Annotated in this window: 58 protein-coding genes and 1 other RNA gene (1 of these 59 cut by a window edge); 11 read left to right on the plus strand and 48 right to left on the minus strand. The window is 47.8% G+C overall.

The window, feature by feature from the left end; all coding sequences use genetic code 11:
• Positions 1-242 precede the first annotated feature (242 nt).
• The 11 genes from SHK35_RS06675 to SHK35_RS06725 all read right to left on the minus strand — a co-directional run bounded on the left by SHK35_RS06675 (position 243) and on the right by SHK35_RS06725 (position 9596).
• Positions 243-470, minus strand: coding sequence for a DUF7309 domain-containing protein (locus SHK35_RS06675; protein WP_318709175.1), 228 nt, complete (start codon positions 468-470; stop codon positions 243-245).
• A 3-nt stretch (positions 471-473) separates the two neighbouring features.
• Entirely contained in the window at positions 474-980 is a 507-nt protein-coding gene (locus SHK35_RS06680) for a YkgJ family cysteine cluster protein (protein WP_318709176.1), read from the minus strand.
• Between the two features lie 71 nt (positions 981-1051).
• Entirely contained in the window at positions 1052-1444 is a 393-nt protein-coding gene (locus tag SHK35_RS06685; RefSeq protein WP_442867431.1) for an RloB domain-containing protein, read from the minus strand.
• 235 nt (positions 1445-1679) lie between these two features.
• The gene (locus tag SHK35_RS06690) at positions 1680-3008 is read right to left on the minus strand and encodes an AAA family ATPase (RefSeq protein WP_318709177.1); all 1329 of its coding nucleotides are present in this window, start codon (positions 3006-3008) and stop codon (positions 1680-1682) included.
• Between the two features lie 227 nt (positions 3009-3235).
• Positions 3236-3553: a DNA-binding response regulator gene (locus SHK35_RS14275; protein ID WP_318709178.1), complete on the minus strand. Its 318-nt coding sequence runs from the start codon at positions 3551-3553 to the stop codon at positions 3236-3238.
• Positions 3554-3555: 2 nt separating this feature from the next.
• Complete coding sequence (locus SHK35_RS06700) at positions 3556-4992, minus strand: HAMP domain-containing sensor histidine kinase (protein WP_318709179.1); 1437 nt, start codon at positions 4990-4992, stop codon at positions 3556-3558.
• A gap of 31 nt (positions 4993-5023) precedes the next feature.
• Positions 5024-5371 (minus strand): hypothetical protein, encoded by a 348-nt coding sequence (locus tag SHK35_RS06705; RefSeq protein WP_318709180.1) that lies wholly within the window; start codon positions 5369-5371, stop codon positions 5024-5026.
• A 124-nt stretch (positions 5372-5495) separates the two neighbouring features.
• Positions 5496-7247, minus strand: coding sequence for an HAD-IC family P-type ATPase (locus SHK35_RS06710; protein WP_318709181.1), 1752 nt, complete (start codon positions 7245-7247; stop codon positions 5496-5498).
• 319 nt (positions 7248-7566) lie between these two features.
• Positions 7567-7953 (minus strand): ASCH domain-containing protein, encoded by a 387-nt coding sequence (locus SHK35_RS06715; RefSeq protein WP_318709182.1) that lies wholly within the window; start codon positions 7951-7953, stop codon positions 7567-7569.
• Positions 7928-9028: a hypothetical protein gene (locus SHK35_RS06720; RefSeq protein ID WP_318709183.1), complete on the minus strand. Its 1101-nt coding sequence runs from the start codon at positions 9026-9028 to the stop codon at positions 7928-7930. Before SHK35_RS06720 ends, SHK35_RS06715 begins: the two co-directional genes overlap by 26 nt.
• A 1-nt stretch (position 9029) precedes the next feature.
• Positions 9030-9596: an ATP-binding protein gene (locus tag SHK35_RS06725; RefSeq protein WP_318709216.1), complete on the minus strand. Its 567-nt coding sequence runs from the start codon at positions 9594-9596 to the stop codon at positions 9030-9032.
• Between the two features lie 91 nt (positions 9597-9687).
• On the opposite strand from SHK35_RS06725, the gene SHK35_RS06730 reads away from it, so the two are divergent.
• The gene (locus tag SHK35_RS06730) at positions 9688-9873 is read left to right on the plus strand and encodes a hypothetical protein (protein WP_318709184.1); all 186 of its coding nucleotides are present in this window, start codon (positions 9688-9690) and stop codon (positions 9871-9873) included.
• A 192-nt stretch (positions 9874-10065) separates the two neighbouring features.
• Here SHK35_RS06730 and SHK35_RS06735 read toward each other — a convergent pair whose 3' ends face one another.
• The 3 genes from SHK35_RS06735 to SHK35_RS06745 form a co-directional block, all read right to left on the minus strand.
• Entirely contained in the window at positions 10066-10194 is a 129-nt protein-coding gene (locus SHK35_RS06735) for a hypothetical protein (RefSeq protein WP_318709185.1), read from the minus strand.
• Positions 10195-10348: 154 nt separating this feature from the next.
• Positions 10349-12979 carry a pyruvate, phosphate dikinase gene (ppdK, locus tag SHK35_RS06740; protein WP_318709186.1) on the minus strand — a complete coding sequence of 877 codons (2631 nt, stop codon included), beginning with the start codon at positions 12977-12979 and terminating at the stop codon, positions 10349-10351.
• Positions 12980-13204: 225 nt separating this feature from the next.
• The gene (locus SHK35_RS06745) at positions 13205-14032 is read right to left on the minus strand and encodes a glycerophosphodiester phosphodiesterase family protein (RefSeq protein ID WP_318709187.1); all 828 of its coding nucleotides are present in this window, start codon (positions 14030-14032) and stop codon (positions 13205-13207) included.
• A gap of 216 nt (positions 14033-14248) precedes the next feature.
• Here SHK35_RS06745 and SHK35_RS06750 point away from each other — a divergent pair, with 216 nt between their 5' ends.
• Positions 14249-15886 carry an ABC-F family ATP-binding cassette domain-containing protein gene (locus SHK35_RS06750; RefSeq protein ID WP_318709188.1) on the plus strand — a complete coding sequence of 546 codons (1638 nt, stop codon included), beginning with the start codon at positions 14249-14251 and terminating at the stop codon, positions 15884-15886.
• Between the two features lie 6 nt (positions 15887-15892).
• Positions 15893-17653: a Cof-type HAD-IIB family hydrolase gene (locus tag SHK35_RS06755; protein WP_318709189.1), complete on the plus strand. Its 1761-nt coding sequence runs from the start codon at positions 15893-15895 to the stop codon at positions 17651-17653.
• Between the two features lie 7 nt (positions 17654-17660).
• Here the strand turns inward: SHK35_RS06755 and SHK35_RS06760 are convergent, their stop codons facing one another.
• Genes SHK35_RS06760 through pheA form a run of 7 tightly spaced genes read right to left on the minus strand, consistent with a single transcriptional unit; the run spans position 17661 to position 25397 of the window.
• A complete protein-coding gene (locus SHK35_RS06760; protein WP_318704853.1) occupies positions 17661-17924 on the minus strand; it encodes a glyoxalase in 264 nt (87 codons plus the stop codon).
• A gap of 54 nt (positions 17925-17978) precedes the next feature.
• Positions 17979-18632 (minus strand): HAD family hydrolase, encoded by a 654-nt coding sequence (locus SHK35_RS06765; protein ID WP_318709190.1) that lies wholly within the window; start codon positions 18630-18632, stop codon positions 17979-17981.
• Positions 18629-19246 carry a Maf family protein gene (locus SHK35_RS06770; protein ID WP_318704851.1) on the minus strand — a complete coding sequence of 206 codons (618 nt, stop codon included), beginning with the start codon at positions 19244-19246 and terminating at the stop codon, positions 18629-18631. The genes SHK35_RS06765 and SHK35_RS06770 overlap by 4 nt, the downstream gene beginning before the upstream one ends.
• Positions 19239-21368, minus strand: a complete 2130-nt coding sequence (locus tag SHK35_RS06775; protein ID WP_318709191.1) for an RNA degradosome polyphosphate kinase — start codon at positions 21366-21368, stop codon at positions 19239-19241. Before SHK35_RS06775 ends, SHK35_RS06770 begins: the two co-directional genes overlap by 8 nt.
• 12 nt (positions 21369-21380) lie before the next feature.
• A complete protein-coding gene (locus SHK35_RS06780) occupies positions 21381-22925 on the minus strand; it encodes a Ppx/GppA phosphatase family protein (RefSeq protein ID WP_318709192.1) in 1545 nt (514 codons plus the stop codon).
• A 10-nt stretch (positions 22926-22935) separates the two neighbouring features.
• On the minus strand, positions 22936-24246 hold the full coding sequence (locus SHK35_RS06785) for an ATP-binding protein (protein WP_318704848.1): 1311 nt from the start codon (positions 24244-24246) through the stop codon (positions 22936-22938).
• A 26-nt stretch (positions 24247-24272) separates the two neighbouring features.
• Positions 24273-25397 (minus strand): prephenate dehydratase, encoded by a 1125-nt coding sequence (gene pheA / locus SHK35_RS06790; protein WP_318704863.1) that lies wholly within the window; start codon positions 25395-25397, stop codon positions 24273-24275.
• A gap of 230 nt (positions 25398-25627) precedes the next feature.
• Between pheA and SHK35_RS06795 the strand changes: the two genes are divergently transcribed.
• On the plus strand, positions 25628-26653 hold the full coding sequence (locus tag SHK35_RS06795; RefSeq protein WP_318704847.1) for a DUF5050 domain-containing protein: 1026 nt from the start codon (positions 25628-25630) through the stop codon (positions 26651-26653).
• Between the two features lie 12 nt (positions 26654-26665).
• Here SHK35_RS06795 and SHK35_RS06800 read toward each other — a convergent pair whose 3' ends face one another.
• Positions 26666-27010 carry an ArsR/SmtB family transcription factor gene (locus tag SHK35_RS06800; RefSeq protein ID WP_318704846.1) on the minus strand — a complete coding sequence of 115 codons (345 nt, stop codon included), beginning with the start codon at positions 27008-27010 and terminating at the stop codon, positions 26666-26668.
• 104 nt (positions 27011-27114) lie between these two features.
• Here SHK35_RS06800 and SHK35_RS06805 point away from each other — a divergent pair, with 104 nt between their 5' ends.
• Both SHK35_RS06805 and SHK35_RS06810 read left to right on the plus strand, forming a co-directional pair.
• Positions 27115-27528: a NusG domain II-containing protein gene (locus SHK35_RS06805; protein ID WP_318709193.1), complete on the plus strand. Its 414-nt coding sequence runs from the start codon at positions 27115-27117 to the stop codon at positions 27526-27528.
• A gap of 52 nt (positions 27529-27580) precedes the next feature.
• Entirely contained in the window at positions 27581-28081 is a 501-nt protein-coding gene (locus SHK35_RS06810) for a Gx transporter family protein (RefSeq protein WP_318704844.1), read from the plus strand.
• Here the strand turns inward: SHK35_RS06810 and folK are convergent.
• The 5 genes from folK to SHK35_RS06835 are packed head-to-tail and all read right to left on the minus strand — an operon-like array spanning position 28023 to position 32174.
• On the minus strand, positions 28023-28883 hold the full coding sequence (gene folK / locus SHK35_RS06815) for a 2-amino-4-hydroxy-6-hydroxymethyldihydropteridine diphosphokinase (RefSeq protein ID WP_318704843.1): 861 nt from the start codon (positions 28881-28883) through the stop codon (positions 28023-28025). The two genes, SHK35_RS06810 and folK, sit on opposite strands and share 59 nt — an antisense overlap.
• A gap of 57 nt (positions 28884-28940) precedes the next feature.
• A complete protein-coding gene (gene folP / locus SHK35_RS06820) occupies positions 28941-29756 on the minus strand; it encodes a dihydropteroate synthase (RefSeq protein ID WP_318704842.1) in 816 nt (271 codons plus the stop codon).
• Between the two features lie 38 nt (positions 29757-29794).
• On the minus strand, positions 29795-30277 hold the full coding sequence (locus tag SHK35_RS06825; RefSeq protein WP_318709194.1) for an HD domain-containing protein: 483 nt from the start codon (positions 30275-30277) through the stop codon (positions 29795-29797).
• Positions 30278-30316: 39 nt separating this feature from the next.
• Entirely contained in the window at positions 30317-30874 is a 558-nt protein-coding gene (gene folE, locus SHK35_RS06830) for a GTP cyclohydrolase I FolE (protein WP_318709195.1), read from the minus strand.
• On the minus strand, positions 30861-32174 hold the full coding sequence (locus SHK35_RS06835) for a bifunctional folylpolyglutamate synthase/dihydrofolate synthase (RefSeq protein WP_318709196.1): 1314 nt from the start codon (positions 32172-32174) through the stop codon (positions 30861-30863). The genes folE and SHK35_RS06835 overlap by 14 nt, the downstream gene beginning before the upstream one ends.
• An 86-nt stretch (positions 32175-32260) precedes the next feature.
• On the opposite strand from SHK35_RS06835, the gene SHK35_RS06840 reads away from it, so the two are divergent.
• The gene (locus SHK35_RS06840) at positions 32261-32710 is read left to right on the plus strand and encodes a putative ABC transporter permease (protein ID WP_318709197.1); all 450 of its coding nucleotides are present in this window, start codon (positions 32261-32263) and stop codon (positions 32708-32710) included.
• A gap of 47 nt (positions 32711-32757) precedes the next feature.
• Here the strand turns inward: SHK35_RS06840 and SHK35_RS06845 are convergent, their stop codons facing one another.
• On the minus strand, positions 32758-33132 hold the full coding sequence (locus tag SHK35_RS06845) for a PH domain-containing protein (RefSeq protein WP_318709198.1): 375 nt from the start codon (positions 33130-33132) through the stop codon (positions 32758-32760).
• Positions 33133-33334: 202 nt separating this feature from the next.
• On the opposite strand from SHK35_RS06845, the gene SHK35_RS06850 reads away from it, so the two are divergent.
• The 3 genes from SHK35_RS06850 to SHK35_RS06860 all read left to right on the plus strand — a co-directional run bounded on the left by SHK35_RS06850 (position 33335) and on the right by SHK35_RS06860 (position 35364).
• On the plus strand, positions 33335-33874 hold the full coding sequence (locus SHK35_RS06850) for a nitroreductase family protein (protein ID WP_318704836.1): 540 nt from the start codon (positions 33335-33337) through the stop codon (positions 33872-33874).
• A 123-nt stretch (positions 33875-33997) separates the two neighbouring features.
• Complete coding sequence (gene pyrB, locus SHK35_RS06855) at positions 33998-34936, plus strand: aspartate carbamoyltransferase (RefSeq protein ID WP_318709199.1); 939 nt, start codon at positions 33998-34000, stop codon at positions 34934-34936.
• Positions 34930-35364: an aspartate carbamoyltransferase regulatory subunit gene (locus SHK35_RS06860; RefSeq protein WP_318704834.1), complete on the plus strand. Its 435-nt coding sequence runs from the start codon at positions 34930-34932 to the stop codon at positions 35362-35364. The genes pyrB and SHK35_RS06860 overlap by 7 nt, the downstream gene beginning before the upstream one ends.
• A gap of 61 nt (positions 35365-35425) precedes the next feature.
• Here SHK35_RS06860 and SHK35_RS06865 read toward each other — a convergent pair whose 3' ends face one another.
• The 13 genes from SHK35_RS06865 to SHK35_RS06925 all read right to left on the minus strand — a co-directional run bounded on the left by SHK35_RS06865 (position 35426) and on the right by SHK35_RS06925 (position 48592).
• Positions 35426-37453, minus strand: a complete 2028-nt coding sequence (locus SHK35_RS06865; RefSeq protein WP_318709200.1) for a sensor histidine kinase — start codon at positions 37451-37453, stop codon at positions 35426-35428.
• Between the two features lie 20 nt (positions 37454-37473).
• Entirely contained in the window at positions 37474-38166 is a 693-nt protein-coding gene (locus SHK35_RS06870) for a response regulator transcription factor (RefSeq protein ID WP_318709201.1), read from the minus strand.
• Positions 38167-38262: 96 nt separating this feature from the next.
• The gene (locus SHK35_RS06875; RefSeq protein ID WP_318709202.1) at positions 38263-39219 is read right to left on the minus strand and encodes a putative ABC transporter permease; all 957 of its coding nucleotides are present in this window, start codon (positions 39217-39219) and stop codon (positions 38263-38265) included.
• A gap of 16 nt (positions 39220-39235) precedes the next feature.
• On the minus strand, positions 39236-40003 hold the full coding sequence (locus SHK35_RS06880) for a YlmH/Sll1252 family protein (RefSeq protein WP_318709203.1): 768 nt from the start codon (positions 40001-40003) through the stop codon (positions 39236-39238).
• A gap of 7 nt (positions 40004-40010) precedes the next feature.
• Positions 40011-40787, minus strand: coding sequence for a ZIP family metal transporter (locus tag SHK35_RS06885; RefSeq protein WP_318709204.1), 777 nt, complete (start codon positions 40785-40787; stop codon positions 40011-40013).
• 23 nt (positions 40788-40810) lie between these two features.
• Complete coding sequence (locus tag SHK35_RS06890; RefSeq protein WP_318709205.1) at positions 40811-42082, minus strand: hypothetical protein; 1272 nt, start codon at positions 42080-42082, stop codon at positions 40811-40813.
• Between the two features lie 14 nt (positions 42083-42096).
• Positions 42097-43026, minus strand: a complete 930-nt coding sequence (locus SHK35_RS06895) for a TIGR03943 family putative permease subunit (RefSeq protein ID WP_318709206.1) — start codon at positions 43024-43026, stop codon at positions 42097-42099.
• A 62-nt stretch (positions 43027-43088) separates the two neighbouring features.
• Positions 43089-44225, minus strand: a complete 1137-nt coding sequence (locus tag SHK35_RS06900) for a CobW family GTP-binding protein (protein ID WP_318709207.1) — start codon at positions 44223-44225, stop codon at positions 43089-43091.
• A gap of 132 nt (positions 44226-44357) precedes the next feature.
• Complete coding sequence (locus SHK35_RS06905; RefSeq protein ID WP_318709208.1) at positions 44358-45425, minus strand: dienelactone hydrolase family protein; 1068 nt, start codon at positions 45423-45425, stop codon at positions 44358-44360.
• Positions 45425-46375, minus strand: a complete 951-nt coding sequence (locus tag SHK35_RS06910) for a family 43 glycosylhydrolase (RefSeq protein WP_318709209.1) — start codon at positions 46373-46375, stop codon at positions 45425-45427. Before SHK35_RS06910 ends, SHK35_RS06905 begins: the two co-directional genes overlap by 1 nt.
• Positions 46376-46398: 23 nt before the next feature.
• Positions 46399-47208, minus strand: coding sequence for a carbohydrate ABC transporter permease (locus SHK35_RS06915; RefSeq protein WP_330638211.1), 810 nt, complete (start codon positions 47206-47208; stop codon positions 46399-46401).
• Positions 47201-48079 (minus strand): carbohydrate ABC transporter permease, encoded by an 879-nt coding sequence (locus SHK35_RS06920; protein WP_318704823.1) that lies wholly within the window; start codon positions 48077-48079, stop codon positions 47201-47203. Before SHK35_RS06920 ends, SHK35_RS06915 begins: the two co-directional genes overlap by 8 nt.
• 93 nt (positions 48080-48172) lie before the next feature.
• On the minus strand, positions 48173-48592 hold the full coding sequence (locus tag SHK35_RS06925) for a hypothetical protein (RefSeq protein WP_318709210.1): 420 nt from the start codon (positions 48590-48592) through the stop codon (positions 48173-48175).
• A 4-nt stretch (positions 48593-48596) separates the two neighbouring features.
• On the opposite strand from SHK35_RS06925, the gene SHK35_RS06930 reads away from it, so the two are divergent.
• Positions 48597-48935, plus strand: coding sequence for a helix-turn-helix domain-containing protein (locus SHK35_RS06930; protein WP_318704821.1), 339 nt, complete (start codon positions 48597-48599; stop codon positions 48933-48935).
• A gap of 65 nt (positions 48936-49000) precedes the next feature.
• Here SHK35_RS06930 and SHK35_RS06935 read toward each other — a convergent pair whose 3' ends face one another.
• The 7 genes from SHK35_RS06935 to dnaG form a co-directional block, all read right to left on the minus strand.
• Positions 49001-49768 carry a S1 family peptidase gene (locus tag SHK35_RS06935; protein WP_318709211.1) on the minus strand — a complete coding sequence of 256 codons (768 nt, stop codon included), beginning with the start codon at positions 49766-49768 and terminating at the stop codon, positions 49001-49003.
• A gap of 21 nt (positions 49769-49789) precedes the next feature.
• Positions 49790-50146: RNase P RNA component class A (rnpB, locus tag SHK35_RS06940), an RNA gene on the minus strand.
• A 58-nt stretch (positions 50147-50204) separates the two neighbouring features.
• Positions 50205-51815: an ArnT family glycosyltransferase gene (locus SHK35_RS06945; protein ID WP_318709212.1), complete on the minus strand. Its 1611-nt coding sequence runs from the start codon at positions 51813-51815 to the stop codon at positions 50205-50207.
• Positions 51816-51851: 36 nt separating this feature from the next.
• On the minus strand, positions 51852-53507 hold the full coding sequence (locus tag SHK35_RS06950) for a nucleoside kinase (protein ID WP_318709218.1): 1656 nt from the start codon (positions 53505-53507) through the stop codon (positions 51852-51854).
• Between the two features lie 26 nt (positions 53508-53533).
• Positions 53534-54238, minus strand: a complete 705-nt coding sequence (locus SHK35_RS06955; RefSeq protein WP_318709219.1) for a tRNA (adenine(22)-N(1))-methyltransferase — start codon at positions 54236-54238, stop codon at positions 53534-53536.
• On the minus strand, positions 54238-55350 hold the full coding sequence (gene rpoD, locus SHK35_RS06960) for an RNA polymerase sigma factor RpoD (protein WP_318704818.1): 1113 nt from the start codon (positions 55348-55350) through the stop codon (positions 54238-54240). Before rpoD ends, SHK35_RS06955 begins: the two co-directional genes overlap by 1 nt.
• 71 nt (positions 55351-55421) lie before the next feature.
• Positions 55422-56899: the 3' portion of a DNA primase gene (gene dnaG, locus SHK35_RS06965; RefSeq protein ID WP_318704817.1), read on the minus strand. Its footprint extends 295 nt past the window's final position; 1478 of the gene's 1773 nt are visible here — the last part of the coding sequence; its start codon lies off the right edge, out of view; it ends in the stop codon at positions 55422-55424.

Below are 56899 nucleotides of genomic sequence, written 5' to 3' on the forward strand. Positions count from 1 at the left end.
CTCTATTTCTTCATATGATAAATTCAGTATACCACATTTTATTAAATGTGTCATTTATTTAATTTATTATATACTAGTACCTCTTGTTCATTCATTATATCCCTCGATATTTTGCTGATATGTAATATTTTCCGGCAGCTTTCCTTATCATTGTACCACGGGATAGCGGGTGCTGTATAGCGTCAAAAATCTCTAAGCTCTGTAAAGTGCCGGAAAGATCATTCCCAAAGCAATGTTCATGGTTAATAAAGAAGCACTAAAAACAAGACAAGGACAGCCAGCCCTGCCGCTATTCCATAACAGTCTCCACCTCTGCCAATGATACTGTAAAACACTGTATCTTCTTCATCACCATTGCAGATTCCAATCAAATCCATATCCCAGAATTTTTCCCATGGCTTAAATTTCTTTATTCTTGTTGCTGCCTCATACAATATTTTCCACTGCTCTAAGGAGGCTTCCTGTCTCATTGCCTATCTCCTTCTAAATCCGTACTCTTTTTTCAGTCTCTCAAATATCTCAAACGCTACCGGGCATATGGTAATCGTATCCAACATCCCCAACAGACTCCACAGTCTTTCCGGCTGGTCTGTGTAAGGATACTTTTTACAATTATCCGGCTTACAATCTCCCAGCTTACAACTGCCATCTTCCTGCAGAAAATCACAAGGCTTATGTTTGGTCTGATACCCAATTCCATGCTCCTCCTTTTCCAAAAAGAAATCTATGAATTGAGCTTTCGTAACACCTAAATATTCTGCATCTTTTTCTATATCCTCTTCCGGGATACTGCCCTTGTACATCTTGCAGCAATTTCTGCATTTACTGCAATCATAATCCGCAAACAGTTCCTTATGCAGACGTGCAAATTGATTGTCTAACTCTTCTTCATCTGCATGACCTTTTAAGTAACTGCGAAACTTAAAATTTTCATCTTCCTTTTTCTTAGCTTCTGCTCCTATTTTATCCGGATGTATCATATAACGTCTCTCTCCTATATCTTCCATTTCTTCCCACGACATCACACCATAAGGTGCCCGCTCCAATTATATCAGTTTGCAGTCTGCCAATATTTTTTCAATTGCTTCCCAAGCCATAAGAGAAGGATTTTCTTTATAATAGCGGTATCCTTTATATTGATGCAGGTAATCTTTTTCGCTCGTTCTACTGCATCAATAACATTCGATAACTGCAGCTTACCCAGACAACGCTTAAAATTGGCCTCTTTTTTGAACTCGTCCATATTTTCAAATCGTTCGTCAAGAGCCTGGTTGATAGGTGTCACATATTGTCTTCTATGGGAGTAAGAGGTATTGCAATCCATCATGTGTAGTACGATCCACAAATCAAAGGTAAAATTGCTGTACCCTGACTTATATGTAATCTGTTTCCCGATGTTTTGTGCTTCTTTCATATTCGCCAAAGCATCTTGAAAACCTTTCACATGGATTTCTTCATCACTCTCATAATCAAAAAAATGATAAACCTCTACCTTCTGTGTAATTGCCAGAGATTTCGCATGTTTCAGCGGATTCTTCTGTATGCGACAGTCGATGGAAACTTTGTACTCTGATTCTTCCGTGGCATTGATCTATCCTGCAGCCACTTCAAATACCATTGCTCCGTTTCCCCCTCTACACTGAAATAATATTTTTTCGTTAATTTACGATTCACCATACTTACACCTCACTCTCGCTTGCAAAAATATCTTCAAAGATTGGTGTAAAATCAATATCCTTAATTGCTCCATACTGGCTGATAAAGTATTTACTCATATAATCTTCGTGTTTCCGCACACCCTTTTTTCCAGAGGTTCCAAAGTCAGACAAAGCATACAGCGTACTGTAATGGCTGTCATCATCTCGCTCCACAAATTTGATTTCATCTCTTCTGAAAAGATTGGAATTCAGGAAAATCGGATTATGGGTATTGAAAATCAACTGCGCATGATGAATATTTATATCATCATTATGAAAAACATTGATAATGCTCATAAGCGCCATGGGATGTATGGAAGCGTCAAATTCATCCACCACCAAAGTACCTCCAGTCTGTATAGCTCGAATAACCAATGGGAACATATTGATGAATCGAATGGTGCCATAGGATTCAAATATTTCTGCAGCAATGGCAGCGCTCTCTTTCCCTTTTACATCCTTAAAGATAGAAAATAATTTTGCCTCCGGTTCATCCCCTTTTACCATATATCCTACTGCATTGGAATTAATTCCAAAAAGCTTCGCAGCCTGATCCGTTGTCCGTTCCACATAAACCGTCTTTTTCTGTGTATCAGAAAAACGCTTAATCAACTGCATGGAATCTGCACGATAAATAACCATAAATTTGTTACTGAACCAATCCACCACCAATTTCGTAAATCTTGGTGCGTAAATCAGCTTAAAGCCATTGGTCAAAAACAGTTCATCCCTTGTGATACTGTACTTGGCAATTTCCCCTGCTTTCTCCCTGTTATCTTCCGGCACATCCAACAGGTATTTCCGGATCACATTCAGATTTCCAAGAACAAGCGTATCCTTCCTATCAAAAACCATGTCACCGTTAACGTTCAGTGTCTCAGAAAGAATATGTCTCTCATACTCCTCATCTAAAAACAAGCCTAAATCCAGTGAGATACTATACTGAATTCTTAAATCGTTCTCAAAAAAGTCCACAGAAAATTCTACCGGTTTCGGAGATGTCAATTTATTATTCGGGATCAGTTCTAATGCACAAGCTGCCGCATTCGGAGTGGGATTTTCCTCAGCATTCCTGACATTTCCACGCAGAACAATAGCCCTCATTACATCCATTGCACCGATGATATTCGTCTTTCCTGCTGCATTAGGACCATAAATCACAGAAGAACACAATCCTTTTATGTCCTTGTCTTTTACCTTCACTTTCATCAGACTGTAGTCCAGCCCTGACTGCTTAGGAGCAGCTATCATAGAGAGTCTTGCTTCCTCTACAAAAGATTTATAATTCTTAGTTCTAAATTCAAGCAGCATATCATTTCCTCCATTCTGCAAAATATTTGCAAAATCACATTCTTATTATATGCTTATTCTCTCCAAATTTCAATTTTTATATTCTTATTTTGCAGTATTTTTGCAAAATAGATATTGACATCCTGGTTTCATACGAAACTCGCTCCCCGTTTTCTTGACTTTGCCGTTTGTTTCGCAATTACTGAAATCTTTTTATTCCAGGTCCGGCTGCGGATTCAGACGATAGCCTACCCCCATACCGTTTCAATTATTTTCGGATTCCGCGGGTCGTCCTCGATTTTTTCCCGAAGCCGGTTAATGTGGACAGATACCGTTGCGGCATCAGACACATAATCAAATCCCCATATTCTTTCAAATAATTTTTCTTTTGAAAAAACAATATTGGGATTCTGCGCCAGAAAGCAAAGCAGTTCAAATTCCCGGTTCGGCAGCTTCAATTCTGCGTTTCCCTCCAAAAGAACCGTCTCATACCCGTTGCTCTCCAGATAATCCCTCTCCAATTCCGCGATCTTCCTGTCGTCCTCCACAATCAATATCTTTTCCATCTTCACCCTCCCGTCTGCATCTCTTTACCCTTTTTTGGAAAATACAGGCTGATTTTCAGACCTCCTGCATTTTCCGCCCTTACAGTTCCGTTATGCCGTTCCATGATATATTTTACGATATAAAGCCCCACGCCGCTGCCCTTTTCCCTTCTGGCCTCGTCGCAGCGGTAAAACCGGTCAAAGATTCGTCCCAGCTTCTCCTCTGGCACACCCACTCCGTTGTCCTTCCAGACAAGACAGACCCACTCCGTTGTCTCCTCCAGGGAAATGTCCACCAAAACCGGAACAGCTTTGGCATATTTCATGCTGTTTTCCAGAAAATTATCTAAAATTCTCCGCACCTGCTCCACATCCAGAGAGATTTCCGTCATATACTCTGTGCTTCTGTGCAGACGAAGCTGCAGTGAGCCAGGGTCCGCAACAGCTTCCTTTTGCGCCGCATACGCCGCCACATATTCCCCCAGGTCCGCTTTCACCATATGGAATGGCATTTGACCGCTTTCCATGCGTGAGAAATCAAAAAGCTTCTGAAGGAGAATATTCATCTCTTCCGTGGATTCATATGCCGTTTTCAGATACATCCTCTTTTTTTCCTCAGTGTCCGCTACTCCGTCCAAAACACCCTTTACATAACCCTGTATGGAAGTCAAAGGCGTCCTGAGATCATGAGAAATTCCCGTTACCATATCAGTCCTTGCCTTTTCCGTCCTTTCTCTCTGCTCTTGATCCCGCAGTATGGTATCCTGCATATCGTTAAAGGCCTGACAGACCTGTTCAAACTCCGCCTCTCCACGGTAGTCGATCCTTTCCCTGAGATTTCCGTTCTCAATCCGCTTCGCCCCCTTCACAAGCAGTTCAATGGGTTCCATAATCACCCGATTCATCCTGCGGGTAAAAAAGGAAGCCAAAAACAATAAAAACGCAATGGCTCCCGTCCCCGCAAGCAGCACCGCCCGCAGGAAAACATAAAAGGAATGATTCAGCGATGAGACAAGCCAGTTTTCCCGGGGAAAATACGCAGCCACCAGGTAGGCGTCCTGGTCTGCAAGATACTTTCCTGCCACCGTGGCCTTCTGAAAAGAAAAAATGTCTGCCCCCCCTGTTTTATCATCCTCTTCCTGAAAAAATTCGACCAAATCCATCATCTGTTCACCGCCGTCTCCGGACACCACTTTGCCATGGGCTATAACCGCCGTCCGGTAACCCCACTGTTCCACGCTTTCCCTGAGCTTCTCTGCACTCTGCATATCATCGGATGCCATCAGCCGCACTACCTCTCCTACATGGGACTCTATTCTGGTCTGGCTGATGGCATAAACCTGATTCTCCAGAGAATCCTCAAATAAAATCAAAACAAGCAATAAAATCAGCATCAGAGAAAGCAGCGCTGTAAACAAAATCATCATATTGGAACGAAACATCCGCTTCTTGAAAGACATCCTTTTGCCTCTTTTCTTTTTCTCTCTGCTTCTAATCATAGCGCAGAGCTCTTGGTTTTCCATCCCTTTTCTTACGCTCATTCACTCTGCTGCCCACAAGCTCCCAGAGGAAAATAAAGAAAACGGACAGAACAAACCCTATGAGAATATAGCCGCCCATGGCTGCGGAAACGCCCACAACTTCAAATAGAGACGGCAGAAGCGCAAGCGCGCCAAAGGTTCCCAAAAACATGGTGACACAGAGAAAGGCCCTGAGCAGATCAAAGGGTATGCAGCTTTTTACCACTGCGCACATGGAGATCAAAATCAGCAGAAGATACATCACCGTCCTCCGCTCCGGCTCGGAAAAGGGTGCAAGGAGATTCGTCAGAGCAATCATTATCGTAACCGCCGCCCCAAAAGGAGCCGCATGTTTCAGCGCCGTAGAGAGAAACCTCCCCCGTATCCGGCTTGTATCCGATTCCAAAATGGTTATAAAGGACGGATACGCCTCAACACAGGCGTCAATCAACGTGATCTGTATGGGAATAAATGGTCTTGATGAAAAACACCTGCGCCGTCCTTGTTACATTGTGAATCACTTTTCTTCCTTCCATGACCACCTGGGGTAGATTTGTGAAATCCGAATCAAGCAGCACTATCTGGGAAATCTGGCGGCTGGCATCGCTGCCGTCTGCAACCGCGATGGAGCAGTCCGCCTCGCGCAGTGCCAGCAGATCATTGACGCCGCCCCCGGTCATGGCCACCTGACGCCCTTTTCGTTTCAGCGCCTTTACCAGCTCCTGCTTCTGTTTCGGCGTCACTCTTGCAAATACCGCATATTTCTCACAGAGGCTGTCATAATCAATCTTATCTCCAAGCTCCGACAAGTCAACCGCATCCGCCCATCTGTGAAGACCCGCCCGTCTGGCGATCTGGGATACCGTTGTCACATGGTCGCCGGAAATCATCTTCACCTCCACTCCTTCTTTTCTGAAAAAGTCAAGCGTTTCTTTGGCATGGGGACGCAGGGCATCCTCCAGAACCACACCGTAAAGAGGCCTGATCTCCTCCGGCAGCTTGGAGTCGTCTTCCCATACCTTTGCCGTATGGCCAATGACGATCAGCCTGCGTCCCCTTTCCAGTTCCTGCTCCAGCTCTCCGGGCAGGCTCTTAAGAAGCTTCTCCGGCGCTCCCACAAACACTGTGCCGCCTCCCCGGAAGCTTATGCTGCCCCATTTTCTCCTGGAGGAAAAAGGAACCCTGAAAACAGGCTCATAAGACGTCTCCTCCGGAAATGCCTCCTTCAGTGCGCGAAATGTGGCATTATTGTCTTCGCAGCACGCCATATAAGAGTCCACCAGTCTTTTGGCCTCCTGTCTAGAAAAATCTGTCATGGAAACCACGGAACGGACCTTCAAATTTCCATCCGTGATGGTTCCTGTCTTATCCAGGCAGAGAGTGTCCACATGTGCCAGCGTTTCCAGGGAATAGATATTCTGTACAAGGATTTTCATTTTCGCCAGCCGGATCACTCCCGCCGCCAGAGAAACGGAAATCAAAAGCACAAGTCCCTTGGGCAGCATCCCAAGAAGTGCCGCCGCGGAGGATACCACCGCTCCCTCAAACGGCGTGTGACGAAGAAAATATGCTTCCAGAAACAGCAAAACTCCCAGCGGAATGATTAAAAGGCTGGTAAATCGCGTCACCCTACGCATAGAACCCAGAAGCTCTGACTGCACCTGTTTTTGCGTCTTTACTTCATTCGCCAGCTTTGTGACGTAATTCTCATTTCCCACATGGATTACCCTTGCGTATGCCTTTCCCGCCACCACAAAGCTTCCGGAAAAAAGTCTTGCATCTTTTTCCTTCACCACTGCGTCGCTCTCCCCGGTAAGCAAAGACTCATTGACCTCCACCATGCCTTCTGTCACAACGGCGTCATTGCAAATCTGGTTTCCGCTCTCCAGCACCATCAGATCGTCCTTTACCACCTCCTCCAGCTCCACAAGCATTTCCTGATCGTCTCTGCGGACGCGGACCTGCGGACGGTTCAATAGAGAAAGCTGATCCACCAGTCTTTTTGCCTTCATTTCCTGGGCAATGCCGATCACAATATTTAAAATGATAATTATAATAAACAGCATATTAGAATAAGCGCCCACCGCAAAGAGAAGTGCCGCTATTACAAAATTCAGGAAATTAAACAGGGTAAATACATTTTCCCGGATAATCTGTCCCTTGCTCTTTGTGATTCCTTTGGTTTGTGTTTTCATTCTCTTTTTTGCCTCCTGCTCCTCTTTTTTATACCAAAGGGTAGCACGGACAGCTAAATATTCTGCTGCTATTTGTTAAACAATCTTTAAACACGCCCCATCAAAAGGAACCCGGCGTATGCAAGCATACGCCGGGTTCCTTTTTCAGTGCGCCCTGGGCGCACATTTTTATTCAGTCCGCTTATCTTATTTGTTATTAATCGCCGCCTGTGCGGTAACGTGATCGACAGGAGTAATTACCCCGGGATAAAGCCGCTTACCCCGCCAACCCTTGCACATTTCATATCCGATTTTGTCCCTATAGAACATCAAACATAGTTTACACTTGAGTAGCCATAGACACATACCGATAAGACTGTGGTGCACAAGAAATACCTATATCTTCCAATGTCAAAGGTTCGTCATAAATAACCAAATTCTTAAGCTGATATGCTACAGCCTTCTTTTTCCCCTTATAATACTGTCGGAAAAACTTATATGTGATACCGGAATATTCTTTTGTCTGATGCCAGACAGTTAAAATATCATCCTCTACAATGTCACCTATCTCAGCTTCTCCCACGACCTGTTTCTGCGGAGCTGTTGCATATATAATAATCTTATCCACATCATTGCGGCAACGGAATTTACGGTATTCATATAATTTCTTGCCTTGAAGAATACTCGCAACATACTCTGGGTTAATTGATAACAACATTTGACACATTGATATTTCCCTCCATTAATACTCTTTTGAACTGCTCTGATGTCAGTCGAACTTCTGTCGGATACTGATTCTCTCTTGCCCAAAATCCATTATTATCCAGCCAATCCATATTTACATTATTTCCAGCACCAAAATAACCATAATATAGCAACTCAACAATCGTCATATTTTTAAAACTTGTATACTGACTCCTTAGCTCATTCTCATTAAATACTGATTTATTTCCAATATGGGATTTCAATTCCTCAAAAGTCATTAAATAACGATTATTTGCCTTTGCTTGAATTACATCTGTCACAATGCAGAAAGATGTCACACAAGAACGATACCGTTTTCCATTCCCTTGTGTGTAACGACGATAAACAAGTACTGGTTCTCCTATTTTATGATGTATTCTAGCGGCCTGCCCTACATAGATTTTACTTAATCCGTTACTCACACTACTACTGACTTTTGTTTGTAAGGTTGCTGTATTTGCAAGCTCAGAATATGCAAACATTGTATCGTGATAGTTGTCATCAATGATAATATAACCTGCGTAATCAAAGCCATCCTTAATAAACGGAAAAGACATATACGAATCACTGAAATCAATCTGCCTTCGACTTTTTATCAGGATGTTCTCTCCATTCAGATTAATCCCTTTCTTTTGAAATCCAAACCGCTCGAATTGTGAAATAAGGGTGTCATGTTTATCAAAAACAGTCACATAGACTTCCTCTGCTATAGTTTTCTGCCATTTCCAAAGCAATAAACCTATAGCACCCTCACCAATGCGTTGTCTGCGATATCTTTCAGCAATACGAAATGTACTTATTTTAAGACGTTTCTTAATGGGCAGTATACAATCCTGCAATTTAATTTCTTCTTCCTCTTCTTTCAATACAACAAACGCCCCAACGCCTATCTCATCTTCAAAAACAAGGGCTGTCGCTCCATCTGTAGATTTTTTCCTAAACCAATCAACAAATCCTGTACTACTTGCTGTTCCAGGATAATCGTTTTTTAAAGAATCGAAAAAAGCATCATTAAGATCAATATTAGCAAATTTCTTTAACACGAATTTTCCAGCCATATTAATATAATCCTCCCCTTATAAACTCCACAATTCTATTTAAATCATCTGCACCATGTGATACTACTAATGGAATACCAAGTTTTTCTGCAATTTCTTCGGCATACTTCTTCTCTTCTTCCTGAAATGCGCTTATGTCTGATGTTTCCTGATAAACTCCGTCTCTTTGAAATCTTCGGTCAGCTATAATCTCTGGTTGTTCCGTTAATAGAATCATTACATCTGGTTTCAATAAAGTATATGTATCAGAAGGTATTCTTGTAATTTTCCCTAATTCGTTAAGCAAACAAAAATGACCGTCCAAGATGAATTCTTCTCTCTCCCTTAATTCCTTAATCGCTTCTACAAGCAATGTCTGATTATCATAAATATCCGATACGAGTTTATCCGCTGAAAATATCTTGTTCCGTTTAGTAGCAATCAACTGACTGGCCGAATAACTTTGAATGTTGATTTTTTCTCTAACAAGATTACAAAAATATGTTTTACCTACTCCATGTATTCCACTAACAAAAATCACAAGCATCACCCCTCGTACATTTGTTTGGATTTTATCATAATTATCCATTTTTTTCAATGCATTATCCTTAAATTCTTTTTTCCGCTTGATAGTTTCCAAATTCAGAGTCAATATACGACAACACGGAAGGAGGGATTACATGGACAGTAACTCAGTTTTGTACCAGTTAATGGACATTCGGATGAACGGTATCATGAATGAGATTACAAACCGGGATAAGGAATATCAGGAGATAAGCCGCAATTCCGATAAATATTCTGGCAGGCTGGATGCCTTGCACCTGCCAAAAGAAGTCCGGCTGTTCATTGACCGTTACATCAGCTAACAGAATGCTCTTAGCTCCCGGTATGGGGTGCTTGCCTATCTGCTCGGCTTTTCTGACTGTGTGGAGCTGCTTTTTGGAAGTCAGCCGTTTTCAGACGTAAAAGAAATGATTTTCCAAGAAAAATAACCAGATGTCAGACTTAAGAGAAAGGGTTGGCTCTGCGCATTCCTTCCTCTTAAGTCCTCTTTCGTCTTATATATAAATCATTACCTCCAGCTCTTCATACTTATTGGATTTCGACCACTGCGGGTGAGTCTTGAACCATGCCCGTTCCTCATCCTGTGTAACTATGGTGGTCTTGAAAAAAACGGGAGAGCCCATATTGTTCAGCCTCCTGATCAGCCCCTTATCAAGTAGACAAGTAAAATAGAACCACAGGAGGGGCTGTCGCATCAATGATTAGAAAATCATAGATGCGGCAGCCCCTCCTTTTTCAGTGCGCCCTGGGCGCACATTTTTATTCAGTCCGCTTATCTTATTTGTTATTAATCGCCGCCTGTGCCGCTGCCAGTCTCGCAATAGGCACACGGAAAGGTGAACAGGACACATAATTGAGTCCAATCTTATGGCAGAATTCCACGGAAGAAGGATCTCCGCCGTGCTCGCCGCAGATGCCGCACTTTAATTCAGGGCGGGTCTTGCGTCCCTTCTCCACTGCCATCTGCACCAGCTGTCCAACGCCGGTCTGATCCAGTCTTGCGAAAGGATCGGACTCATAAATCTTAGCCTGGTAGTAAGCATCCAGGAACTTGCCTGCGTCATCACGGGAGAAGCCGAAGGTCATCTGAGTCAGGTCGTTTGTACCAAAGGAGAAGAATTCTGCCTCTTCTGCGATAGCGTCTGCAGTGAGGGCTGCACGGGGAATCTCAATCATGGTACCGATATGGTACTGTATATCGGAGTTTTTCTCCTTCTTTACCTGCTCAGCGGTCTCCACCACAATATCCTTCACAAATTTCAGCTCTTTTTTCTCTCCTACCAGAGGGATCATAATCTCGGGAACGATGTCGTAGCCCTTCTCATTCTTCACCTCGATGGCCGCCTCCATAACGGCTCTGGTCTGCATCTTTGCAATTTCAGGATAGGTAACTGCAAGACGGCAGCCTCTGTGTCCCATCATAGGGTTAAACTCATGGAGGGAATCACATTTTGCCTTTACCTCAGCCACAGTCAGGCCCATATCCTCCGCCAATGCAGCGATGTCTGCATCTTCAGTGGGAACAAACTCATGAAGAGGCGGATCCAGATAACGGACAGTCATGGGCTTTCCTTCCAGCACCTCATACATAGCCTTAAAGTCAGCCTTCTGGAATACGATCAGCTCATTCAAAGCTGCCTCTCTCTGCTCAACGGTGTCGGACAGAATCATTTTGCGGATCTTGGGAATTCTCTCCTCACCGAAGAACATATGCTCCGTACGGCAAAGGCCGATGCCCTCCGCACCCAGCTTCACAGCATTTTCAGTATCTGCCGGAGTGTCTGCGTTGGTGCGCACCTGAAGCTTTCTGAACTGATCCGCCCAAGCCATGATACGGCCGAAGTTGCCTCCTACGGATGCCTCCACGGTCTTGATATCTCCCTTGTAAATCTTGCCGGTGCTGCCGTCCAGAGAGATATAATCTCCCTCGTGGAATTCATATCCGCCAAGTGAAAATACCTTTGCTTCTTCATCAATTTTAATGTCTCCACATCCGGATACACAGCAGGTTCCCATGCCGCGGGCAACCACTGCCGCATGGGAGGTCATGCCGCCGCGCACGGTCAAAATGCCTTCAGCTGCGTGCATACCTTCAATGTCCTCAGGTGAGGTCTCCAGACGCACAAGAATCACTCTTTCGCCTCTGCCGCCCTTACCTGCCGCCTTTGCATCCTCTGCGGTAAAGTACACCTTGCCTGCTGCTGCGCCTGGGGAAGCGGGAAGCGCACTGCCGATCACCTCGCCTGCCTTCAGCGCATCCGCGTCAAAGGTAGGGTGCAGCAGCTGATCCAGGGATTTTGCCTCAATACGGCATACTGCCTCCTCAGGAGTGATCATGCCCTCATCCACCAGATCGCATGCAATGTTGATTGCAGCTGCAGCGGTTCTCTTGCCGTTTCTGGTCTGCAGGAAGTAAAGCTTGCCCTCCTCAATGGTAAACTCCATATCCTGCATATCGCGATAATGATTTTCAAGCTTGTTTGCCAGCTCCATAAACTGCTTGTAGCATTCAGGAAGATCCTTCTCCAGCTGGGTGATAGGCTGAGGTGTACGGACACCTGCTACAACATCCTCACCCTGAGCGTTGATCAGATATTCTCCGAAAATTCCCTTTGCGCCGGTTGCAGGGTTACGGGTAAAGGCCACGCCTGTTCCGGAGGTTTCGCCCTTGTTGCCGAATACCATGCACTGTACGTTTACAGCAGTGCCCCAGTCTCCGGGAATGTCATTCATACGTCTGTATACAATGGCGCGGGGATTATCCCAGGAACGGAACACGGCCTTTACCGCGCCCATCAGCTGTTCTCTGGGATCCTGAGGGAATTCCTCTCCCTTCATGGCCTCTTTATACACTGCCTTGAATTTATCAGCCAGAACCTTCAGATCATCCGCCGTCAGCTCTGTGTCAAAATGAACGCCCTTCTCCTCCTTCATCTCATCGATGATCTTCTCAAAGAAGGACTTGGGAACCTCCATTACCACATCGGAATACATCTGAATGAAACGGCGGTAGGAATCATATGCAAATCTGGGATTTCCCGTCTTTTTGGCGAATCCCTCCACAGCTACATCATTCAGTCCCAGATTCAAAATTGTGTCCATCATACCGGGCATGGAAGCTCTTGCGCCGGAACGAACCGAAACAAGCAGGGGATCTTCGGTATCGCCGAATTTCTTCCCCATTAACGCCTCCAGATCAGCCAGGTTCTGAAAAATCTGCTCCTTAATTTCATCGGAAATCTGCTTTCCGTTTTCGTAATAATCCGTACAAGCCTCTGTCGTTACAGTAAAGCCCTGAGGGATAGGCAGCCCGAGATTGGTCATCTCCGCAAGGTTAGCTCCCTTGCCTCCGAGAAGATTCCTCATGTCGGCATTTCCCTCTTTGAATTTGTAGACCCATTTCTTCATGCTTTTTGTCTCCCTTTTTAATTAGTGACCTATACTAACATTTAAGTACCTTGGATATTGTAACAATCTACCAATAGAATATCAAGAAAAATTTGATAATTTTTTGACATACTATAAATTTTCGTGCAATCCGCACAAAATATAATGTTATATTTTGTTTATTAAGTCTAGTACTAATTACCTATGTAAATGCTTACATTTGTAACTTCACACAAATGTAAGCATTTACATTTTAACGTTTGGAACAAAGCTGTCAAAAATAAACAGATCAAAATTTTTCTTTGCCCGGGCTAACTGCTCTCTGCTTTTGATGGTCCAGGCCGCCGCAGTAGATTTATACAGCTCTCTGCAGAGCTTTCTGGACAGGATATTCGGATATTTGTGATTGTATGCGATAAAATCAGGCCTGCCCAGCCAGTTTAAGCATAGGTTCTGCAGCAGAAACCCTAAAAGTCCTCTGTATTCTTTTTCCCGCAGAAATCCATCGGAAAGCTGTCCTCTCACAATATCTCTGTGGTTGCGGCGGTACCACCAGACTGCCAGCGGATTAAAGGATTCCATACAGTAGCTGCCCCCATAGTCCCGAAGCAGCCGATCCGCCGCCGGACACAGGGAAAGATTCGTCCGCTCAATCTTAAATTCCACAATCAGCGGAACCCTTCCAGCCACCATTTTAAGCACGTCCTCAAGCCGGGGAATACGTTCCCCCGAGCCAAACAGGGAAAATTCCTGAAGCTCCTTCCAGGTATAGTCCCCCACCTTTCCTGGGCGGCCGCATGCCCTTTTCAGGGTAAAATCATGGAACACCACCACAACCCCGTCCTTTGACAGTTGAATATCCAATTCTATCCCAAACCCGGCTTCTACCGCCTTTTGGAAGGCCCTCATGGAATTTTCAGGAGCCTCCGAGCCGTTGTCATGCAGTCCCCTGTGGGCGTACATCCATTCTTTGAAATACGTCATATCCGGCCTGTGGTTTACCCGCGGCATAATCATCCAAAAATACAGTGCCGCTGCAAGCAGCAAAACACCTATCACTCCCAGCATCGCCATAGTATTATTCTTTCCTCTTCTTCCGTATCTTAATCAAATGTCTCCCACAAGAAATTGTAATGCAATTTACCCCCGATGTCAACGCGGCAGGCAGCTGCTGCAGACAACAATTTTGCTTGCATTTTCCGGCGTTTCCTGTAAAATAAGAAGCGGTGGATTTTTTCTGCCCTTTTACCGTAATTTAAAGTCAAGAAACAGCAAGAAAGGTTTAAAAAAATGATCAGTGCAAACAATGTAACGTTACGTATCGGAAAAAAAGCGTTATTTGAGGACGTGAATATTAAATTTACAGAGGGAAACTGCTACGGCTTAATCGGCGCAAACGGCGCCGGAAAGTCCACCTTTTTAAAGATTCTCTCCGGCCAGCTTGAGACCACAAAGGGAGACGTGACCATCACCCCCGGCCAGCGTCTGTCGGTGCTGGAGCAGGATCACTTTAAATATGACAGCAATGTGGTTTTAGATACCGTTATTATGGGCAATGAGCGTCTCTACCAGATCATGAAGGAGAAGGACGCCATTTACGCCAAGGAGGATTTCACCGACGAGGACGGCATCCGCGCCAGCGAGCTGGAGGCCGAGTTTGCGGAGATGGACGGCTGGGAGGCTGAATCAAACGCTGCCATGCTCTTAAACGGACTGGGTGTGGACAGCGGACTGCACACCTCCCTGATGCAGGATCTGGACGGCAGCTTAAAGGTCAAGGTGCTGCTTGCAAAGGCGCTCTTTGGCAATCCCGACATCCTGCTTTTAGACGAGCCCACCAACCATCTGGATTTGGACGCCATCGCCTGGCTGGAAGACTTTTTGATTGATTTTGAAAACACCGTGATCGTAGTGTCCCACGACCGCTATTTCTTAAACAAGGTGTGCACCCACATTGCGGATATCGACTATGGAAAGATTCAGCTTTACGCAGGAAATTACGATTTCTGGTACGAGTCCAGCCAGCTGCTGATCAGACAGATGAAAGAAGCAAACAAGAAAAAGGAAGAGAAAATCAAAGAGCTGCAGGAATTTATTTCCCGCTTCTCCGCAAACGCTTCCAAATCCAAGCAGGCGACCTCAAGAAAGAGAGCTCTTGAAAAAATCCAGCTGGATGAAATACGGCCCTCCAGCAGAAAATATCCCTATATCGATTTCCGCCCGGAGCGTGAGATCGGCAACGAGGTGCTCACCGTGGAGCATCTTTCCAAAACCATCGGAGGAGAAAAGGTGTTAGACGATCTCTCCTTTGTGGTGGGACATGATGACAAAATTGCTTTTGTGGGAAGCAACGAGCTGGCAAAGACCACCCTTTTCCAGATTCTGGCAGGAGAGCTGGAGCCGGATGAGGGGACCTACAAATGGGGCGTCACTACCTCCCAGGCATACTTCCCCAAAGACAGCACACAGGAATTTGACAACGACCTGACCATTGTGGACTGGCTTACCGGCTACTCTCCCATCAAGGATGTGACCTATGTGAGAGGGTTTCTGGGCCGTATGCTTTTTGCGGGCGAGGACGGCGTAAAAAAGGTGCGTGTGCTCTCTGGAGGGGAGAAGGTGCGCTGCCTGCTTTCCAAAATGATGATCAGCGGGGCAAACTGCCTGATTTTAGACGAGCCCACCAACCATCTGGATATGGAGTCCATCACCGCATTGAACAACGGACTTATCAAATTCCCCGGCGTTGCGCTGTTTGCCTGCCATGACCACCAGTTTGTGCAGACTACTGCAAACCGTATCATGGAGCTGCTTCCGGGAGGCGGTCTGATAGACAAGATCACAACCTACGACGAGTACCTGGCAAACGATGAGATGGCAAGAAAGCGCACCGTTTTCACTGCAAACAAGGAAGATGACGAGGACTGATAAGAAATGACGGCTTCTATATCCCGGGGCGTACCCCCGGTAGACCTGCATGTACATTCCAGCCGTTCCGACGGCACCCTCTCCCCCAGACAGCTGGTGGACTATGCCATGGAGAAGGGGCTTAAGGCCTTTGCCCTGACAGACCACGACACCACAGAGGGGCTGGATGAGGCAGTCTCCTACGCCCAAAGCCTGCGGGAGCGTCCGTGCTGTCAGGACGGCTCTTTGGTCCCCAAAGACGCCTGTCCGGACAGCGTGCCCGAGGTGATTCCCGGAATTGAATTTTCCACGGAATATGAAGGCCAGGACATCCATGTGGTAGGCCTGTATATTGATTATAAGAATGAGGCCTTTGGGCAAAAGCTCCAGGCTTTTGTGGATTCCAGAATCCTGAGAAACCAGAAAATGTGCTCTCTTTTACAGCAGGCCGGTATCCAGATTTCCTACGAGAAGCTTCTTTTGGAATTTCCCGGGGCTGTCATCACAAGGGCCCATTATGCCCGATATCTGTTAAGCCACGGATATGTAAAAAGCATAAAGGAGGCCTTTGAACGCTATGTGGGGGATGACTGCCCTTATTTTGTGCCCAGGGAAAAGGTAACGCCCTTTCAGGCGGTGGAGCTGATCTTAAAGGCGGACGGCATTCCCATTCTGGCCCATCCTGGTCTTTATTCCATGAGTGATTCCAGGCTGGAAAAGCTGATAAAAGAGCTTAAGGAGGCCGGGCTTTTGGGCATCGAGGCCATCTACAGCACCTATGACGGGGCTATGGAGCGAAAAATACGCGCTCTTGCGTCCAAATACCGTCTCCTTATAAGCGGCGGCTCCGACTTTCACGGCGCCAATAAGCCGGGGCTTGATCTGGGCTGCGGCCACGGCAGTCTCTATATCCCCAAAACCGTTTTATGCGCCATAAAAGAATGCCGCAAAAATCTTCTCTTTACAGATTTGGACGGCACGCTCCTTTTAGATGACAGCACGGTCTCCCCGGCCATGAAGGAGGCCTTATTTGGTATGACCAAAAAGGGCCACCGTCTTATCCTCACCACGGGAAGACCCCTTCCCAGCGTCCTTTCTGTCTGCTCCCAGCTGGGATTTTTAAAGGACGGGGTTCCTCTCATTCCCAATCTTTTGGTAATTTCTTATAACGGCGCCCTGGTCTACGACTGCAGCAAAAAAACGCCTGTTTTAGAGCATCGCATCTCCCAGGAGGATATCGCTTTTATCACAAAGAAAGCCGGGGAAGCCGGGCTTCACATTCACGGCTATACGGACAGTGAAATCCTCTGCCGCTTTCAGGAGGATGGGCAGGAAAACGCGGAGCTTCGCTATTACAGACGGCGGATTGCCATGCCCGTAAAATGGGTGCCTGATGTGGCGCAGGCCCTTCCTTATGGCACCTGGAAGCTTCAGGTCATACATCTGACAGACAATGAGGCCCTAAAGCAGTTTCGGGACAGTCTGCTTCCCTGCTTTGAGGGCCGTCTCCAAATGATTTTTTCCAATCCCCGCTATCTGGAGATTCTGCCCGCCCAGGCTGGCAAGGGAAACGCACTGCGTCATGTGTGCGCTTATCTGCCCGCCCCCCTTTCCCACACCTTCGCCGCCGGGGATGAGGAAAACGACGTTTCCATGCTTTTGGCCGCCCAGACGGGCATCGCCATGAAAAACGCCGTCCCCCAGGCAAAAAAAGCCGCCCGCGTAATCACGCAGGCGGACAATAATCATGATGGACTGTTGGAAATCCTGAACCGATACTTTCAATAGCTGAAGGCTACCCCTCCACGATAAGGTATCTTCCGTCTCCCACGTCGAATACCTCATCCGCCTCCAGGATTTCATCCCCCACGGCGCCATCCATGTCGATTCCGGCTTCCTCAAAATATTCGGCCACCTCTTTTGCGGATTCCACCACCACGGCCATACACTCCTCCAAAAAGCTCTCTGCCTCCTCCAGAGTTTCAGCCACCGTTTCCGGAAACAGCTGCAGCTGGTTTTTCAGGAAGCATTCTAGTACCGCATCGTCATACTCGTGCATACGCAACCCTCCTTTATCGCCCAAAAAGCTTTTATTGCTATCATAATATAAAGATTATGCTATATAGTCAAGTAGCTGCAGCGGTTTTTCTATCACAGCATCCGCATGGTTCTCCAAAAGCTCCTTTTTGTCACGAAAGCCCCACAGAGCCCCCACCGTGAAAGCCCCCGCGCCCTTCCCGGTCTTCATATCTGTGGCGGTATCCCCCAGATACAGAATATCCTCCGCCCCAAGGCCCAGCCTTTCCAATATGAGAAACACCCCCTGAGGACTGGGTTTTATGGGCACGTTCTCCTGCTGCCCCATAATCACGTCAAAATAATTCTTTCCGAACAAGCTTTCAATCACCCGGATGGTCTCCTGATGGGGCTTGTTTGACAGCACCGCTATAGCGATCCCTTTTTCCTTAAGGGCATTTAACAGAGGTATAATTCCCTCATAGGGCTTTACCTGATACATACAATTTTCCGCAAAGATTTCCAGATAACGGTCATAGGCCTCTTTGAAATGAGTAAGCTCTGTGTCTCCTCCTGCCGTCAGGGCTCTTTTGATCAGATTTGCCGCGCCGTCTCCCACAAAATAATAGTACTGCTCTACCGAGAAAGGACCATAGCCCAAAGGCTCCAAAGCCTTGTCCGTGCAATATTTTATACTGTGTATGGAATCGGACAAGGTGCCGTCCAGGTCAAAAATCACTGCTTTTTTCATAACCAATCCTTTGCCTCCTGATATAGTCTTGCCGCCGGCAGTCCCACCACATTGTTATAATCCCCCTCAATGCGCCGGATAAATCTGGCCCCAAGTCCCTGGATACCATAGGCTCCCGCCTTATCCATGGGCTCCCCGGTATCCACGTATAGCCGGATTTCCTCCTGTGTCATGGGATAGAAATGCACGTCCGTCACCTCATAAAAGGTTTTTCGCTGGACTTCTCCTTCCTTCCCTCCAAGACGCATAAACGTCACGCCGGTATACACCTGGTGGGAACGTCCCTGGAGCAGAGAAAGCATCCTGCAGGCATCCTCACTGTCCGAGGGTTTCCCCAAAATCCTGCCTTCGCAGGCCACCACCGTATCTGCTCCCAGAATCAGGACAGGCTTTTGTATACTTTCTTCTCCTTTCACCTTCTCCAGACAGGCCAAAGCCTTCCGTCTGGAGAGTTCCTCCACCGCAAGGGATGGGATATCCGTGGTCAGTTTTTCGTCCACATCGGCAGCCAAAACCGAAAATTCCAACCCCATCTGTTTTAAAATATCCCTTCTTCTGGGAGAAGCAGAGGCTAGAATCAGTTTACTTTGTACGATTTGTTTCTTATCATTCATGGGCTGTCTCCGGTGTGAAAATTCTGGTCACGGTGGCCGGAGCCTCCTTACATGCCTCTTCCTTCCCCGCTGCCTCCAGACAAAAAGCCTCCTGAGAGTTAAAGCGCTGCTTGCCCCGCTTGTCCACCTTTTCATAGGAGCCGTCCGCCTGCAGAACAGAAGCCTTTACGTTATCCCTAAGCTGACACTCCAGGATGTGAAGCAGCTCTTCCTTGCACTCCCTTCTGTCCACAGGAAAGAGAATTTCCACCCGTCTTTCCAGATTTCTTGGCATCCAGTCCGCACTTCCGCAGTAAATTTCATAATGCTCATTGTTTTCAAAGTAGAAAATCCGGCTGTGCTCCAGGAAATTTCCCACAATGGAGCGAACCGTAATATTTTCACTGACACCGGGTATGCCCACCCTCAGGCAGCAGATTCCCCTGACAATCAGATCGATTTTCACCCCGGCGGCGCTGGCCTCATAAAGGGCGGCAATGATATCCCTGTCGCACAGAGAATTCATTTTTGCAATAATCCGGGCGTGACGTCCCTCAAGGGCGTATTTCTTCTCCCGCTCAATCAGATAAAGAAATTTGTCCTTCAGCCACAGGGGCGCTAAAGACAGCTTATTCCACAACAGGGGCTCGGAATAACCGGACAGCATATTAAACACCGCCGTCGCATCCTCGCCCACCATCTCAGCGCAGGTAAACAGTCCAATGTCCGTATAGAGCTTTGCAGTGGCGTCATTATAATTTCCAGTTCCAAGGTGCACATAACGGCGTATGCCGTCCTCCTCGCGCCGCACTACCAGCGTGATCTTGCTGTGGGTCTTTAAGCCCACCAGACCATAAATCACATGGCAGCCAGCCTTCTCCAGCATTCTGGCCCACACAATGTTGTTTTCCTCATCAAACCGGGCCTTCAGCTCCACCAGCACAGTGACCTGCTTGCCGTTTTCCGCCGCCTGAGCCAAGGCTGCGATAATAGGGGAGTGGCCACTGACACGGTAAAGAGTCTGCTTTATGGCCAGCACCTCAGGGTCCTTTGCTGCCTGACGGATAAAATCAACCACAGGGGTGAAGGTCTGATAAGGATGATGGAGCAGAATATCTCCCTCCCTGATCTTTTCAAAAATATCGCAGCCTGCCGGAAGTTCAGGCACCTGCTTGGGCTCGTATTTGGGAGCCTTCAGATGTCCGTAGCCTTCCAGGCCGTATATCTTCATCAAAACAGTCAGGTCTAAGGGTCCGTCAATCTCGTAAATATTCTCTTCCTCCATGTGAAGCTCCTTTTTCAAGAGCTTCAGCATGCGCTTATCCATCCCGGCCTCCACCTCCAGCCGGATAGCCTGGCCCCACTGGCGTTTCTTTAACTGCTTTTCGATTTCCTTTAACAGGTCCGCAGCCTCGTCCTCCTCTATGGTCAGGTCCGCGTTCCGCATGATCCGATAAGGGTTGGAACAGATAATTTCATAATTCAGGAAAAGTCTCTGGATATTGCGCTCAATGATCTCCTCCAGAAGAATGATCTTCCTGGCAGACCCCTGGGAAGGAAGCTCCACCACCCGGTTTAACACGCCCGGAACCTGTACGGTTGCAAACTCCAGCTCCTCCTTGGTGCCTTTTTTTCTGACCATAGCCCCAATATTCAGCGTCTTGTTGCGGATCAGGGGAAAAGGCCGGGAGGAATCCACCGCCATAGGGGTCAGCACCGGGTACACATTATCCTCAAAATAATGATCAATATAGTCTGCCTCCTCTTTGGTAAGCTGCTCATGGTGTCTGATCAGATGCAGCCCGTTTTGCTCCAGCAGCGGAAGCAGCGACCTGCTGAAGGTGGAATACTGCAGGTCTACCAGATCGTGTATGGCTGTGTTAAGGGCAGCAAGCTGTTTTTCAGGCGTCATGCCCGCGATATCCTTTTTCTGATATCCCGCATTGACCATATCCTTTAAAGAGGCCACCCGGATCATAAAAAACTCGTCCAGATTGGAAGCGGTAATACTCAAAAATTTCAGCCGCTCAAAAAGGGGAATGCTCTTGTCCCTTGCCTCGTTTAAAACTCTGTGGTCAAACAGAATCCAGCTTAACTCCCTGTTTACATAATATTTCGGATTTGTAAATTCTTTCTCTGCCATAATTTCCCTCTTCTAAAAATTCTTTCTCTGCTTTAATACCGGCGTTACGCTGAACACCTCCTGGAAAAAGTCCGCCCTCCACTCAAAAAAGCCCTTTTCCAAGGTGATATCCTCCAGGGTATCCACAGTCAGTATCAGCTGATTCTCCCTGAGTGAAGCCTTAATGCTGCCAAGCTTCTGCTTGTGGCTGCGGTCTAAGCTGTTTGCCAGCCGCAAAATAGCGGTAAGCTTCGCCACAATCAGATAAGACTCCTTATCCAGGGTGCTCCTCCCGGCCTGTATCTGCCCGTAATATAAAAAAGGACTGTGGTTGAACCGGACCACATTGGCCACAATTTCTCTCTCCAGATGGGACAGACCGATGATTTCCGTGGACATTATAATATTGTAAGAGGTTTCTCCGATGTTCACCATGCTGATATACTTTCCGCAGTCATGAAGGATAGCGGCAATCTGCAGATACAGCCGTTCCCTCCTGCCCAGTCCATGCACCCGCTTCATGCTGTCATATATGGTTGTGGTAATTTTCTCAAGGGTTTCCGCCCGTTTTCTGCTGCCCTGATACCGTTTGCTGATGTTGACGGCGCAGGCTGTGATATCCTTTTCAAAATCATGCTCTCCCTTGAAAAGCTTCATCTTCTCCGCGTACTCATAAGCGATTCCGTCACACAAGGTGACTCCCGGCGCCCATATTTTCTCCGCTCCCATCAGCTCCGCAATCCGCTTGGTCAAAAGAGCGCTGATCAGCACCAGCGGAACCTTCTCCTCCGGTATGTCCATAGCAATGGAAATCTCACTGCTGCTTTTATTTTTCAGTGTCTCCAGCAGGCCCTCAAATTCCTTTGTGTCCGTCATGGGCTGCCCGTCCCTCCCCAGCTTTTTCACCGCCCAGGGAGAAATGTAATCGTCCACGATAATAATATTCTGAATCACGCGGTCCTTCAAATACAGCTTTTTATAGGTGGAAAGCTGTGCCGACGCCATCTCGTCAATCAAATTCGCCACCTGGGCCCGCTTTGCGTTCAGATGATTTAAGTGCTCCTGGAGCCTGAGCACTCCCAGGCGGAGATTCTGGGTGGACACCAAAGTGTCATTGTCAAAGAGGGACAGCTGTATGCTGCCGCCGCCGATATCTACAATGGCGGTTTTTTCTTCGATAATCCGGCGGAAAATCTCCCCCTTTAACGCAATGGCCTTATAATTTAAAAAACGCTGCTCGGAATTGCTTAAAATCTCCACCTTGATTCCGGTGCGCTGCTCCACCTGATCCTGCACAATGGTAAAATTCTCCGTCTCCCGCACCGCGCTGGTTCCATAGGCCTTGTATGCGTCCACCTTATAGGCCCGCATAATGCCGGAAAATTCCCGCAGCGCCCGGCACAGCTCATCCAGCTTTTCCTTGCTGATTTTGCCATTGGCATAGGTATCGCTTCCCAGATCCAGTCTCTGACGGATACAGTCGATTTCCCGCATACTGTTCTTTGCGGTAAACTCAAATATTTTCATGGACAGCTCAAAGCTTCCCACATCAATTGCGGCAAAGGTCCTTACACTCATATGGCTCCTTTCACTCTTTCCCTAACAGGTAGTCTATAAACTGCTGTGCGCTTCTGCCGGAAAGCCCTCCGTGGGAAAGCTCCCACTTATTGGCCTCCTTAAGAAGCTCCTCCTGCGGCATGGACACGCCATAGCGTTCTGCCAGCGTCTTTACAATGTTCTGAAATTCCTTTTTGTCCGGAGCGCCAAAATAAATGGTGACACCGAAACGATATACTAAGGACAGCTTCTCCTGCACCGTATCGCTGGTGTGCATGTCCTGTCTGACCTCTTCCTTGTCGCTATAATTTTCCCGAATCAGGTGACGTCTGTTAGAGGTGGCATAAATCAGCACATTTTCAGGTTTTTTCTCCAGGCCGCCTTCAATGACGGCCTTCAGATATTTGTACTCTATCTCAAAATCCTCAAAGCTCAGATCATCCATATAAATGATAAACTTATAGTTGCGCTTTTTGATCTGGCTGATTACCTCATTCAGGTCTCTGAACTGATGCTTATACACCTCAATGATACGAAGCCCTCTGTCATAATATTCATTGGCTATGGCCTTGATGCAGGAGGACTTCCCGGTGCCTGCGTCACCAAACAAAAGGCAGTTGTTGGCCTTTTTGCCTCTCACAAAGGCCTCAGTGTTATCGGTGAGCTTCTTTTTGGGAATCTCATAGCCCACAAGATCATCCAAATGCACATGGGCAATGTTTAAAATCGGCTGAATGTGCACCCCTTTCTCGTCATGGGCAATCCGGAAGGATTTGTGCAGGCCAAATTTCCCCACGCCGTACTCCTGATAAAACTGGGTCAGCGTATCCTTCATTTCCTCCGGCGTATTATCCTGGCAGAATTTTTCCGCAAGCTCACAGATACGGGCACAGATGCGGGCATTGTACACCTTGCTCTCTCCGCTGCTGCCTTTGTAATTTTCCACCAGTGCAAACTCAGGAACCTTAAGCATTTCCATAAGCGGGCCAAAATCATAGTCATAAAACTCCTTAAAGATTACAATGTCATGGAGCGCCGCCTGGTTGATGGTTCCCTCAATGGCTCCCTTGATTTCACACCCGCAGCTGTAGCTGTTTTCATTATTTACCAAAAGGTTGGCAAGATAACAGTGCCACAGATTGCCATGAAAGCCATAATGGCCTGCCAGCTCTATCAGCCGGTGGATACAGCTGTAAAACAAAGCCTTACTATCCTCCAAATCACGGCCGCCGTCCCCTAAAGGGCCCTTATTTTCTTCACATGCCGTCATCAGCCGCGCCATATCGTGCAGCAGGCCGCCGTCCTCAAAATCTCTATATACAATCAATTCCTGTTCTCTCATGCCTTTATTCCTGCCGTTTTCTTCCTTTAATAATTGCCCAGTATTTTCATATTTCTGGCCTCTTCCCTAAGACCCCTGAGGGCGTTTTTCACAGAGCTGTCCGCCAGATTTCCCTCAAAGTCAACAAAAAACCGATATTCCCAATTTCTGTCCTCTATAGGGCGGCTCTCAATCTTGGTCAGATTCAAATTGTTGTAGATGAAGTGGGAAAGCATGTGGTAAAGAGAACCGCTCTCATGCGCCACTTCAAAGCAGATGCTCACCTTTCCGGCATCTTTCCTGAAAATTTTCTGGTTTGTAACAATGATAAAGCGGGTAGAATTGCTGCCCGAATGATTGATTCCTTTTTTCAGCACCTTAAGTCCGTAAATTTTCCCCGCGTGCTCTCCCGCTATGGCAGCCTGGGTCTTGTCCCCCTCCTTTGCCACCTTCGCGGCCGCAAAGGCATTGTTCTGCATACTGATCTGCTGCCAGTCATGATCCGCCAGATATCTGGCGCTCTGCATTAAGGACTGGGGGTGGGAATACACCCTTTTTATGTCCGAAAGCTCCGCTCCCGGCACCCCAAGAAGGCAGTGCTCTATCTTTATAATCTGCTCCCCCACAATATAATTTTCAAACTCCACCAAAAGGTCATAGATTTCACTGACAATCCCCGCCGTTGAATTTTCAATGGGCAGTACCGCAAAATCCGCGCTTCCCTCATCAATGGCGCTCATGGCGTCCCGGAAGCTGTCCACATGAAAGCTGTCCACCGCATCTCCAAAATAGGTCATCATAGCCGCCTGGGAATAGGCTCCCTCCGCTCCCTGGAACACCACCCGCGCCTTTTTTGTATCAAGCTCATCCACACCGATAAAGGGAAGTCTCCCCATGCCTGTTTTCTCCGCAAGAAGCTGATACTGCAGCTTTCTGCTCATGGACATGATCTGCTCAAACAGCTCCTCCACACCATGGCTGTTAAACTCATTGTGCGTCAGAGTCTTTACCCTGGCAAGCTTCTCCTGTTCCCTTTGCCTGTCAAATACCTTTTTCCCGGTTTCGATCTTGTACTCAGCCACCTGTCTGCTGATATCCATACGCTTCTCATAAAGCGCTACGATCTGTTCGTCTATCCCGTCTATCTGTTCTCTCAGCTTTCGCAAATCCATGTCCGCCATGCTCCTTTTGTCTCTTTCTTTGTACTCCTTATCAGCACATTTAAGGATATCTTATACCAAATCAAACTTGATCGCAAGCGGGAAGCGTTGTATACTTAAAGTAGATTATCTACCTGTTAAATTATCACAATTTACAGCGTACGTCATCTATTTTTCAGCCGTTTTACTTATTTTTTACATATTCCATACGCTTTTTACAAAATCTGAAATGAGGGAATGTTATGAGCAGAAAATTTCGAACCATTGCAATCGCATTACTTGCAGCAGCACTGTTTACTGCAGTTCTTCTTTTTTTCATCCTTTCAAACCGGATAACCATGAATCCCCCGGGAACCATCGGGAATACCGCCGGAAATCTGCACAACGGCGGCCTCTTCTGCGAGCTTGACGGCACCGTCTATTTCTCTAATTCCTATGACGGAGGCAGCCTTTACGCCATGGACAGCTCTGAGGAAAATATCAGAAAGCTGAGCAGCGTAAACGCACAGAATATCCTGGCCGGAGGGGATTACCTGTACTATTTTCAGATGGGCGCTTCGGGGAACGCCGGAATGGGCTATGTGCTCAGCGTACGCTCCTTCAACCGCACCACTTTAGACGGCAGCCGCACAACCGGCTTAAACCGGGATATCATTGCCAAAGCCCAGCTGGTGGATAATTATCTCTATATACTGGCTGCCGGGGAGGAAAACCCCCAGTTTTACAAGCTTAAGATCGATGAATCCGAACAGACAGTTCTTGCTGATTATGAGATCGACCCTTCCTGCGCCGCGGCGGGGATGATCTATTACAGCGACCCTCAAAGCGGACACAGCTTATACCAGCTGAATACCTCCTCGGACACTGCATCCCTTTTGTGGGAAGGCAGCGTTGGATATCCTGTTATCCAGGGGGACTTTATCTATTATATGGATGTGGAAAGCAATTACTGCCTCTGCCGTTACAGTCTGTCCCAGGGCACTGCCCAGACACTCACCACAGACCGGGTGGACTGCTTTAACGTGGGCGGCGGCTATGTTTACTATCAAAAAAACGGTGACACCCCGCAGCTGATCTGCATGCGTGAGGATGGCACCGGCGCCTTTGTGCTAGCAGAGGGAAACTACACCAAGCTTCATATGACATCTCAATATGTATATTTTCAGGAATTCGGCAATGACACCGCCCTTTACCACAGCCCTTTGGGCTCTGCCGGCTACGAAATCTTTTCCGGGGCCAGAGACGCTGCCATTGCAGAAACGCAATAAGGCCCCTTTGGGCTATTCCTCAATATGATCCTGTCCCTGGCTTAAAATGGTGACGATATGCGCATCTGCCAGGGCATAAAAAATGGTTTTCCCCTCTCTTCGGTTTTTCACCAAATCCATCTGCTTGAGCACTCTCAGCTGATGAGAAATTGCCGACTGGGACATTCCAAGAACTGCAGCGATATCGTAAACGCACATTTCCGAACACAAAAGCACATAGAGAATCTTCAGGCGGGTGGCATCCCCAAACACCTTAAAAAACTCTGCAATATCCTGCATTTCTTCCTCAGGAGGCATTTTTTCCTCCACTCTTCTTATCGTGTCCTCATCCGCATAAATGTATGTGTTTTCTTCCATAGCAGTCTCCATTTCAACAGAATTTCAAAACCATTTGCCGCTTCTACACAAATTATACCACTTTTTGCTTCATTTCCAATCCGTTTTTTGTTATACTGATAGACATGAAAAAAATAATTCCTTTCAAAAACAAGTATCAAAAAAATGCCTTCTGCTTTCTGGCATTTCTTCTGCTCCTTGCACTTTTTTGCATTCTCTGGATTCTGGTGCAGAGCAGACAGTCTCAGGAAAGCGAGGCCCTTATCTATCAGGACGGCGTTCTTTTAGAACGCATTAATCTGGCTTTGGTGGATACCCCCTACACCTTCACCGTCACAGGGGAGGGCGGCTGTACCAATGTAATAGAGGTGCGCCCGGGCAGCATCGGCATGCTGTCCGCCGACTGTCCTGACCAGCTGTGCGTTCATCAGGGCTTCACAGACAGCTCACTTGTTCCCATTGTCTGTCTGCCAAACCATCTGGTGATACAGGTGGACGCCCCGTCCTCTTCGGCACAGACGGATATCACAGCCTATTAATCACAAAAGATGCCTCTTAGACGGGAATGAAATAATTTCAGGAGAAAAGCTTATGAAAGTCAAAAAATTAACTCTGCTTGCTCTGTTTACCACCTTGGCGCTGATCATCTTCGCCGCAGAGAGCATGCTCCCCCCTCTGGTTCCGGTGCCGGGCATTAAGCTTGGTCTTGCAAATATCATAACACTTGTTGTTTTACGAAATTTTACCGTAAAGGATGCAGCTGTGGTGCTCTTTATGCGGATTTTTTTATCTTCCTTTTTCTTTGGCCAGGCCCTGAGCCTGCTCTACAGCCTTGCAGGAGGTTTCCTCTGCCTTGTTGTCATGTGCCTTATCAATCGGCTGTTTTCCGGACATTACCTGTTTCTCACAAGCATCGCCGGCGCGCTGGCCCACAATGCAGGACAGCTTCTTACCGCCTTTTTTATCACACAGACGGCCGGGATATTCATCTATCTTCCTTTTCTTATGCTGGGCGGATTGGTCACCGGGCTTTTTACCGGTCTGTGCGCCCATTTTTCTCAGAAATATCTAGTTCCTTTAATAAACCGCTGACCGTCTTTTGCAGGATGGGGTGCCTGAGGTTTGGCGCTATGGCGCAAAGGGGCTCCAGCACAAAGCGCCTGTTCTCCAAATCTATGTGGGGAATGATCAGCTGCTCGTCCTCATACACCAGCTTGTCATAAAAGAGAATGTCCAAATCCAATGTTCTGGGGCCCCAGCGGACCAGACGCTCCCGTCCCGCTGCCGACTCAATGCGGTGCAGCTCCTCTAAAAGCTCGCCCGGGGAAAGAAGCGTTTCGATCTCCAGCGCTCCGTTTAAAAAATCATCCTGCTCCACTCCGCCATAAGGCTTTGTCTCAAGCAAAGGCGATATCTTACCCATCCTGACCTGCGGATTTGCCCTTAAAGCGTCGATTGCCCCCTGGATATAAGCCCTCCTGTCCCCCAGATTGGAACCCACAGAAAGGTAGACCCTGTGCCAGCCTCTTTTGATCTTCACAGACACCGCTTCAAAGGGAAGCCCCACCGGCGCGTTGGGCTTTTTTATCTCCAGCTCAATCTCCCAAATAAGGGGAAACGCTAACAGCAGCTGGCGGACTACATTTTCTGCCGCCGCCTCAATCAGCTTGTAGGTGTGTTCCCGCATCCACCTGTCAATAAAATGGCAGACCTCCCCATAATGGGTGGACAGCTCCAGCCTGTCCTCCCGCCCCGCCTTCCTCAGATCGGTAAAAAGCACAGCATTTACCAGAAAAATCTGTCCCCTTTCATTCTCTTCTGGAAATACGCCGTGATAGGCATAAATTTCCAAATTCCGGATTTCAATTTTATCCTGCGCATTTATTCTGTCCATTCTCCTGTTCCTGCCCCTCTCTGTCAGTTTATGTATTACTTTTTGCTTTTAAGGTCTTTAGAAATTTCCACCCCTGAGAATAGCCTGCGTCATGCGGACTGCCCTGTCATTTGCCTTGACGTCGTGAACCCGTACAAAGCTGCAGCCCTTGCTTACAGCCAGCACCGTGGTGACCAAGGTGCCCTCCACTCTCTCCTCCACAGGAAGCCCCAGCGCAAGGCCGATGACAGACTTCCTGCTGCAGCCCAAAAGAAGAGGGTAGCCAAAGGCATTTAGCTCCTCCAGACGGCGGATTACCTCCAGATTCTGCTCATAGGTCTTGCCAAAGCCTACCCCCGGGTCCAAAATAATTTTTTCATCTGCAATACCGGCCTTCTGCGCAATCTCTATGCTCTGGGTCAGCTCCTCAGCCACCTGGGCCATGAAATTTTCATAACTTGTGTTATTTCTATTGTGCATGAGGCAGCACGGGAGTCCGCTCTTCGCAATAACACCTGCCATTTTTTCGTCAAATTTCAGTCCCCAGATATCATTGATCAAATCCGCCCCCACCTCTATGCCTGCCGCAGCCACCTGGCTTTTATAAGTATCCAGGGAAACAGGCACGTCAAAATTTGCCTTTATGGCCTCGATCACAGGGGCTGTTCTCTCAATCTCCTCCTGGTCAGTGATCACAGTATATCCCGGCCTGGTGGATTCTCCTCCGATATCCACAATATCCATTCCCTCAGACAGCATTTCCTCCACACGGTGGAGGGCCTTGTCCCGATCATTCCATTTTCCTCCATCCGAAAAGGAATCCGGCGTCACATTTAAAATTCCCATAATATAGGTGTGATTCTTCGTATCAAATTCTCTATTTCCAATCTTCATATTATTTTTGAAGCCTCCCTGCTGCATCTGTTTCCTGCTCAATATTTTATTTTCCTGTTTTTCTTATCTGACTTCCAATTACAGTCCGGCTCCGCTTCACAGGCAAAGCAAGGTCTGCTGGCTTTGTCTGCTCTATATAGAATTCCACTCAAATTCTTTTCCTGGGCTGTGCTTTTTTCTCTATGCTTCAAAATTGCTTCAGTAATAACAGTTGTTTCTTTTTGATCATAGCCGCAGTCCTGCAGTATTTGGGGTGCAATCCTTCCACTTGCAAGCTCATGGGGCGTCCCATCCTCATATTGAATATGCTTCCCCATATCGTGCAAAAGTGCCGCCGCATAAATCCAGTCTCTTGGAATCTTAAGCCCCTCCTCTAAGCTTATTATTACTCCGATTCTGGCCACATCCAAAAAATGCGTCATATCATGGCGGCAGAATCGCCTTTCGGCTTCTGCCGCCTGATTCTGACGCAGATGATGCAAAAATAAAGGGTGCTCTATTATTTTATCGATTCTATCCATGTGATTCACCTGCTCCATGCGCTGGCCGTTTCCTTCGGCCTATGCTTTTACCATCTGGAAAAACCGGTTCTGCAGTGTATCATCCTGCTCAAAGATGCCTCTTACCGCTACGCTGACCGTTTTACTGCCTGGCTTCTTTACTCCCCGCATGGTCATGCACATATGCTCTGCCTCCACCATCACCATAACTCCCTGGGGGCTTAGATGTTCCATCACTGCATCGGCAATCTGCGCCGTCATCTGCTCCTGAATCTGCAGCCGCTTTGCGAACACCTCAACAGTCCTGGCAAGCTTGCTCAGTCCCGTCACCTTTTTATTGGGGATATAGGCAACATGAGCCTTTCCGAAAAAGGGCATCATATGATGCTCGCAGGTGGAATAAAACACAATATCTTTTTCCAAAACCATATCGTTGTGTTCCACAGAAAAGACCTTGGATAAATGCTGGCCAGGGTCATCATCCCTTCCGGAGAATATCTCTTCATACATACGGGCAATTCTCTCCGGCGTCTCGCGGAGCCCTTCTCTTTCCACATCCTCGCCTATGCCCTCCAAAAGAAGCTCCACTGCTTTTTTTACTTTTTCATGATCTATCATTTTTACTGCCTTTCTGTGAACGCTTTTCCACAATCTTTATCATCCTGCCGAGATAGGACAAAGAGCCGAAGGAAAGAATCACATCCTCTCTCCCCGCCAGAAGATAGCTCATCTCCACAGCCTCCTCCAGACTGTCCGCCGCAGTCACATTGGGGTGCACCAAAGAGGCTTCCACAGCCAGATCATAGGCGGGCAACGCCCTTGCGTTTTCCGGCGGCGTCACTGTGATAATCTGATCCGCATATTGACAAGTGACCGCAAGCATCCCGGTATAGTCCTTATCCCTCAGCACTCCCATAATAAAAATAATTCTTTTCTGAGGAAAATAAAGAGCTAAGGACTGAGCCAGCTGCTCTGCCCCCGCCTTGTTGTGAGCCCCATCCACAATAAACCAGGGCTTTTTTGCTACAACAGTAAAACGCCCTGGCCACAGGGTCTGCAAAAGTCCCTGGCGCAGCGCTTTTTCTTTCACGCAGATGCCATGTTTTTCCAGAGCCTTTGTGGTTTCCACTGCAAGAACTGCATTTTCAATCTGGCATTTGCCTGCAAGGGATATCTCAAGCCTCCTATATCCTCCATAGTCAAAACGCTGCCTCTCTATACCATATCGTATCTGGCTGGCAGTGTCAACATCGGCAGTCCGCAGAGGACAGTGCTTTTCCCGGGCAATACGGGCAATGACCTCCATAACCTCCTCTTTCTGCCTTGCAGAAATTACATAACATCCGGTTTTTATAATCCCGGCCTTCTGTGCCGCTATCTCGCCCAAGGTGCTCCCCAAAAATTTCATGTGGTCCATGCTGATGGGAGTAAGAACCGCCGCAAGAGGAGGCGGAATCACATTGGTGGCATCCATGCCCCCTCCCATTCCTGTCTCCAGCACTACCAAATCGCACTCCGTCTTTTGAAAATACCAAAATCCCAGAGCTGTCTCCACCTCAAAGGAGGTAGGATGGGGCATTCCCTCCTTCGTCATTTCATCACATGCGTTACGTAAAAGCTCCACCCCCTGGCAGAGCGCCTTTTGAGTAATGGGCCTTCCGTTTACCGCAATACGCTCCCGATAGGAAAAAAGCACGGGGGAAACATAGCTTCCCACCCGGTATCCCGCACACCTTAATATAGTGGATAGATAGGCTGTTACCGAACCTTTGCCGTTGGTGCCGGCCACATGAATAAATCTCAGCATATCCTGAGGATTTCCTATCCGTCCGCAAAGCGCTCTGATGCTGTCGAGCCCTGGCACAATCCCATATCCTCCAATGGCTTCCATATAAGAAAGGGCTTCTTTATAAGTCAAATTCCACACCGCCTCTCTTCGGGTCTTTTGCTGTTTTTTTCATTGTTCTTTGTATATTTCTCCAAAAACAGGAAACACTTTATTTCATGAAAAAAGCATTCAAAACCTTCTTACACAACTTTATACGCTGCGGCATCACCGGCTGGTGCATGGAAATCCTTTTTACCTCTCTTGACTCCTTCCGCCGCCGGGACATGAAGCTTCGGGGCAACACCTCCGTCTGGATGTTTCCCATATACGGCTGTGCTGCCTTCCTGGCTCCTTTGGGCAGGCTCCTCTCCAAAAAATCCGTCTGGGTCCGGGGGCTTACCTATATGAGCCTGATTTTCTCCACCGAATATATCACCGGCAGCCTCTTAAGCCGCCGCACCTTGTGTCCCTGGGATTATGGACGCAGCCGCTGGAATATCAAACGGCTGATCCGCCTGGACTATGCGCCCTTTTGGTTCCTTGCGGGACTTTTGTTTGAAGGGCTTACCTCCCCCGCCGCAAAAGACAGGACCGATAACGGTCCCGTCTTGTCAAATTCTCATTAATTATATCCCCGGGATGTCCTGCAAATCGTGACATCCTTTTGCTTTGGCTACAGCATTTCCCCTTCGTCCCCGTCTCCGGAGCCGATATCCAGCATATTCACCGTACGCCTTTTCATTCTTGCCTCCTCAGACTGCTTTAAAATAAAGTCTTTCAAGGCCCTGGAATTGCGGATATGCTCAAGGGCCAGTCTGGGATGAGTGGTGTCCCCTGTATAGCAGACCACTGTCCCCATGCCAAACATACGCTCAATCAGGCTGGCCGTATGCTCCACATCCTGTACCTTATACATATAACAATCGTTCTCAACCTTTTTCAAAAAGCCTGCCTCTATGGTAATCATGTCCTCTTTTACGATATACTTCGTAAAGGTAAAGGGCAGACCTAAGAAAAGCCAGCGCTTTCTTTCTACAAATTCTATCATATCCTATCCCTTCCCGCTCCTTTCCCGCGCATCAACAATCTCTGCAAAATTCTTATGCTACTTATTATAGTAGATATGATCTTTTTATGCAAAACCTTTCTTTCAAAATGCCAAAAAATTTGTCGATTTTTTTCTACGCTTTCGATTGAAAGTATAAGCTGGAAATGGTATGATAATAAAAATACGTAAAGGAGGGTAACGTATGACTGCAAAAGAATGTATTACCGGACGGAGAAGCATCCGTCAGTTTACCGATCAGCCTGTATCCCATGAAATACTTTCACAGATCGTAGAGACTGCCTCCTATGCACCCAGCTGGAAGCATACACAGATTGTACGCTATATTGCCGTGGAGGGAGAACTGAAGCAGAAGCTTTCCAAATGCACCTCCGGTTATCCTAAAAATGGCGAGATCATGGAAAATGCGCCGATGGTTATCGCAGTTACCATTATCAAAGGACGCAGCGGCTTTGAGAGAGACGGCTCTTATACCACAAACCGCGGTGATTCCTGGCAGATGTTTGATGCCGGAGCTGCCAGCGAAGCTTTTTGTCTGGCTGCCTATGAGCATGGCCTTGGAACCGTTATCATGGGTATTTTCGATCAGGAGGAGGCCTCTGCTCTTTTACATATTCCAGAGGAGAGGGATTTGATTGCTCTGATTCCCATCGGGTATCCCGCAGAAAGTCCTGCCGCTCCCAGACGCAAAAGCGTTGAGGAGCTGTTATCCTTCCAAGAATAACAAATAACAGTCGAAGAGATTTTCTCTTCGGCTTTTCCATGTCCGGCAGACCGCCCTTGGGCAGACTGCAAAAAGCCCAAATACTGATTATGCGCTGAAAAATGCGCAGGAATGGAGATTAAAATGAGACACCTGATGAGTCCACTTGATTTTACAAAGGAGGAGCTGGACAAGATATTCGACCTGGCAGGCGACATCGAAAGGCATCCAGAGAAATATGCCCACGCCTGCAGTGGAAAAATTCTGGCCACCTGCTTCTATGAACCCAGTACACGCACGCGCTTAAGCTTTGAATCCGCTATGACAAGGCTGGGCGGACAGGTCATTGGTTTTTCCGATGCAGCTTCCTCCTCTGCTTCCAAAGGAGAGAGCGTATCTGACACCATCCGCATCATTTCCTGCTATGCAGATATCTGCGCCATGCGTCATCCTAAGGAAGGCGCTCCCATGGTTGCCGCAGAGAAATCCACTATCCCTGTCATCAATGCCGGGGATGGCGGCCACCAGCACCCCACCCAGACCCTCACCGATCTGCTGACCATCCGAAGCCTGAAGGGACGCTTAAACGATTTTACCATCGGATTGTGCGGAGACCTGAAATTCGGACGTACGGTGCACTCTCTGATCAATGCCCTGGTGCGCTACAGTGGCATACGCTTTCTTTTTATCTCCCCGGAGGAGCTTAAGGTGCCGGATTATATCACTGATATGCTGAAGGAAAAGGGCATCCCCTATGAGGAGGTGATTCGTCTGGAGGATGTCATGCCCAGGCTTGATCTTCTCTATATGACCCGTGTGCAGAAGGAGCGTTTCTTTAATGAAGAGGATTATGTGCGGTTAAAAGACTTTTATATCTTAAATGAGGAAAAAATGAAGCTGGCAAAAGAGGACATGCTGATTCTTCATCCCCTTCCCCGGGTCAACGAAATCTCTGTGGAAGTAGATGAGGACCCCAGAGCCGCTTACTTTAAACAGGCCCAGTATGGAGTGTATGTAAGAATGGCTCTCATCCTGACCCTGTTAAATATTCAACCCCTGCCGGAAGGAGGCACATCATGCTAAATGTTGGAAAAATCGAAGAGGGCTTTGTCTTGGATCACATCAAAGCCGGCAAAAGCTTAAGCCTTTACGAGCACTTACAGCTGGATAAGCTTGACTGCACTGTGGCCATTATCAAAAATGCCCGCAGCAATAAAATGGGCAAAAAGGATATCCTGAAGGTAGAATGTGATTTGAACCAGCTGAATCTGGATGTATTGGCTTTTATTGACCATAATATCACCGTCAACGTTATCAAAAACGGTGAGATCGTCTCTAAGGAAGAGCTTTCTCTTCCAAAGCAGATCAAAAATGTGATCAAATGCCGCAATCCCAGATGTATCACCTCCATAGAACAAGGGCTTCCCCACATTTTTATTCTTGCGGATGAAGAAAAAGAGGTCTACCGCTGCAAATACTGTGAAGAAAAATACACAGAATCTGCAAAGTAGACGCTCCCTCATTTCCCGAAAGAGACTTTGGCGGTAAACAGCTTACCGCCAAGTCTCTTTTTCAGCTTTCGTTTTGCAGCAGAGGAAACCGCAGAATCACTTTAAACAAGTCACCATCCGTCACAATCTCCATTGATCCCTTCTGCAGCTCCGTGAGGCTTTTGGCAATGGAAAGCCCAAGGCCGTTTCCTTCCATATGTCTTGATTTATCTCCCCTGACAAATCGCTCTTCAAGCTCCTGGGGCGAAAGCTCCAGCGCATATTTGGACATATTTCGGAACAGAATGACAGCGTTTTCTCCCGTACACTCCACATTCAGATACACTCTGGAATTTTCCTGGGCATACTTATAAATATTGTTAAACAGGTTGTCAAAGATTCTCCAAAGATGTCTGCCGTCGGCTAAAATGCGCACCGCTTCCTCCGGCTGTCTTACAATCAGCTCCAGCTGCTTTTCTGCGAAACGCTGACCATACTCTCCCACCGCTTGTGAAAGCATCACGCCAATGTCACAGGGTGTAAGATTCACCTCAAGATTGCCTGTGGTGGCTTTGGAAGCCTCCACAAGATCCTCCAACAGCTTTTTCAGCCGTCTGGACTGGCGGAGCAAAACCTCCGCGTACTCCTTCACCTTCTCGTTTTCCAGTCTTTCGCTGCCTATCAGGTCCGCATAGTTAATAATGGAGGTCAACGGCGTTTTCAGGTCATGGGAAACATTCGTAATCAGCTCTGTTTTCAAATGCTCGCTTTTCATGCGTTCCTCCACCGCTTTCCCGATCCCCTCTCCGATGCGGTTTAGGTTTTCCCCATGCTCCTTAAAATCCAAAATCATTCTGGAGGTATCCACATGATAGGATAAATCCCCTCTGGCAATGGCTCTGCTTCCCTGCAAAAGCTTCTGAAACACCAACGCAATATATAAAACGCCCAAAAACAGTACAATCTTTTCCATCAGCCAAAGAAAGCACAGCATACCCAGATGTAATCGTAAACCAAAGCCCAAAAGTCCAAAAAGCTCCACAACACAGATTACGCCAAATACCAGCACCACATTCATCACAAGAGGAATTTTTCCCACCAGCCAGACTAACGTTCCCACAAGCTTTTTGACCGTCCGGAAAAGAAACCTGAGCACTCTGTAGACAATGGTGTTTCTCCAAAATTTTCCAAGCTTTAAACGCAGAGCAAATTCCATGCAGAAAATAGTACACCACACTATCTCCAGCGCTCCCACAATCAGCACGGAAAGGGCAAACATTTCCACGGAGTAATTCATAAAGGAATAGACAAGTATAAGCCCCAGAAAAGCCACAAAGCCAAAGGCCGCCGTCAGAAGATCAAGGGGAAGCTCCGTGAGCACTCCAGGCCCCACGCCTTCCCGTCCGTTTTTATGTCCCGCACTGCACATCAAAAAGATAAAGGAAAGGCAAAATACCACAATGCAAAGCAGCGCAATTCCCGGCAGGACGCTCCGCAGTTCATAGAGTATATCCGCATTATGTGCGCTGACCTGATAACCGTCTCCTATGGGAAATTCCGGGTCCACATAGAGATAGACAGCATACTCCGCATATTCCGGCTCCTCCACAGCTTCCGGCTCCTCCACAGCTTCCCTGTCTGCATCAGTCTCCGGGACATCTTCTCTGATCCATTCCGCCGGAATCACATTCAGGCTATTGTAGACATAGGGAGTGTCGGTGCCGTCATAGCAGCTCCACACCAGCTCCCCTTCCAAATACAGCTCTGCGCTGCTGTTTCGGCCGGCGAAATAATCCCCCATATCTTCTTCCAGCATTCCAGAGAGGCTTTCTTTGAGGTTTCCCTGCAGGGCCTCAGCCTCCCTTCTAAGAGAAACCTGTTCCAGGGCCATGCGATAATAACTCTCCGCCACATCCAGATCCTCTCTCACGCTTGTCCAGATCAGTGCATCCACCATCTCCTTCTTGCTGCCGTAATTAGGCCCATACATCCACAAAGCTGCCGCTGCAGATGCCAGTCCCAGAACAAAACTGACCACCAGCAGAAAAAAAGCCGCAACTCTGGCTCCCGTGCTTCCCGTTAATCTCCTGTCACCTTGCCTCTTGCTCATATTGCCTCCGTTTTCCCTTCTTATTCTTTCTTTTCACATTTGTAGCCCTGGCCCCATACCACCTTCAAATATCTGGGCTCTGCGGGGTTAATCTCCAGTTTCTCCCGCAGGTGTCTGATATGTACCGCCACTGTGTTTTCACTGCCATAAGGCAGATCGTTCCAGATTTTCGTGTAAATCTCCCTGGGGGAAAAGACCTGTCCCGCATGCTCCATCAAAAGCTTTAAAATTTCATACTCCGTAGGCGTAAGAGAAACCTCCTCACCGTCCAGGGTAACCAGCTTTTCCTTATCATCCAGCTCAATGCCCCCAACCTTAAGAATATCTGTCCTTATTTTCCCACTGCCCAGCTGCATATAACGCCGCAGCTGGGATTTCACTCTGGCAGCCACCTCTACGGGATTGAAGGGCTTTGTTACATAATCGTCCGCCCCCACATTCAGTCCCAGAACCTTATCCGTATCCTCACTTTTTGCAGTGAGCAGAATAATGGGAACATTGCTTCTTTCCCGTATTTTTACCATTGCGGATATCCCGTCAAGCTCAGGCATCATAATATCCAAAAGCACCAGATGAATCTCATTCTCCTCGATCACCCGCAGGGCCTGCTTTCCGTCAAAGGCCTGAAACAGCTGATAGTTTTCATCCTGCAGATAAATTTTTAGTGCATTTACAATATCCTTCTCATCGTCACATATTAATATGTTGTACATTTCTCACCCTCCTGCTTTTGATTTTACCAAAATGCTTCTTAACAAAAAACAAGCCAAGTGTTTAAGATTTCTTTAACTTGGCTTGCTTCCCTCTCCTTATTTTCTCTTTTTCTGAGAATTTTTCTTTAATTCCTCCAGCGCTTCCTTAAATTTCTCAGAGTTCATGGTCGGATTGGAACGAATCAGGCCCCTTTGGAAAAAGTCCTTAAGCTTTCCAAGACGGCTGCGATAATCCAGACTGCTTTTATATTTCACCTTCAGGTCGAAAATTTCCTCCTTCACGCTGTCCAGATACGCATTGGGCTTTGTCTGCGCCAGATTCTTCAATTTTTCCAATGTCTCGTCAATCTGGGCCTTCACATCCTCCATCCGCATGGAGATTCCTTCTTTGATCTCGCCCTTGCGCAAAGCCAGACCGTCCGCAAATTCACTCTTACGGCTGGACCAATCCTCTTCCGTCAATGCAATAATCACGTCCAGACGCTTCTGAATACGCATCATTTCTTCCTTGGCCCGCTCCATCTGCACCAGAATATCCCGCAGATCCAAAGCCGCCTTGAAGGAAAGTGCAAAATCCACACAAATATACACCGAAAGCAAAAACGTTATAATTCCCAGATATCTGCCAGGTATGGACAGCACCAGCCGCTCTACGGGCTTATGGATTACCTCTGTCATAAGAATCGTCAGCCCTCCCCAGGCCAGTGAGGAGCCGAGACAAATATGTCCCTGAAAATTAAATTTATTTTTGGAATAATCCCAATACCGGACCTTAAAGAGCGCCTCCATTGTCACACCGGTCACATATTCCAGAACCGTTGCTCCCAGACAGCCGGCAATATATACCAAAACCAAATTCTCCTGAAAGGGCTTGGAAACCATCAGCATCATAATTGCCCCGCAGCCGTACAGCGGCAGAAAGGGGCCCCGCATAAATCCCCTGTTCACCAGCCTTTTAGACTTTATAGACACATAGGCCGATTCAAAGCACCAGCCAAAAAAGCAATAAAAATAAAAGAAAAACAGCCATTGCACAACTGTGTAATGATACATATTCTCGCCCTCATTTCTATCTGAACACGGCTACCTCCACATTCAGCTTCCCTTTTCTCGTCTCTCCCGCCTGGCCCGTATAAACAAATTTTCCAAAGCCTCTGGCGTTTACCGTCTCGCCGCCCTTAAGCAGCCTGGAGTTACTCTCGCACAGCCTGCCGTCTACAAAGACACGCCCGGCCCGAAACAGCTCCAGACAGTCGCTCCTTGATTTGTTATATACCTTCGCAAGCAAAGCATCCACTCTTGGGGAGGACACCTGGATTCTCTGGCGCACCGGCTCCTCCATTGGAATTTCCTCAAAATTCTCCGTAATTGCGCAGGTCACGCTGGTGTGCCTGACCTGGGTAAGCTGCTCACAGATATAGTCTCCCATGGAATCCGCACAAAACAGATACGCCTCCTTATCTCCCACCATGATATCCCCCAGGGTGCTTCTCTCGATTCCAAGATTCATCAAGGCCCCCAGAAAATCCCTGTGGGAGAGGCTGTCAGCAAATTTTGCAGCCACCGGACGGATATGGATACAGACAATGGGGAAAGGCACATCATAACCAAACTCCTGCGGACTTCCAAACCGAAGCATCCTTCTCTCCGCATTCTCTCTTCCCCCAAAAAGAGTACAGCCTGCATAAGACAGTTCCCTCTCCAGACGAAAGAAAGCATCCTGCTCCGAAAGCCCCAAAAAGCCAGTGAAGGTAAACAAATTCTGCTGAAAAGATTTCTCTGCCAGCTCCCTGAATCTATTGTTCAGCTTTTGTATGTCTTTTTCATTTTCCTGCATTACTTTTTCACCCTAACGCTATGTCAAGCACCATCATAAGAGAAAAACCGATGGCAAAGGCTATGGTGCCCATATTGGAATGGCTGCCCGTGCTGGCCTCCGGTATCAGCTCCTCCACAACTACATAAATCATGGCTCCTGCTGCAAAGGAAAGCATATAAGGAAGAATGGGCGTTACCACTCCCGCAAGGCCGATGGCCAAAAGGGCTCCAAACGGCTCTACCGCCCCCGACAAGGTTCCCAGCAAAAAGGATTTTGCTCTGCTGTTTCCCTCACTGCGAAGGGGCAGGGAGATAATGGCTCCCTCCGGAAAATTCTGCAGCGCAATTCCCAAGGACAGGGCCAATGCCCCCGCCATGGTAACAGAACCTTCCCCGCTTAAAACCCCCGCAAAAATAGCGCCGCAGGCAGCTCCCTCCGGAAAATTATGAATGGTCACAGCAAACAGGAGCATAGCGGTCCTTCCAAAGCCGCTCTTTCTTCCCTCCGGCACATTGCTGCCCATATGCAGATGGGGAACCAGACTGTCCAGCAAAAGAAGGAACAAAATTCCAAGAAGAAAGCCTGCAACCGCCGGTATAAACGCAAGCTTCCCCATCTCCCCGCTCATGTCCATGGCGGGAATCAAAAGGGACCACACGGAAGCAGCCACCATAACCCCCGCAGCAAACCCGGTAAACATTCTCTGGACATTGGGTCCAATTTGATTTTTCAGAAAAAACACACAGGCCGCTCCCAGGGCGGTTCCCAGAAACGGTATCAGAAGTCCGATCAAAATCTGCATAACTGTCCTCATTTCCATTGTTTTTAAAAGCCCGCCAAGTCATTTCCCTGCAAGGCATACCACAAAAAATTCAATCCGCATGCCAAATGCGCCAAAAGCACTGCCCACTCTGCCGCTGCGAATATAATTCTCCAGCTTTTCCTCCACTGCACGGTATTCTTGATCACCAAAACCAATGTCATCAAAAACACAAAAAACATCCCGTGCATATATCCCCAGGAAAAATTGGCGTGGAGCATCCGAAAGCCTTTTTCATACAGTACAAGAAACATTCCGGCTCCCATAAGATAATTCAGCCATGCAAAGCGGTATGCCCCGTTTTTCTTAAGCTCTCCCAGATTCAGCACAAGCACGCCCAAAGGCAGTGCCATCCCCATCACAATACTTAAGGGGATATTACTGGAAAAATTGCCCCATACCTTTGCAAAGGCAAAGCCGATTCCTGTCTCCTCTCCCAAAGCGTTGGTTCCCGAAAAAACCCCGGAATACTGGTACAAAAGATCAATACCGGTAGGGATCATTGTGACACACACGAAAAAGGCATTTTTTAAGCTTTTCCCCTTACTCCTGATTGCATGAAACAATAGAACCAGTCCAAACACCGGAACCACTACCAAAGTATAGCTTGGCTTTGTTATGGTTGTAAGAAACAGACTGAGCGCAAAAGGCACACATTTCTTCCACTGAAAATTTTCTCTGTACTCTGAGAGCAGATTTACCGCCTCGAAAAAGCAGATGACCGCAAAGGGTCTGGTTGCCATATAGGTAGCGTTCCACACCGGGTTGGGAGTATAAATTCCCATACACCTGTAAGCATAATCAAATCCAAAAAAAGCCGTATTTTTGGGAGAATAAAGATTCCCCAGTAAAAATAGGGCGAACACCGCACCAGTCACGCAAATATCTGTCATGCAGCGTTTTTTTTCGCTCATCTCCTCATAGCAGACAAAAGACCTTACCTGACGGTTCATATAATATTTTGCCGTACACACGCCAAAGGAATTCAAAATCGCCGTTGTCACAGCCACTGCCGCAGGCGCTCCCAAAAAAACAGCAAAAAGCTTTGCCACAGTAAAAAACAAGGGATAGGGAAACTCATAGTCTCCCGCTATCCCAGCCGTCTTTTCCACATAAGCCGGCATATCTGATATGAAATCCGGCACTTCATAGCATTGCATCAAAAACAGATACAGCATTACTCCGGTATAGAGAAAAAGCAGCAGAATAAATACAAGCCTTCCGATTCTGCTCTCTTTGCTCCAGCCGATTTTTTCACCGATTCGCATCTGCTTCATATCACCTGATTCCTTTAAGTAAAGCTGATAATTTCATCCTTAGGCGCCTTTGTCTTTTCCACGCTGAGCGCATGAAGAATCGGGCCCTCTCCCTTGTAGTCTGCCCAATACTCCCTGGAAACAGTCGCCGTCACCTTTACCCACTCCTTCTGCTTCAGGGCACCTGCCCCGGCAAACTGGCAGGCATAGCCCAAGAAGGCCATGTCGTCGGCACAGCAGGTCATAGCCATTCTTCCAGGCACAAAATAATCCTGCGGAAAATGATCCGGTTTTAACACCATTGCCACAAACTGCAGCTTTTTCCCGAAATACCGCTCCAGATGGTCCATGGAATCCAGGTACCAGATACCATAACCCTCATTGTCCAGGACAATGGTATCCTGATTTAAGTCATAGGGAAGATCATCCTCAAAGATTTCGTCAATCTCACCATTGGAGTCCTCAAAAATTACGTCAGCCGACGGATTTACGGCCTTGATATTCCGCTTGTAATTATTCAGATCGGCGATTCCGTCACAACGGTTAAAAATAATCATTTCAGAATTTCGGATCATTTCCGCCAAAAGGGAACGCATATTTGTATAATACATGGGAAACGTAGAGCCGTCAATGGTGGTGATCTGCTGCTCTATTCTCCACTGTCTCGGAAGCTTCATATTTTTAAAGTTCCACATGCCATTGTATTCTATAATGATCCGTTCCGGCTTGTGCTTTTTTTCCAGCTCCAGCAGGTGAGAGGGATTAAAATCCTCCTCCTGCTCAATCAGCTCCACTTCCGTCCTGCTCTTTTTTAAAAGCTCCTCCTCGTATTCGATTTCACCCTCTTCGCATAAAAGAAGCAATGTTTTTCCCCTGATCTGAAAATAGGGCTGCCCCAGCGTAAAGGTAATAAATTCCGTCTTGCCGCTTTCTAAAAAACCGTTTATCACATATACTGGCTTCATGCCGCGCTCCTGCCTTTCCAACATCCGTGAAGTATCATCACAGACTCAGCTTTCTCTTTACACTACTGCCGAAACAGCTCCCCAAGCTTTTCTTCGTCAAGCTTTGACCCGATAACGCATATCTTTCCCGTTACCATAGGCCTGCCGCTTCTCACATCATGCTCGCCCGGAACATAATCATAATAAATCCAAGAACCATCCGCGGCGGGAAGCATCCCCTTTGCCCGCAGCACAGCGCCGTACTCACCGCTGTCTAAGGCCGTCAGAATCTGCTCTATTTCCTCAGCACTGTATACATTAGGCGTCTCCACCCCCCAGCTGGTAAACACTTCGTCCGCATGATGATGTCCATGCTCATGATGATGATCATGGCAGCCGCAGTCGCAGTCCTCATCATGATGATGATGGTGCTCATGGTCACAGCCCTCCTCATGGTGATGATGGTGCTCATGGCCACAGTCTCCCTCATGGTGATGGTGGTGCTCATGGTCGCAAGCTTCCTCATGGTGATGGTGGTGTTCATGGCCGCAGTCTTCCTCATGGTGATGGTGTTCATGGCCGCAGGCCTCCTTAAGCAGTTCCTGCATCATATCTTCCAGTCTATCCGCTCCTTCGATGGTTTCCAGTACATCCTTTCCGTCCAGCTGCTTAAGGGGCGTGGTAATAATGGCCGCCTTTTTGTTATACTGGCGGATCAGCTCCACACAGGCATGAATCTTTTCCTCAGAAACCTTATCCGTTCTGCTCAAAATAACGGTTCCCGCATATTCAATCTGATTGATAAAAAACTCGCCGAAATTCTTAATATACATTTTGCACTTTGCGGCATCCACCACTGCAACAGCGCTGTTTACCTGTACATCCAGGTCTAAGGCCACATTGTCCACTGCCTTTAACACGTCGGAAAGCTTTCCCACGCCGGAGGGCTCAATCAATATTCTCTCCGGCTCATAGGTTTCTATGACTTCCTTTAAGGAGGCGCCAAAGTCTCCCACCAGAGAACAGCAGATGCAGCCGGAATTCATCTCCTTGATTTCAATTCCCGACTCCTTCAAGAACCCGCCGTCAATGCCGATTTCACCAAACTCATTCTCAATCAGCACTGTTTTGCTTCCTGAAAGCGCCTCCTGCAAAAGCTTCTTTATCAAGGTTGTCTTTCCTGCTCCCAGAAATCCAGACACCACGTCAATCTTTGTCATTTTTCTACTTCCTTTCCTTCGGGCAGAATCTGCCCGCCACTGCCTTTTATTCTCCTCCATTATGACTTGATTGTCAATAGGAAAAGACGCAGAGATGCTTTCTCTGCGCCCTTGCCATAACCTGTTTTACAATTACTGAAACAAAAATTTTTCATCTGCAAAATCCAGCAGAAGTTCCCACTCCATCTCCGTCATTTCATGTACGCCCTTATGGATATAGCACCCAATTCTGCCTTCCTTATACAGCTTTCCTTCCTTGAGTTCCTCCGGCAGCTTAAGCCCCCAAAGACCATACAGTGCATAGGCCTCGGAGGCCAGCCATGCGCTTTCCAGCTCGCTTTCCGGGTTCGCCCAGGGATCCTCCAGGGAACCTGCCAGGTACAGAAATCTGGGGGCAATCAGCGCAAGCAGCATATGCTGGTCCACGGGAAGGTACTCTTCTTTCTCCCCATATGCCCCATAAGCCTCACAAAACCAATAGGGAAACTTCTGCGTAATCTCTTTTACCGTTTCCTTGTTTTTGCTGCCCCATCTGCTTAGGCCCGCTCCCGTACATCCGGAATGAAAGGCTGCGCAGAGCGCAAAACGCTGATCCGCCGCCGCTGTCCACAGGGCGCATTTGCCTCCCCGGGAAAAGCCCGCCAATACGCTTTTTGCCGCCAGAAGCCTTTCGTCCTGTTCTATATAATCCATGACCCGGCTAAGAGCATAGCTCCATGCCCCCATAGCGCCGCAGTCCTTTCTTCCTCTCTTCCCCGAAAGGCTCTTAAAAATCCCCTTCTCAAAAGTGTCCGGAACATCCGGGGCCACATCCTCCACCCAGAGAAGCAAAACCGCATAGCCCCGCTGTAAAATCCGGTTCAGCGGAATTACCGTTTCCCTCTCATTGGTCAATCTCAAATAGACCACTACTTTAAAGGGACCTCTCCCCTCTGGCAGATACAATGCGAGAGGGAAAGAAAATCCCGGCAGGTGCAGTACAAGCTGTTCCCGCCTTCCCCATGACCCCTGACGGATCACTCCTATTCTTTCATAGGATACCGCCCATGGCACGGGAAAAGGACAGTAGCCATAAATGCACCCTGTAAACAGATTTAAAAGCTCCGGACGCCGAAAGCGCTCCCAGTCCTGGCTGTTCTCTATCCGCCTGCCGGAGCAGGCAGTCAGGATATCAGGAAGCTCCACAGATCTCTCCATCATCAATTCCTTTCTCCTTCCGGCCTTCCCTCCACGTCCAGGGGCGCATTCTCATCGTATTCCAGATGCAGGCCGCCCTCAGCGTCAAATGTCAGCTTCAAAAAGACATAGCTGGAATGATTATAATCTTCTTCGTCCCAGCGGTCCGAAATATAGAGAAATTCTCTGTTGTCCGGACTTCCAATGGGCATCACAAAGGCCGGCTGGGTATGAAAGGTAGTTTCATCCCCGAATTCCTTCAATATGGACCATTTTCCGTCCATGCTTTCAGCGGTTCCGTATTTTCCCTGATTGGGCTTCCAGCCCGTGCAGAAGGAGGTCAGCATATAATAGGTGCCATTTCTCTGAAAGACAGCCGGGGCCTCCCTGTACTCTCCCTGCCACAGCCTGTTCACCAGGGAATCTATGTTCAGATAATCCTCCTGAAGCCGATAGATATGCAGATCCGCATTATCCCTGGCCGCAGAAATAAAATAAGCCGTGCCGTCCTCTTCTTGAAACAAAGTACAATCGCGTGACATATACCCAAAGGGGTTAAAGTGCCCGTGGTAAACGAAATCTCCGTCCGGCACGTCGCAGGTGGCCACGGCGCAGGCCGCCTCTCTGTAATTTTCCCCGTTTTCATAATGCACCCACAATACATATTTTTTTGTGGCAGCATTATAGAGCACCTTGGGGCGTTCCAGATTCACCTTACCTCCCTTTTCGTTTACAAGCGTAAGGGATGCCTTCACCCTGCTTTTGCTGACGGGAGAATGGGTCGTCAGAATGTGTCTGCGAAATTCCCACTCCCGCAAATCCGCAGAACGGTAGCAGCTGATATAATTATCATCGTTTCGGTTCTCACCATACCAATAATAATAACCGTCCTTCTTAAGCATACAGCCCCCATGAGCATGGATCACATTGCCCTGGGTATCATACCATAATTCGCCATTTTTTAAGGTTTTCATGATTCCTTCCCTCCCGGATGTAATTACATTTTAACGGAGCCGGTAATCCCGGCAGTAAAATATCTCTGCAGCACCGTAAAAATAATAATGGCAGGTATTGTACAGATAGAAACCGCCAGCAGAATCAAGCCATAGTCCTGGGTATAGCCGGACATCAGGTTCGCAATCAGAAGAGGCATAGTGACGGAATCATTATTCAGCATAATAATACTGGGCCACATATAGCTGTTCCAGGAATTCATAAAGGTTATGGTCAAAGCTGCCACATAGGTAGGCGCCATAATAGGCACGAACATACGGAAAAAAATCTGAAGTTCATTCAGCCCGTCCACTCTGGCCGCTTGTATGATTTCATGAGGAAAAGCCCGGGCTCCCTGTCTGAACAGCATAATCAAAAACACGGAGGAAATACCCGGCAGCACAAAAGCCAGGGTGGAATTTAAAAGTCCCATTCTGGAAAACATGGTATACAGCGGTATCACTGTGGAAATGGACGGCACCATCATGGACAGCATCAGGATTTTCATGACAAAATCCTTTCCCCTGTCGTTGTAAATTTCAAAACCATAGCCCGCAATGGAGCTTACAAGCAGCGCAAGAAGCGTCTGGGTAATGGAATATTTAAAGGAATTGGCCATTGCCGTTCCAATATTCTTGGCCTCCAGCAGGTTTTTCAAATTTGTGAGCAGATTGCTTCCCGGCAAAAGTCTTCCCGTGATAATCTGGGCGTGGGTATTTGTAGCGGACACAAACATCCAGTATATGGGAAACACAGAAAAGATTACTGCAATCATCAGCACCACATAGGTTCCCGCAAGCTTTCTTTTATTCACGTTTGTCACCTACCTTCATCTGAATCAGGGACAATACCGCAACCACCACAAAGATCACAAAAGAGATGGCTGTAGCATATCCGAAATTGGGCGTATACTCAAAGGACAGATTATAAATATAATGGGATATGGACAAAGTGGAGTTGGCAGGTCCTCCTCCCGTTAAGTTCACCGATTCGTCATACAGCTGAATGGTTCCGTTTACCGTCATAATGCAAAGCAGAATCAGTGTAGGCTTTATCAGGGGAATGGTGATCTTAAAAAATTTCTGAAGCTCCGAGGCTCCGTCCAAAACCGCCGATTCATATATGCTCTCATCAATATTCTGCAAGGCTGCGGACAAAAAAACCATGTTATAGCCCGTCCACCGCCAGACAAGCGCCAGCAGAATAATCAGACGCGCCGACCAGGGATTTCCGAAAAAATTGTATCCCGTATCCAGAATGCCGGCAGATACCAAAAAGGTATTAATCATTCCGTTGTAAGCAAACATAATGCGGAAAATCAAAGAGTAGGAAACCGACGCCGTGGCGCAGGGCAGAAACAGCAAAACCCGAAACAGTCCTTTGCATTTTAGTCCCTTCCTGTTTAGGAGCGTTGCCAGCCACAGGGCCAGTCCCAGCATGACGGGAATCTGGATCATATAAATCAGCGTATTGGTTACAGCCGTCAGAAGCGTCTTATCCTCCAACAATCTGGCATAATTTGAAAGCCCCGTAAAGGTCATCTGATTGCCGATCCCTGTTTTCAGAGATGTTAAAAAAGCCTGAAAAATGGGGCGGAAGCTCATAAAGCAGATTAAAAGCGCAGCCGGAAGCAAAAAAAGCCATCCGACTACTGTATGTCTCTTTGTGTTTGTCATCTTCTTCATATTTATCTCCATTCCGAAGCGCAGCGCAGGAATGCTATATTTTGAGGGCACCTTTCGATGCCCTCTGCATAAAATTTCCATTGCTTGAGTCCGTCAATTTCCCATGGCAAAATCCACAGTGGACTGTGCATTGTCCAGCTCCGACTGTATATCAGCGCCGTTGAGCACATTGGTCAGTGCCGTGGCTACGGCGTTTATCGTCTCATCATAAGCAGAGCTGGTATTGCTTGCAGGAAGCTGGTCCACAAACTGTCCCAGGGTTGCATAAATGGTGTCTCCGTTGAAGAAATCATCCGGCGTATTATAGATTTCTTCATTTCCCGCAGTGGGAAGATAACCTGCGATATAATTGGAGTCCAAAAGGATGTCCTGATAAAACGCATCGCTCAGCTCTCCGCCCATCACTGTAGTCAAAAGATCCAAAGCCGTCTCATAATCGCTGCAGTTGCTTGTGATCATCCAGCTGCTGCCGCCGCTTGCCGCATAAACCAGGCTGGTCAGTGATATCATCACCTATGTGGACTCCCACATCAACGAAGATTTAAAAATTTCCAAGCTTGCCCAAGCCTATTCCTATACGGAAAATTACATCTGCTCTCAATTTGTGCGCCAGACGGGAATCACCCTGAAGCAATATATCCTCACCAAAAAGCTCACACTGGCGAAACAGTTTTTGGAAAACGGCCTTTCCGTCACAGAAACCGCCGAGGCCTGCGGTTTCAACGATTACACCAACTTCATCCGCACCTTCAAAAACCACGTGGGATGTTCCCCCGCAAAATGGCGCAAGGGCTATTATATCTGTTCCAATCTGGCGGAGTGTCATATTCAGGATTTTTCCAGCTTTACGAAATAAAAAAACGATTCTGCCCCAGCAAAGAACCTGCAGAGGGAAGCTTTCCTCCTCCCCCTGCAGGTTCTCTAATTTTGTTCTTCATATTCCGCCTCAATCAAAGCAAGAGGCAGCGCCGCCAGCTCTCCATTTTCATTCCCTCCGCACAAAAGGCCGATGAAATGCCCGTTTAGATCAAACACCCCTCCCCCGGACATTCCCTGTACGGCGGGAGCTTTTATGAGCATCATATATTGAGAGAAATCCTCCAGATAGACCCATGTTTCCTGAAGCGTTCCCTCATAGGCGTTTTCGCCGGGTCCCCCGTAGGAACCCATTACAATCACGCCGTCTCCCGCCTCAAGGGAATCATAGCTTTCCTTATCCACCGCCGCGTGGCAATAGGTTTCCAGATGTTCCTTGGGAATATCTGAAACCGGTACAGATAAAAAAGCCAGGTCAGCATCCGCCGCCTTTTCATATACCTGGCATTCCACAGCCCATCCGTCGGCAAATACCACCCATACACTCTCATTCTCCTGCCCAAGCACATGAGCCGCCGTCAACACCGTCAGTTCATTTTCATCTCCATTATAGAGAATACCGCTGCCCCCGCTTCCCCTGGCCAGAACCTGCACCATCATGCCAGAAGCCTCCTCCTGCAGCATTCCGGCCAGATTTTCTTCCTCGGGATTTTCCGAAAAAATCAGGGAAGCCTGGGGAAGCACACTCTCCTTAGCCGGATTGCTCTCCCCGTAAGCCTTCCCTTCCTCTTCCACATAAAATCTCTGGAAAAAAAATATTGCGGCGGCCAAAAGAAATGCCCCCGCCAAAACAATCATGCCTTTTTTTATCACGCGCACCTCCCTGGCTTTTTGGGGGTAAGCAGGACGGTAAGCCGGGTTATGTCGCGAATAATCATCTATCTAGTACGGCTGTCGCCAGCCGCATCAAGCGACCTACCTGAAAGCAGGCCGGGCAAGCCTGTCGCTTTCTTTTTGGTCTTGCTTCGGATGGGGTTTACATGGCTCCGCCTGTTGCCAGACGGACGGTAGTCTCTTACACTGCCTTTCCACCCTCACCGGACTCCGCCTCAAAGAAACGGTTCCGGCGGTATATTTCTGTTGCACTAGCCTTGGAGTCGCCTCCACCAGACGTTATCTGGCATCCTGCCCTGTGAAGCCCGGACTTTCCTCACCTGCACAAAATGCAGCCGCGATTATTTGTCCTACTTACCTGTCAATGATTATATCCTGCCACGGTACATTTCGCAAGAAAAAAATGATACCTGAATTATGCCGCCTTCCTGAATTTAATGATATTATCTTTATCCTTACGCCCTCTGCCCCTTATCATGCCGAAGATCTGCTCCATAAGCTGCCAGTATCCCACTGCGGAAAAAGAAAACATTGTGACATAATAGGGCAGCACATATCTTGCCTTAGCCTCCCAGAAAATGCTGAACAAAAAGCCTCCTATCATCATCACCGCCAGCAGATGCTGCAAAGGATTGCTTTTTGGCCTGACAGCAAGGACAAAATATAAAAGCATGCCGAAATACACAACAAACTGCAGCCTGTCACAAACCCAAAGCACCTTCAAAAAGTATTCTCCCCCAAGCTTCGCCGTCAGGGAATCCGCCGGAGGTTCAAACCCCTCCACATATTCTGTGTTAAAATACAGGGACTGATACAAGGGTTCATTCCACTGAGACAGCAGCTTTTCCCGAAAGAAAGTCCACGCATAGGAAGGATCGGACCGAAACACCCCAAGCCTTTCACGAATATCCTGCTTTACCACTTCTTCCGTGATATCCCTGTCACAATCATTCTCATAATAAATCCTTCTGGGATAGTCAAAATACCAGCCATACTTGCCGTTATTCTCCTGCAGTCCCATGGAGACCCAGGAAAGCACAGGCAGACCCTGAGAATGCTCATAACCGGAACGAAGCTCATACATTTTGTAAATTCCCATATAAAGCAGCCAGGGCAGCAAAACCGCCAGGACGGCTGCCTTCAGCAGTTTCTTATCCTTGCGGTAAACGGCCCATACAAGGGACACCAGACAAAAAGCAATGAGAAGAATCAAAGAATTTTTTCGCACCAAAATCCCCATGGTCAGAGAAAAGACACACAGCACCAGATAACCCCAATGAGATTTTTTTCCATACCGCAGAAGGGCCCATGCCGCCAGCAGGGAGAAAAAGATGCTGGGGATATCTCCGTACACCCAGCTGGTATAAAAAATCAGAGGCAGGCATCCCAGCATAGTGGCACAGTAAAACACCAAAACACTCATCTGGTCCACAATCTCTTCCACAATCCGATAACCTAAAAAGACAATGCCCACCGCAAGAAAAGCGCAGATCACCTGAAAGGCAAAATAATTATATGTCCCCACAAAAACAAAAAGCAGCTCCATCAGCGCAGTCAGCGCCAGTTGATGGGGATACATGCCGAAGTATCCGCCCTGGGCCAAAAATTCATAATTGCCCTCCAGAAAATAGGAAGCCCCTCCATAAACAAAGGCCTGGTCACCCGTTGGCAGTCTGTCCGCACCGGTAATCCACCAAAAGCTCCACCCTCCAATCCAGAGCAGGGTTAAAGCAAGCGCGGCCTGTTTGATCCTATTTTTCACCTGCTGCGAAAAACGTTTTTCCACCTGTGCCAAAAAGACAAGAAACGCCCCCGCAAACAGCAGAACCAGCAGGTTTCTGCTCATGGAATCCCACACGTTTAAGGGTATCTCCTCTCCTCCCGGATTCATGTACTGGGTATACCGAAAAGAATACCAGGTCAGAAACAAAAATATGGCAGTCCCACAGATCCGCACAATCCAATTGGCTAAAACAGCCAGACCTTCTCCGGCTTCCCTTTGTTTTTGTTCTCCGTGCTCTTTCATTCGTATCCTTCCCCCTGTGCTTATGATTTTTCCGTCCTAAACCTGAAAGCAGCTGCCGCCTACAAATTCCCTGCAGATAGAATTGTTGGGGAGACTCTCGCTGGTCACACCCAGAAAATAGTCTAAAAACTTAAGCAGCCTCTTCGCCTCATGATACTCCTTATCCTCCTTGGATATCTGAAAAAGCAAGGGTTCTGCAAACTGCTTCAAAACTGCCAGCTCATAGATTAGCACCGAGTTAAACATGGCGTCTGCATCCTCCTGATAGGGAAAAATATTTTCCTCCTCCCCTCTTCTCACCGACGGCCACATGGAAATGGTTCTTTTGGCATCCGCTCCCCTGGTTCTGGCATCCCGCACCAGACGGCGCAGCAGCCTTCCGTCCGTAGTAGGAATCCGGTTGTGCTCGTCAATATTGATATTGGTGAGCGCGCTGATATAAATTTTATACTTGCTTTCCTCAGGAAGGGCGTAGGATGTCTTTCCATTCAGCCCGTGGATTCCCTCAATGACCAAAATGTCGTCAGGGCCCAGTTTCTTATATTTCCCGTTATATTCTCTTTTTCCGGTTTTAAAATTAAAGGTGGGAAGCTCCAGCCTCTCTCCCTTCAGCAGTCTGCACATATCCTCATTAAATTTTTTAATGTCAATGGCCTCAAGACATTCAAAGTTGTAATCTCCCTTTTCGTCTCTGGGCGTAAATTCCCGGTCCACAAAGTAGTCGTCCAGGGCGATGGGATGGGGCACTTTCCCAAGCGTGCGAAGCTGTATGGACAGTCTGTGGGAAAAACTGGTTTTGCCCGAGGAGGAAGGGCCTGCAATCATAACAAACTTCACATTCCCTCTGCTTACGATATCCTTGGCAATCTCGCCGATCTTGCGCTCCTGTTTAGCCTCCTGCACCAAAATCAGCTCGCTTAAAGAACCGCTGCAGATCTGATCATTCAAATCCCCGACTGTCTCAATGCCCACCTTTCTTCCCCATTCCTCAGACTCCTTCAGGGTTGCAAACAGCTTTTTGCGTTCCGTAAAAGGCTCCACTACAGAAGGGTTCTTTTTAGAAGGCAGAAGCAGCATAAAGCCTTCATCATAGGGTATCACATCAAACCACTTCACATAGCCTGCATTGGGCAGCATATATCCATAATAATAATCATAATAGCCTTCTATTTCATAGATATTTACAAAGGAGCTTCTTCTGTACCGAAACAGCTTTTCCTTGTCCCTCATGCCCTGTGTGCGAAACAGCTCCATGGCGTCATCAAGAGAGTACAGGCGCTTATAGAACGGTGTTTTCTGTTCCACCAGCTGCCACATTCTATCCTTGATCTGCCTGGCACTTTCCGCTGAGACCAAGACGCCCTCTCCCGCTCTGATATAAGAGCCATGTCCTATGGCAAACTCCACCCGGCTTCCCTGGGCCGCCTTACTGCCAAACACATCGTATATGCCTTTTAAAAACAGCATGGTGGCAGTGCGCACATAGGTCTTGTATCCCACATCGTCCCGCAGGGTAAAGAAATCAATGGTACAGTCTTTTGTGAGCTTCTTAAACAGCTCACGAATTTTACCATTCACCGATACCACTGCAATCATATTGTCATATGCCTCCTGATAAGGCGCTGCCACAGTCTCATAGGTTGTTCCCTGGGGAAATTGTTTCTTCTCACCCTTTATCGTTACCGTAATCATTTTTCTTCCTGCCCTTTCAGTCATACTTACTCCCAATATGACAGTGCCTCCAGAAGGCGCTTCCGCTCCTGCCTCACCTGGCACAAACGCTCCTTTGCCCTGTCCTTTTCCCCGAAATTCAGCTCCTTTTCTATCTCCAGGGTGGTTTTCAGCCGGTATTCCAGATATTCCCTGAGTACCGGATTTCTGTCCTCTAAAAGCTTTTCCCCAAATTCCAAAAAGAGCTCACTTTGATTATCGATCTCCTGTCCTGTGTAGACGGCTTTCATCATAAAATAATATTTTCCCTCTTCACACAATATATTCTCTTCCTGGATTTTATATCCCCCGTCCTGTAAAAATCTGCGGAACTGGGGAATCTCCGACTGGGGCTGCAAAATCAGCTCCGAAAAGCTTTTTGCTTTCTCTTCCTGCGAGGCAAGAATTTTGGTCATCACCCGTCCTCCCATGCCTGCGCACACAAGCGTCTGGGCTTCTCCCTTTTCATATGCACTAAGCCCATCGGAAAGACGGGTCTCTATGTAGCTTCCCAGCCCGCACCTGGCGATGTGTTCCTTTGCCCTGGCCAGGGGCCCTTCTCTCACATCCATTGCCAAAACCCGGGGACTGATCTGATTCTGCACAAGATAGATGGACAAAAAGCCATGGTCACATCCCACATCTGCCACCCGGTTCCCCAAAGTCACCATATCGGCCAGAGCCTGCAGCCTGCGGGAGAGTACAACCTTCATCAATCCAGATAATCCTTCAGCTTCCGGCTGCGGCTGGGATGACGCAGCTTTCGAAGGGCCTTGGCTTCTATCTGACGGATACGCTCACGGGTCACGTTAAATTCCTTTCCCACCTCTTCAAGAGTGCGGGCTCTCCCGTCGTCCAGTCCAAACCGCAGACGCAGCACCTTTTGTTCTCTCTCTGTGAGAGTTCCCAAAACCTCCACCAGCTGCTCCTTTAATAAGGTAAAGGCCGCTGCATCCGAGGGAACCGGCACATTATCGTCCTGTATGAAATCGCCCAGGTGGCTGTCCTCCTCCTCGCCGATGGGCGTCTCCAGAGAAACAGGCTCCTGGCTGATTTTTAAAATCTCCCTCACCCGCTCCACAGGCATATTCATTTCCTGGGCAATTTCCTCCGGAGAGGGCTCTCTTCCAAGCTCCTGCAGAAGCTGTCTGCTGACCCGGATCAGCTTATTGATGGTCTCCACCATGTGAACCGGGATTCGTATGGTCCGCGCCTGATCTGCGATGGCCCTGGTAATGGCCTGGCGAATCCACCAGGTTGCATAGGTGGAAAATTTATAGCCCTTGCGGTAATCAAATTTTTCCACAGCCTTAATCAGACCCAGGTTGCCCTCCTGAATCAAATCAAGAAACAGCATCCCCCGGCCCACATATCTTTTGGCAATGCTCACCACCAGACGTAAGTTTGCCTCTGCCAAACGCTTTTTGGCCTCCTGATCCCCCAGCTCCATCCGCTTTGCCAGCTCTATTTCCTCCTCCGCGCTCAAAAGAGGCACCTTGCCGATTTCCTTCAGATACATGCGGACAGGATCCTCGATGCTGACGCCGTCGGGAACCGAAAGGTCGATGTTTTCCACATCCACCTCGTCGTCCTCCGTGAGTATGATCTCCTCATCGTCCACATCGTCCTCTTCTGTGATGCGCAGAACATCCACATTATTCTGCTCAAGTACCTCCAGAATTTTTTCAAACTGCTCCTCTTCCAGCGGCATATCCGCAAAGAAATCACTGATCTCCTGATATTCGAGAACGTTCTTTTTCTTCTTCGCCATATTCAGAAGCTCTTTTACCTTCTCGTCAAATTTTGCCTGTGTGTTTTCATCCATGTTGTTCGTTCCTTCCTTCCTGGGAAATTTACTTCCTTTGTAATTGTCTGTGGCTTTTTTTATTCTTAACCTTAATCCAGGGAAATATGCGTTTTTGCCAGCTCTTCCAGGGCTTTTTTTCCAGCAATTACCTGATTCAGGGCTGTCATATCCGCCCCCAGCCTGGCCGTATAATATTCATAGCTGTTTTTCTTTACCGAAAACACAATGTCATGAAACGCCTTTTCCTTCTCCTGCTTTGTCTCCAGCTTTGGCAGACTGGTGTTAAAAAGAGCCGCCGCCTCCCGCTGGTCATTTTCCTCCTCAAACATGCTGATAATGCCGGCAGGCCGAAGCTCTCCCTTCTCCAGGTCCAAAAACAGCTTCTCGGCCACCTTCCTGTACAGCTCCTCCGTAAAATCCTCCGGCGTAATATACCCTTTGATTTTTTCATAAAGGGAAGGCTCGTCCGTAATCCAGGTAATCAAAAGCCGCTGGGATTTCTTTGCTCCTTCTTCAGGGCTGCTTTTGCGGGAAGCGGTGGTCCTGGGTCTCCTTGCAGGCTCTGCGCCTCCTGTGGCCACCGCGGCGGACAGCACCAGTCTGCGCAGCTGCTCCGTCCCGATATGATACTTTTCTGCCACCGCCTGCAGATAATTTTCTCTCTCCACTTCCTCCTTAAACTCACAAAGCTTCCTTGCGATCTCCCGGTGAAACCGTGTCTTGGATTCCGGGTCCTCCATATCATAACCCGCTTCCATAATCCGTATTTCAAAGAAAAAGCTGTTTTCCGCCTTTGCAATGCGTTCTCCAAAGGCCTCCTTCCCCAGATTTTTCATAAACTCATCCGGGTCCTTATAGGGCCGCATGTCAATGACTCTGGCTGTAAGCCCCGCTTCCCGCAGAATGCCGATACCGCGAAGGGCCGCTTTCACTCCGGCGCCGTCGCTGTCATAGGCAAGCAGCACATTGTCTGTATAGCGCCGCAGCAGGGAAGCCTGTTCTGAAGTGAACGCTGTGCCAAGGGACGCCACTGCCTGGGTAAACCCGGCCTGATGCATGGCGATTACATCCATATAACCCTCACAAAGAATCAGGTTGCCGCTTCCTGCCCTGCGGGCAAAATTTAAACCATACAGGTTGCGTCTCTTATCAAATATGGGAGTCTCTGGAGAATTGAGATATTTAGGCTCTCCCTCCCCCATAACACGGCCCCCAAAGCCGATTACCCGGTGATTAATGTCTTGTATGGGAAACATGACCCTGTTCCAAAACTGGCTTAAAAGACCGTGCCTCTCCGAAAAATTAGCAAGACCCGCCTCCTTGATCAGCTGATCCTCAAAGCCCTTCTTACGCAGGTACTCCACAAGCTGCGCTCCATTTTTGCCCGCATAGCCCAATCCGAATTTTTTCATGGTCTCATCGGTCAGCTCACGCTTCTTCAGGTATTGAAGGCCCGTGGTTCCCTGGGGGCTTCGAAGCATAAAATAAAAATAGGTTGCTGCCTCTTTGCACACCTCCAAAAGTCTGGCGCGCCTGTTCTCTCTTCTTCTTGCCTCTTCCGAATATT

The organism is Candidatus Acetatifactor stercoripullorum (genome assembly GCF_944382095.1).
In the GTDB taxonomy this organism is placed as follows: Bacteria; Bacillota; Clostridia; order Lachnospirales; family Lachnospiraceae; genus Acetatifactor; species Acetatifactor stercoripullorum.

What these genes read in the sequence shown, in the direction of transcription:
- SHK35_RS06890 (WP_318709205.1), bottom strand. Translation starts at nt 42,082, where the DNA reads ATGAAGCAGATGCGAATCGGTGAAAAAATCGGCTGGAGCAAAGAGAGC.
- SHK35_RS06710 (WP_318709181.1), bottom strand. Translation starts at nt 7,247, where the DNA reads ATGAAAACACAAACCAAAGGAATCACAAAGAGCAAGGGACAGATTATC.
- SHK35_RS06770 (WP_318704851.1), bottom strand. Translation starts at nt 19,246, where the DNA reads ATGAATGATAAGAAACAAATCGTACAAAGTAAACTGATTCTAGCCTCT.
- SHK35_RS06880 (WP_318709203.1), bottom strand. Translation starts at nt 40,003, where the DNA reads ATGCAGGAAAATGAAAAAGACATACAAAAGCTGAACAATAGATTCAGG.
- SHK35_RS06860 (WP_318704834.1), top strand. Translation starts at nt 34,930, where the DNA reads ATGCTAAATGTTGGAAAAATCGAAGAGGGCTTTGTCTTGGATCACATC.
- pheA (WP_318704863.1), bottom strand. Translation starts at nt 25,397, where the DNA reads ATGGATTTGCGAAAGCTGAGAGAACAGATAGACGGGATAGACGAACAG.
- SHK35_RS06755 (WP_318709189.1), top strand. Translation starts at nt 15,893, where the DNA reads ATGACGGCTTCTATATCCCGGGGCGTACCCCCGGTAGACCTGCATGTA.
- SHK35_RS06955 (WP_318709219.1), bottom strand. Translation starts at nt 54,238, where the DNA reads ATGAAGGTTGTACTCTCCCGCAGGCTGCAGGCTCTGGCCGATATGGTG.
- SHK35_RS06895 (WP_318709206.1), bottom strand. Translation starts at nt 43,026, where the DNA reads ATGAAGCCAGTATATGTGATAAACGGTTTTTTAGAAAGCGGCAAGACG.
- SHK35_RS06735 (WP_318709185.1), bottom strand. Translation starts at nt 10,194, where the DNA reads ATGGGCTCTCCCGTTTTTTTCAAGACCACCATAGTTACACAGGATGAG.
- SHK35_RS06700 (WP_318709179.1), bottom strand. Translation starts at nt 4,992, where the DNA reads ATGTCTTTCAAGAAGCGGATGTTTCGTTCCAATATGATGATTTTGTTT.
- SHK35_RS06775 (WP_318709191.1), bottom strand. Translation starts at nt 21,368, where the DNA reads ATGGCAGAGAAAGAATTTACAAATCCGAAATATTATGTAAACAGGGAG.
- SHK35_RS06760 (WP_318704853.1), bottom strand. Translation starts at nt 17,924, where the DNA reads ATGCACGAGTATGACGATGCGGTACTAGAATGCTTCCTGAAAAACCAG.
- SHK35_RS06730 (WP_318709184.1), top strand. Translation starts at nt 9,688, where the DNA reads ATGGACAGTAACTCAGTTTTGTACCAGTTAATGGACATTCGGATGAAC.
- SHK35_RS06870 (WP_318709201.1), bottom strand. Translation starts at nt 38,166, where the DNA reads ATGTACAACATATTAATATGTGACGATGAGAAGGATATTGTAAATGCA.
- SHK35_RS06675 (WP_318709175.1), bottom strand. Translation starts at nt 470, where the DNA reads ATGAGACAGGAAGCCTCCTTAGAGCAGTGGAAAATATTGTATGAGGCA.
- SHK35_RS06800 (WP_318704846.1), bottom strand. Translation starts at nt 27,010, where the DNA reads ATGGAAGAAAACACATACATTTATGCGGATGAGGACACGATAAGAAGA.
- folK (WP_318704843.1), bottom strand. Translation starts at nt 28,883, where the DNA reads ATGGACAGAATAAATGCGCAGGATAAAATTGAAATCCGGAATTTGGAA.
- SHK35_RS06900 (WP_318709207.1), bottom strand. Translation starts at nt 44,225, where the DNA reads ATGACAAAGATTGACGTGGTGTCTGGATTTCTGGGAGCAGGAAAGACA.
- SHK35_RS06720 (WP_318709183.1), bottom strand. Translation starts at nt 9,028, where the DNA reads ATGGCTGGAAAATTCGTGTTAAAGAAATTTGCTAATATTGATCTTAAT.
- SHK35_RS06920 (WP_318704823.1), bottom strand. Translation starts at nt 48,079, where the DNA reads ATGAAGAAGATGACAAACACAAAGAGACATACAGTAGTCGGATGGCTT.
- SHK35_RS06825 (WP_318709194.1), bottom strand. Translation starts at nt 30,277, where the DNA reads ATGGATAGAATCGATAAAATAATAGAGCACCCTTTATTTTTGCATCAT.
- SHK35_RS06865 (WP_318709200.1), bottom strand. Translation starts at nt 37,453, where the DNA reads ATGAGCAAGAGGCAAGGTGACAGGAGATTAACGGGAAGCACGGGAGCC.
- SHK35_RS06905 (WP_318709208.1), bottom strand. Translation starts at nt 45,425, where the DNA reads ATGATGGAGAGATCTGTGGAGCTTCCTGATATCCTGACTGCCTGCTCC.
- SHK35_RS06850 (WP_318704836.1), top strand. Translation starts at nt 33,335, where the DNA reads ATGACTGCAAAAGAATGTATTACCGGACGGAGAAGCATCCGTCAGTTT.
- SHK35_RS06805 (WP_318709193.1), top strand. Translation starts at nt 27,115, where the DNA reads ATGAAAAAAATAATTCCTTTCAAAAACAAGTATCAAAAAAATGCCTTC.
- SHK35_RS06765 (WP_318709190.1), bottom strand. Translation starts at nt 18,632, where the DNA reads ATGAAAAAAGCAGTGATTTTTGACCTGGACGGCACCTTGTCCGATTCC.
- SHK35_RS14275 (WP_318709178.1), bottom strand. Translation starts at nt 3,553, where the DNA reads ATGGAAAAGATATTGATTGTGGAGGACGACAGGAAGATCGCGGAATTG.
- SHK35_RS06950 (WP_318709218.1), bottom strand. Translation starts at nt 53,507, where the DNA reads ATGATTACGGTAACGATAAAGGGTGAGAAGAAACAATTTCCCCAGGGA.
- SHK35_RS06795 (WP_318704847.1), top strand. Translation starts at nt 25,628, where the DNA reads ATGAGCAGAAAATTTCGAACCATTGCAATCGCATTACTTGCAGCAGCA.
- SHK35_RS06750 (WP_318709188.1), top strand. Translation starts at nt 14,249, where the DNA reads ATGATCAGTGCAAACAATGTAACGTTACGTATCGGAAAAAAAGCGTTA.
- SHK35_RS06845 (WP_318709198.1), bottom strand. Translation starts at nt 33,132, where the DNA reads ATGATAGAATTTGTAGAAAGAAAGCGCTGGCTTTTCTTAGGTCTGCCC.
- SHK35_RS06745 (WP_318709187.1), bottom strand. Translation starts at nt 14,032, where the DNA reads ATGGCGATGCTGGGAGTGATAGGTGTTTTGCTGCTTGCAGCGGCACTG.
- SHK35_RS06725 (WP_318709216.1), bottom strand. Translation starts at nt 9,596, where the DNA reads ATGGATAATTATGATAAAATCCAAACAAATGTACGAGGGGTGATGCTT.
- SHK35_RS06705 (WP_318709180.1), bottom strand. Translation starts at nt 5,371, where the DNA reads ATGATTGCTCTGACGAATCTCCTTGCACCCTTTTCCGAGCCGGAGCGG.
- SHK35_RS06780 (WP_318709192.1), bottom strand. Translation starts at nt 22,925, where the DNA reads ATGAGTGTAAGGACCTTTGCCGCAATTGATGTGGGAAGCTTTGAGCTG.
- ppdK (WP_318709186.1), bottom strand. Translation starts at nt 12,979, where the DNA reads ATGAAGAAATGGGTCTACAAATTCAAAGAGGGAAATGCCGACATGAGG.
- rpoD (WP_318704818.1), bottom strand. Translation starts at nt 55,350, where the DNA reads ATGGATGAAAACACACAGGCAAAATTTGACGAGAAGGTAAAAGAGCTT.
- SHK35_RS06715 (WP_318709182.1), bottom strand. Translation starts at nt 7,953, where the DNA reads ATGTGTCAAATGTTGTTATCAATTAACCCAGAGTATGTTGCGAGTATT.
- folE (WP_318709195.1), bottom strand. Translation starts at nt 30,874, where the DNA reads ATGATAGATCATGAAAAAGTAAAAAAAGCAGTGGAGCTTCTTTTGGAG.
- SHK35_RS06840 (WP_318709197.1), top strand. Translation starts at nt 32,261, where the DNA reads ATGAAAAAAGCATTCAAAACCTTCTTACACAACTTTATACGCTGCGGC.
- SHK35_RS06910 (WP_318709209.1), bottom strand. Translation starts at nt 46,375, where the DNA reads ATGAAAACCTTAAAAAATGGCGAATTATGGTATGATACCCAGGGCAAT.
- SHK35_RS06885 (WP_318709204.1), bottom strand. Translation starts at nt 40,787, where the DNA reads ATGCAGATTTTGATCGGACTTCTGATACCGTTTCTGGGAACCGCCCTG.
- pyrB (WP_318709199.1), top strand. Translation starts at nt 33,998, where the DNA reads ATGAGACACCTGATGAGTCCACTTGATTTTACAAAGGAGGAGCTGGAC.
- SHK35_RS06875 (WP_318709202.1), bottom strand. Translation starts at nt 39,219, where the DNA reads ATGTATCATTACACAGTTGTGCAATGGCTGTTTTTCTTTTATTTTTAT.
- SHK35_RS06690 (WP_318709177.1), bottom strand. Translation starts at nt 3,008, where the DNA reads ATGCTGCTTGAATTTAGAACTAAGAATTATAAATCTTTTGTAGAGGAA.
- SHK35_RS06810 (WP_318704844.1), top strand. Translation starts at nt 27,581, where the DNA reads ATGAAAGTCAAAAAATTAACTCTGCTTGCTCTGTTTACCACCTTGGCG.
- SHK35_RS06945 (WP_318709212.1), bottom strand. Translation starts at nt 51,815, where the DNA reads ATGAAAGAGCACGGAGAACAAAAACAAAGGGAAGCCGGAGAAGGTCTG.
- folP (WP_318704842.1), bottom strand. Translation starts at nt 29,756, where the DNA reads ATGAAGATTGGAAATAGAGAATTTGATACGAAGAATCACACCTATATT.
- SHK35_RS06680 (WP_318709176.1), bottom strand. Translation starts at nt 980, where the DNA reads ATGATACATCCGGATAAAATAGGAGCAGAAGCTAAGAAAAAGGAAGAT.
- SHK35_RS06785 (WP_318704848.1), bottom strand. Translation starts at nt 24,246, where the DNA reads ATGAGAGAACAGGAATTGATTGTATATAGAGATTTTGAGGACGGCGGC.